The 55,716-nt window shown below is 62.3% G+C and carries 57 protein-coding genes (1 of these 57 cut by a window edge); 32 read left to right on the top strand and 25 right to left on the bottom strand.

Features of this window, described 5'->3' with window-relative positions; translation table 11 throughout:
- From FD715_RS17045 to FD715_RS17000, 10 genes are all read left to right on the top strand, one after another.
- On the top strand, positions 1–805 hold the 3' portion of the coding sequence (locus tag FD715_RS17045; RefSeq protein WP_147112625.1) for a hemin ABC transporter substrate-binding protein. The gene continues 44 nt to the left of window position 1, outside the view; only the last 805 of its 849 coding nucleotides appear in the window; its start codon lies off the left edge, out of view; the stop codon is at positions 803–805.
- 4 nt (positions 806–809) lie between these two features.
- Entirely contained in the window at positions 810–1,868 is a 1,059-nt protein-coding gene (locus tag FD715_RS17040) for an iron ABC transporter permease (RefSeq protein WP_039689879.1), read from the top strand.
- Positions 1,865–2,659, top strand: coding sequence for a heme ABC transporter ATP-binding protein (locus tag FD715_RS17035; RefSeq protein ID WP_147112553.1), 795 nt, complete (start codon positions 1,865–1,867; stop codon positions 2,657–2,659). Before FD715_RS17040 ends, FD715_RS17035 begins: the two co-directional genes overlap by 4 nt.
- 27 nt (positions 2,660–2,686) lie before the next feature.
- Positions 2,687–3,145: an Rrf2 family transcriptional regulator gene (locus tag FD715_RS17030; RefSeq protein WP_147112550.1), complete on the top strand. Its 459-nt coding sequence runs from the start codon at positions 2,687–2,689 to the stop codon at positions 3,143–3,145.
- Between the two features lie 367 nt (positions 3,146–3,512).
- Entirely contained in the window at positions 3,513–4,532 is a 1,020-nt protein-coding gene (locus tag FD715_RS17025) for an extracellular solute-binding protein (protein ID WP_147112547.1), read from the top strand.
- Positions 4,533–4,856: 324 nt separating this feature from the next.
- Entirely contained in the window at positions 4,857–5,030 is a 174-nt protein-coding gene (hemP, locus tag FD715_RS17020) for a hemin uptake protein HemP (RefSeq protein WP_076630547.1), read from the top strand.
- Positions 5,027–5,509 carry a hypothetical protein gene (locus FD715_RS17015; protein ID WP_147112544.1) on the top strand — a complete coding sequence of 161 codons (483 nt, stop codon included), beginning with the start codon at positions 5,027–5,029 and terminating at the stop codon, positions 5,507–5,509. The genes hemP and FD715_RS17015 overlap by 4 nt, the downstream gene beginning before the upstream one ends.
- Before the next feature lie 38 nt (positions 5,510–5,547).
- A complete protein-coding gene (locus tag FD715_RS17010) occupies positions 5,548–6,807 on the top strand; it encodes an imelysin family protein (RefSeq protein WP_147112541.1) in 1,260 nt (419 codons plus the stop codon).
- 167 nt (positions 6,808–6,974) lie between these two features.
- Entirely contained in the window at positions 6,975–7,232 is a 258-nt protein-coding gene (locus FD715_RS17005; protein WP_147112539.1) for a DUF1289 domain-containing protein, read from the top strand.
- Between the two features lie 9 nt (positions 7,233–7,241).
- Positions 7,242–7,658, top strand: coding sequence for a hypothetical protein (locus FD715_RS17000; protein WP_147112536.1), 417 nt, complete (start codon positions 7,242–7,244; stop codon positions 7,656–7,658).
- Between the two features lie 149 nt (positions 7,659–7,807).
- Here the strand turns inward: FD715_RS17000 and FD715_RS16995 are convergent, their stop codons facing one another.
- Together FD715_RS16995 and FD715_RS16990 are read right to left on the bottom strand one after the other, a co-directional pair.
- Entirely contained in the window at positions 7,808–8,278 is a 471-nt protein-coding gene (locus FD715_RS16995) for a Dps family protein (RefSeq protein ID WP_147112533.1), read from the bottom strand.
- A 109-nt stretch (positions 8,279–8,387) separates the two neighbouring features.
- Positions 8,388–8,819 (bottom strand): hypothetical protein, encoded by a 432-nt coding sequence (locus tag FD715_RS16990; RefSeq protein ID WP_223274949.1) that lies wholly within the window; start codon positions 8,817–8,819, stop codon positions 8,388–8,390.
- 72 nt (positions 8,820–8,891) lie between these two features.
- Here FD715_RS16990 and FD715_RS16985 point away from each other — a divergent pair, with 72 nt between their 5' ends.
- The 3 genes from FD715_RS16985 to FD715_RS16975 are packed head-to-tail and all read left to right on the top strand — an operon-like array spanning position 8,892 to position 12,465.
- Positions 8,892–10,415: a di-heme oxidoredictase family protein gene (locus FD715_RS16985; protein ID WP_147112530.1), complete on the top strand. Its 1,524-nt coding sequence runs from the start codon at positions 8,892–8,894 to the stop codon at positions 10,413–10,415.
- Between the two features lie 2 nt (positions 10,416–10,417).
- Positions 10,418–11,389 (top strand): imelysin family protein, encoded by a 972-nt coding sequence (locus FD715_RS16980; RefSeq protein ID WP_147112527.1) that lies wholly within the window; start codon positions 10,418–10,420, stop codon positions 11,387–11,389.
- Positions 11,389–12,465 (top strand): DUF1513 domain-containing protein, encoded by a 1,077-nt coding sequence (locus tag FD715_RS16975; protein WP_147112524.1) that lies wholly within the window; start codon positions 11,389–11,391, stop codon positions 12,463–12,465. The genes FD715_RS16980 and FD715_RS16975 overlap by 1 nt, the downstream gene beginning before the upstream one ends.
- Here the strand turns inward: FD715_RS16975 and FD715_RS16970 are convergent.
- Together FD715_RS16970 and FD715_RS16965 are read right to left on the bottom strand one after the other, a co-directional pair.
- Positions 12,462–12,746, bottom strand: a complete 285-nt coding sequence (locus tag FD715_RS16970) for a hypothetical protein (protein WP_147112520.1) — start codon at positions 12,744–12,746, stop codon at positions 12,462–12,464. The two genes, FD715_RS16975 and FD715_RS16970, sit on opposite strands and share 4 nt — an antisense overlap.
- A 12-nt stretch (positions 12,747–12,758) precedes the next feature.
- A complete protein-coding gene (locus tag FD715_RS16965; protein WP_147112517.1) occupies positions 12,759–14,888 on the bottom strand; it encodes a TonB-dependent receptor in 2,130 nt (709 codons plus the stop codon).
- 221 nt (positions 14,889–15,109) lie between these two features.
- Here FD715_RS16965 and FD715_RS16960 point away from each other — a divergent pair, with 221 nt between their 5' ends.
- From FD715_RS16960 to FD715_RS16950, 3 genes are all read left to right on the top strand, one after another.
- Positions 15,110–15,436, top strand: coding sequence for a hypothetical protein (locus tag FD715_RS16960; protein ID WP_147112515.1), 327 nt, complete (start codon positions 15,110–15,112; stop codon positions 15,434–15,436).
- Complete coding sequence (locus FD715_RS16955) at positions 15,433–17,007, top strand: PepSY domain-containing protein (RefSeq protein ID WP_147112511.1); 1,575 nt, start codon at positions 15,433–15,435, stop codon at positions 17,005–17,007. The genes FD715_RS16960 and FD715_RS16955 overlap by 4 nt, the downstream gene beginning before the upstream one ends.
- A 64-nt stretch (positions 17,008–17,071) precedes the next feature.
- The gene (locus tag FD715_RS16950; protein ID WP_147112508.1) at positions 17,072–17,392 is read left to right on the top strand and encodes an antibiotic biosynthesis monooxygenase; all 321 of its coding nucleotides are present in this window, start codon (positions 17,072–17,074) and stop codon (positions 17,390–17,392) included.
- Here the strand turns inward: FD715_RS16950 and FD715_RS16945 are convergent.
- From FD715_RS16945 to FD715_RS16920, 6 genes are read right to left on the bottom strand one after another with little or no spacing between them, the layout of a single operon-like run.
- Positions 17,389–17,823, bottom strand: a complete 435-nt coding sequence (locus FD715_RS16945; RefSeq protein ID WP_147112505.1) for a hypothetical protein — start codon at positions 17,821–17,823, stop codon at positions 17,389–17,391. The two genes, FD715_RS16950 and FD715_RS16945, sit on opposite strands and share 4 nt — an antisense overlap.
- Positions 17,824–17,828: 5 nt before the next feature.
- Positions 17,829–18,764, bottom strand: a complete 936-nt coding sequence (locus FD715_RS16940) for an energy transducer TonB (protein ID WP_147112502.1) — start codon at positions 18,762–18,764, stop codon at positions 17,829–17,831.
- Entirely contained in the window at positions 18,761–19,141 is a 381-nt protein-coding gene (locus tag FD715_RS16935) for a biopolymer transporter ExbD (protein ID WP_147112499.1), read from the bottom strand. The genes FD715_RS16940 and FD715_RS16935 overlap by 4 nt, the downstream gene beginning before the upstream one ends.
- Positions 19,141–19,482 carry a biopolymer transporter ExbD gene (locus FD715_RS16930; protein WP_147112495.1) on the bottom strand — a complete coding sequence of 114 codons (342 nt, stop codon included), beginning with the start codon at positions 19,480–19,482 and terminating at the stop codon, positions 19,141–19,143. The genes FD715_RS16935 and FD715_RS16930 overlap by 1 nt, the downstream gene beginning before the upstream one ends.
- A 28-nt stretch (positions 19,483–19,510) precedes the next feature.
- A complete protein-coding gene (locus tag FD715_RS16925; RefSeq protein ID WP_147112493.1) occupies positions 19,511–20,164 on the bottom strand; it encodes a MotA/TolQ/ExbB proton channel family protein in 654 nt (217 codons plus the stop codon).
- Positions 20,164–20,586: a hypothetical protein gene (locus FD715_RS16920; protein WP_147112490.1), complete on the bottom strand. Its 423-nt coding sequence runs from the start codon at positions 20,584–20,586 to the stop codon at positions 20,164–20,166. The genes FD715_RS16925 and FD715_RS16920 overlap by 1 nt, the downstream gene beginning before the upstream one ends.
- Before the next feature lie 273 nt (positions 20,587–20,859).
- Between FD715_RS16920 and repA the strand changes: the two genes are divergently transcribed.
- The 6 genes from repA to FD715_RS16890 all read left to right on the top strand — a co-directional run bounded on the left by repA (position 20,860) and on the right by FD715_RS16890 (position 27,552).
- A complete protein-coding gene (gene repA, locus FD715_RS16915; protein ID WP_147112618.1) occupies positions 20,860–22,047 on the top strand; it encodes a plasmid partitioning protein RepA in 1,188 nt (395 codons plus the stop codon).
- Positions 22,044–23,048, top strand: a complete 1,005-nt coding sequence (repB, locus tag FD715_RS16910; protein WP_147112486.1) for a plasmid partitioning protein RepB — start codon at positions 22,044–22,046, stop codon at positions 23,046–23,048. The genes repA and repB overlap by 4 nt, the downstream gene beginning before the upstream one ends.
- Before the next feature lie 179 nt (positions 23,049–23,227).
- Complete coding sequence (gene repC / locus FD715_RS16905; RefSeq protein WP_147112482.1) at positions 23,228–24,385, top strand: plasmid replication protein RepC; 1,158 nt, start codon at positions 23,228–23,230, stop codon at positions 24,383–24,385.
- A gap of 214 nt (positions 24,386–24,599) precedes the next feature.
- Complete coding sequence (locus FD715_RS16900; RefSeq protein WP_189799526.1) at positions 24,600–26,654, top strand: TonB-dependent hemoglobin/transferrin/lactoferrin family receptor; 2,055 nt, start codon at positions 24,600–24,602, stop codon at positions 26,652–26,654.
- Between the two features lie 206 nt (positions 26,655–26,860).
- Complete coding sequence (locus FD715_RS16895; protein WP_147112475.1) at positions 26,861–27,067, top strand: hypothetical protein; 207 nt, start codon at positions 26,861–26,863, stop codon at positions 27,065–27,067.
- Positions 27,064–27,552 (top strand): hypothetical protein, encoded by a 489-nt coding sequence (locus tag FD715_RS16890; RefSeq protein WP_147112472.1) that lies wholly within the window; start codon positions 27,064–27,066, stop codon positions 27,550–27,552. Before FD715_RS16895 ends, FD715_RS16890 begins: the two co-directional genes overlap by 4 nt.
- On the opposite strand, the gene mnhG is transcribed toward FD715_RS16890, so the two are convergent.
- Genes mnhG through FD715_RS16850 form a run of 8 tightly spaced genes read right to left on the bottom strand, consistent with a single transcriptional unit; the run spans position 27,522 to position 34,157 of the window.
- Positions 27,522–27,863 carry a monovalent cation/H(+) antiporter subunit G gene (gene mnhG, locus FD715_RS16885; RefSeq protein ID WP_147112470.1) on the bottom strand — a complete coding sequence of 114 codons (342 nt, stop codon included), beginning with the start codon at positions 27,861–27,863 and terminating at the stop codon, positions 27,522–27,524. The genes FD715_RS16890 and mnhG overlap by 31 nt on opposite strands.
- A complete protein-coding gene (locus FD715_RS16880) occupies positions 27,860–28,165 on the bottom strand; it encodes a monovalent cation/H+ antiporter complex subunit F (protein WP_147112467.1) in 306 nt (101 codons plus the stop codon). Before FD715_RS16880 ends, mnhG begins: the two co-directional genes overlap by 4 nt.
- On the bottom strand, positions 28,162–28,647 hold the full coding sequence (locus FD715_RS16875; protein WP_147112464.1) for a Na+/H+ antiporter subunit E: 486 nt from the start codon (positions 28,645–28,647) through the stop codon (positions 28,162–28,164). Before FD715_RS16875 ends, FD715_RS16880 begins: the two co-directional genes overlap by 4 nt.
- Complete coding sequence (locus tag FD715_RS16870) at positions 28,644–30,143, bottom strand: Na+/H+ antiporter subunit D (protein ID WP_147112462.1); 1,500 nt, start codon at positions 30,141–30,143, stop codon at positions 28,644–28,646. Before FD715_RS16870 ends, FD715_RS16875 begins: the two co-directional genes overlap by 4 nt.
- Positions 30,140–30,505 carry a Na+/H+ antiporter subunit C gene (locus FD715_RS16865; RefSeq protein WP_147112459.1) on the bottom strand — a complete coding sequence of 122 codons (366 nt, stop codon included), beginning with the start codon at positions 30,503–30,505 and terminating at the stop codon, positions 30,140–30,142. Before FD715_RS16865 ends, FD715_RS16870 begins: the two co-directional genes overlap by 4 nt.
- The gene (locus FD715_RS16860; RefSeq protein WP_147112457.1) at positions 30,506–30,925 is read right to left on the bottom strand and encodes a Na+/H+ antiporter subunit B; all 420 of its coding nucleotides are present in this window, start codon (positions 30,923–30,925) and stop codon (positions 30,506–30,508) included. It lies immediately after the preceding gene.
- Positions 30,922–33,195 carry a putative monovalent cation/H+ antiporter subunit A gene (locus tag FD715_RS16855; RefSeq protein ID WP_147112454.1) on the bottom strand — a complete coding sequence of 758 codons (2,274 nt, stop codon included), beginning with the start codon at positions 33,193–33,195 and terminating at the stop codon, positions 30,922–30,924. Before FD715_RS16855 ends, FD715_RS16860 begins: the two co-directional genes overlap by 4 nt.
- A complete protein-coding gene (locus FD715_RS16850; RefSeq protein WP_147112451.1) occupies positions 33,192–34,157 on the bottom strand; it encodes a universal stress protein in 966 nt (321 codons plus the stop codon). Before FD715_RS16850 ends, FD715_RS16855 begins: the two co-directional genes overlap by 4 nt.
- A 113-nt stretch (positions 34,158–34,270) precedes the next feature.
- Here FD715_RS16850 and FD715_RS16845 point away from each other — a divergent pair, with 113 nt between their 5' ends.
- Positions 34,271–35,191, top strand: coding sequence for a LysR substrate-binding domain-containing protein (locus tag FD715_RS16845; RefSeq protein WP_147112449.1), 921 nt, complete (start codon positions 34,271–34,273; stop codon positions 35,189–35,191).
- On the opposite strand, the gene FD715_RS16840 is transcribed toward FD715_RS16845, so the two are convergent.
- The 4 genes from FD715_RS16840 to FD715_RS16825 all read right to left on the bottom strand — a co-directional run bounded on the left by FD715_RS16840 (position 35,188) and on the right by FD715_RS16825 (position 40,899).
- The gene (locus tag FD715_RS16840; RefSeq protein ID WP_223274948.1) at positions 35,188–37,302 is read right to left on the bottom strand and encodes a TRAP transporter fused permease subunit; all 2,115 of its coding nucleotides are present in this window, start codon (positions 37,300–37,302) and stop codon (positions 35,188–35,190) included. The genes FD715_RS16845 and FD715_RS16840 overlap by 4 nt on opposite strands.
- A gap of 85 nt (positions 37,303–37,387) precedes the next feature.
- Complete coding sequence (locus tag FD715_RS16835) at positions 37,388–38,380, bottom strand: TAXI family TRAP transporter solute-binding subunit (RefSeq protein ID WP_147112444.1); 993 nt, start codon at positions 38,378–38,380, stop codon at positions 37,388–37,390.
- A gap of 196 nt (positions 38,381–38,576) precedes the next feature.
- Positions 38,577–40,151: an ABC-F family ATP-binding cassette domain-containing protein gene (locus tag FD715_RS16830; protein WP_147112441.1), complete on the bottom strand. Its 1,575-nt coding sequence runs from the start codon at positions 40,149–40,151 to the stop codon at positions 38,577–38,579.
- A 163-nt stretch (positions 40,152–40,314) separates the two neighbouring features.
- A complete protein-coding gene (locus FD715_RS16825) occupies positions 40,315–40,899 on the bottom strand; it encodes a YceI family protein (RefSeq protein ID WP_147112438.1) in 585 nt (194 codons plus the stop codon).
- Between the two features lie 84 nt (positions 40,900–40,983).
- Here FD715_RS16825 and FD715_RS16820 point away from each other — a divergent pair, with 84 nt between their 5' ends.
- The 9 genes from FD715_RS16820 (at position 40,984) to FD715_RS16780 (ending at position 51,858) form a co-directional block, all read left to right on the top strand.
- Positions 40,984–41,760, top strand: a complete 777-nt coding sequence (locus FD715_RS16820) for an endonuclease/exonuclease/phosphatase family protein (protein ID WP_147112435.1) — start codon at positions 40,984–40,986, stop codon at positions 41,758–41,760.
- 93 nt (positions 41,761–41,853) lie between these two features.
- Entirely contained in the window at positions 41,854–42,576 is a 723-nt protein-coding gene (locus FD715_RS16815) for a CDP-alcohol phosphatidyltransferase family protein (RefSeq protein WP_223274947.1), read from the top strand.
- Complete coding sequence (locus tag FD715_RS16810) at positions 42,573–44,186, top strand: sulfatase-like hydrolase/transferase (RefSeq protein WP_147112432.1); 1,614 nt, start codon at positions 42,573–42,575, stop codon at positions 44,184–44,186. The genes FD715_RS16815 and FD715_RS16810 overlap by 4 nt, the downstream gene beginning before the upstream one ends.
- Positions 44,183–45,088 carry a lysylphosphatidylglycerol synthase transmembrane domain-containing protein gene (locus FD715_RS16805; protein WP_147112429.1) on the top strand — a complete coding sequence of 302 codons (906 nt, stop codon included), beginning with the start codon at positions 44,183–44,185 and terminating at the stop codon, positions 45,086–45,088. Before FD715_RS16810 ends, FD715_RS16805 begins: the two co-directional genes overlap by 4 nt.
- Complete coding sequence (locus FD715_RS16800) at positions 45,085–46,074, top strand: ABC transporter substrate-binding protein (RefSeq protein WP_147112426.1); 990 nt, start codon at positions 45,085–45,087, stop codon at positions 46,072–46,074. The genes FD715_RS16805 and FD715_RS16800 overlap by 4 nt, the downstream gene beginning before the upstream one ends.
- A gap of 24 nt (positions 46,075–46,098) precedes the next feature.
- A complete protein-coding gene (locus FD715_RS16795) occupies positions 46,099–46,842 on the top strand; it encodes an ABC transporter ATP-binding protein (protein ID WP_147112423.1) in 744 nt (247 codons plus the stop codon).
- Positions 46,839–48,374 carry an ABC transporter permease gene (locus FD715_RS16790; RefSeq protein WP_223274946.1) on the top strand — a complete coding sequence of 512 codons (1,536 nt, stop codon included), beginning with the start codon at positions 46,839–46,841 and terminating at the stop codon, positions 48,372–48,374. The genes FD715_RS16795 and FD715_RS16790 overlap by 4 nt, the downstream gene beginning before the upstream one ends.
- On the top strand, positions 48,371–49,411 hold the full coding sequence (locus tag FD715_RS16785) for a glycosyltransferase family 4 protein (RefSeq protein ID WP_147112420.1): 1,041 nt from the start codon (positions 48,371–48,373) through the stop codon (positions 49,409–49,411). The genes FD715_RS16790 and FD715_RS16785 overlap by 4 nt, the downstream gene beginning before the upstream one ends.
- A gap of 281 nt (positions 49,412–49,692) precedes the next feature.
- Entirely contained in the window at positions 49,693–51,858 is a 2,166-nt protein-coding gene (locus FD715_RS16780; protein ID WP_223274945.1) for a TonB-dependent receptor, read from the top strand.
- Positions 51,859–51,909: 51 nt separating this feature from the next.
- Here FD715_RS16780 and FD715_RS16775 read toward each other — a convergent pair whose 3' ends face one another.
- From FD715_RS16775 to FD715_RS16765, 3 genes are all read right to left on the bottom strand, one after another.
- The gene (locus tag FD715_RS16775; RefSeq protein ID WP_147112414.1) at positions 51,910–53,559 is read right to left on the bottom strand and encodes a PepSY domain-containing protein; all 1,650 of its coding nucleotides are present in this window, start codon (positions 53,557–53,559) and stop codon (positions 51,910–51,912) included.
- Positions 53,549–54,238, bottom strand: a complete 690-nt coding sequence (locus FD715_RS16770; protein WP_147112411.1) for a DUF3325 domain-containing protein — start codon at positions 54,236–54,238, stop codon at positions 53,549–53,551. The genes FD715_RS16775 and FD715_RS16770 overlap by 11 nt, the downstream gene beginning before the upstream one ends.
- A gap of 668 nt (positions 54,239–54,906) precedes the next feature.
- The gene (locus FD715_RS16765) at positions 54,907–55,632 is read right to left on the bottom strand and encodes an SDR family NAD(P)-dependent oxidoreductase (protein WP_147112408.1); all 726 of its coding nucleotides are present in this window, start codon (positions 55,630–55,632) and stop codon (positions 54,907–54,909) included.
- Between the last annotated feature and the right edge of the window lie 84 nt (positions 55,633–55,716).

Here is a 55,716-nt window from a genome sequence, read left to right as displayed (position 1 = left end):
AACGCAGCCCAGCCGTGCGCTGGCCGCAGCGCAAGACACCATCGCCATCGGCGGCGACGTGACCGAGATCGTCTACGCGCTCGAACAACAACACCGCCTGCTCGCCCGTGATGCCACCTCAACCTATCCGCCCGAGGCGCAGGCACTGCCAGATGTCGGCTACATGCGCCGCCTGTCGGCCGAGGGCGTTTTGTCCTTCGCCCCCTCCCTTATCATATCTGCCGAGGGCGCTGGCCCGCCCGAGGTGATCGACATCCTCCGCGCCGCCTCAGTCGATTATGTCGAGGTGCCCGATGGCTACGATGCCGAAGCCATAACCGCCAAAATCACTGCGGTCGGCGAAGCGCTCGACGTCCCAGACGCAGCCCAAGCGCTGGCCGACCAAACCGCAGCAGCCTTGGACACCGCCCTCGCGCGGGCAAGCGAAACCAACGGCACCCCCAAGCGGGTCATGTTCATCCTGTCGACCCAAGGGGGCCGCATCATGGCCTCTGGCACCGGCACCGGGGCCGATGGGATCATCGGCATGGCGGGCGGCACCAACGCCATTTCGCAGTTCGAAGGGTACAAGCCCCTGTCCGACGAAGCCGCCAGCGCCGCCGCTCCCGACGTCATCCTGATGATGGACCGCAGCGGCGACCACGCCTCCACCGACGAAGAGCTGTTCAGCCTCCCCGCCCTGCAAGCCACACCGGCTGCGCAGAACCGGTCCGTGGTCCGCATGGACGGCCTGTTCCTCCTCGGCTTCGGCCCTCGCACGGCGGGGGCGGTTACGGCCCTCAACCGCGCGCTCTACCCCGCCTGACACCATGGCACTCGCCGATCACCTGCCGCAAAGCCGCGTCGCACGGGCGCGCATCCTGCACGGCTGGCTGGCACTGGCCCTTATCCTCGTCAGCCTCTTCAGCCTCACGGTCGGCGCCACCGAAGTCTCGCTCGGCCCCGCGCTCTGGAAACTCGCCACCGGAGAGGCCCTCACGCGGATGGAAGCCATCGTCCTCTGGGACATCCGCATGCCCCGCCTGATCCTCGGCCTGCTCGTGGGCAGCGCCCTCGCGGTTGGCGGCGCCGTCATGCAGGGCCTCTTCCGCAACCCCCTCGCCGACCCCGGCCTCGTCGGTGTTAGCGCGGGCGCGGGCCTCGGGGCCATCACCGCCATCGTTCTCGCGGGCCTCGCCCCGCTCTGGCTCTCCCGCATCGCCGGCGACCAGCTTGTCCCCATCGCCGCCTTCTTCGGCGGCTGGGCCAGCACCATCCTCCTTTACCGCGTCTCCACAAGACGTGGGCGCACCTCCGTCGCCACCATGCTGCTCGCGGGCATCGCACTTGGCGCACTCGCGGGCGCTCTCTCCGGCATCCTCGTCTACATGTCCGACGACCGGCAACTGCGTGACCTCACCTTCTGGGGCCTAGGCTCCTTGGGTGGCGCAAGCTGGGCCAAAGTCGTAGCCGCAGGCCCCATCATCGCCCTCGCCCTCATCGCCGCCTGCACCCTCGGGCGCGGGCTCAACGGGCTGGCATTGGGAGAGGCAACAGCAGCCCATATCGGCCTCAATGTCCAACGGGTCAAAGGGCTCGCCATCCTCACCGTCGCCGCCGCCACCGGTGCGGCCGTCGCTGTCTCCGGCGCCATCGGCTTCATCGGCATCGTGGTTCCCCACCTCCTGCGGCTCGGCACCGGCCCCGACCACCGCCCCCTCCTGATCAACGCCGCCCTCCTCGGCGCGCTGCTGCTGGTGCTGGCGGATGTCATCGCACGGGTCATCATCGCCCCTGCCGAACTGCCCATTGGCATCGTCACGGCCGTCCTAGGCGCCCCCGTCTTCCTCTGGATCCTGCTCCGACAGCGCGGAATGGTGGATCTGTGACGCTCGCGGTGCGCAACATCACGGTCCGCTACGGCCCCAAAACGGTGATCGAAGACCTCAATGCCGACGCCGTCCCCGGCGCGCTCACCGCCATCGTCGGCCCCAACGGCTCCGGTAAATCGACCCTGATCAAGGCGATCTGCGGCGACCTGCCCTACACCGGTCAGATCACCCTAAACGGCACCGACGTTGCCACCGCCCAACCGTGGGAACTGGCGGGCCTGCGCGGCGTGCTGCCCCAGGCCTCCACCCTCGCCTTCCCCTTCCACGCCATCGAAGTCGTTCGGATCGGGCTGACGTCAGGCCCCGACGCCGAACATCACCACCGTGCCGAAGCCGCCCTCGCCCGCGTCGGCCTCGCAGGCTACGCCAACCGCTACTACCAGGAACTGTCGGGCGGCGAACAACAGCGCGTGCAACTGGCCCGCGTGCTGGCACAGGTCTGGTCGCCGGGCACAGCAGACGGCCCACGCTGGCTGATGCTGGACGAACCCGTTTCCAGCCTCGACATCGCGCACCAGCTTCAGGTGATGACCATCGCGCGCAACTTCGCCCGCGCAGGCGGCGGAGTCATTGCCGTGATGCACGACCTCAACCTCACGGCCCTTTTCGCCGACCACGTGCTGGTAATGGCGGAGGGTCAGCTATTGGCCTCCGGACACCCCGCAGAAGTGATGACGGACGACGTCCTGTCCCGCGCCTATGGCTGCACGCTGCGGGTGAACACCGCGCCAACCGACACCATCCCCTACATCCTGCCCCATTGCGCGGCACCCCATGCCGCCGAATAGGGCCACAAGAAACACAGGACACGCACCATGAAACTCAGCACCAAGGGACGCTACGCACTGGTTGCCCTCGTGGACCTCGCCTTTCACCAGGATGCCCGCCCCGTCTCGATGGCCGAGATCAGCCAGCGGCAAAACATCTCGCTTCCTTATCTCGAACAGCTCTTTGCCAAGCTGCGGCGGCACGGGCTGGTGATGTCGAGCCGCGGACCGAGCGGCGGCTACAAACTCGCGCGCGCCCCACAAGACATCCGCATTGACGAAGTGCTGAGCGCCGTGGACGAATCCGTCGATGCCATGCGCACCGGCGCAGGGGCCAAGGGCGGGTCGTCCGGCACCCAAGCCCAATCGCTTTCAAACCGTCTGTGGGAAGGGCTCAGCGCGCATGTCTATGTCTTCCTGCACAAGACGACGCTGGCGGATGTGATCGGCAACACGCTTATCCCCTGCCCCGCGATCCCGGCCCTGTTCGAGGTCGAGGACGCCTGATCAAGCGTCACGTTGATGCGCGGGCGGTCGCGGTGGACGATGGGCATAGGCATCCATCGGAGGCGTCATCACGCGCAGCGCTTCGGGCCTGACACCAGCGCATATAAGGCGCAAATACAGGCGCAGCCATCTGTACGTCACCGGATGAAGATACAAACCAGCACTCCCTGAAACGGAGGGTCAACCGAGGGCGTTCTACCGGGCGTTCAGCGGCTGCTGTGGCTTGGTCACAGAAACATGACAGAAAAAGTCGGGATTCGACAAGGGATTCCCGACTATTTCACTCAGCAAGGGTTGCCTTGGCCGTAAAAGCCTGTAATTGACTGTTTCTGTAGGAATTAGATCAATGGAAACAGGGAGTATTTCCATGACCACCAGAACATGTTTTGTCACCCTCGCAGTTGCGGCCATCACCGCCACAACCGCCGTGGCCGAGGGCGAACTGAACCTCTATTCATCGCGCCACTATGACACCGACGAGCGGCTCTATTCCGACTTCACCGAAGCCACCGGCATCACCATCAACCGGATCGAAGGCAAGGCCGACGAGCTGATCGAACGGATGAAGGCCGAGGGCGCGAACTCCCCCGCAGACATCCTGCTGACGGTCGACACTTCGCGGCTCGAACGCGCCAAGGACGCGGGCGTTCTGCAATCCATCGAAAGCAGCGCGCTGGAAGATCTGATCCCTGCGAACCTGCAGGACGAAGACAACCAGTGGTTTGGCTTCAGCCAGCGTGCGCGGATCATCTTCTACGACAAGAGCGATGTGACAAGCCCGCCGAAATCCTATGTGGACCTGGCCGATCCGGCGTTCAAAGGTCAGGTGTGCCACCGCTCGTCCTCGAACGTGTACAGCCAGACGTTGCTGGCATCGGTCATCGCCAACCATGGTGAAGAAGCAGCGAAGGGCTGGGCGCAGGGTGTGGTTGATAACTTTGCCCGCGACCCGCAAGGCGGCGACACAGACCAACTGCGTGGCCTCGTCTCGGGCGAGTGCGACATCTCGATCTCGAACACATACTACTTCGCCCGCGCTATCCGGAAAGAGGTCGACGGCCTGCCCGCCGACGCGCGCGACAACATCGGCTGGGTCTTCCCCGCTCAGAACGCCGAAGGCGCGCACATGAACCTGTCGGGTGGCGGTGTAGCTGCCAATGCGCCGAACAAGGAAAACGCCATCGCGTTCCTAGAGTACCTCGCCTCGGCTCAGGCCCAGCAGTATTTCTCGGCCGGTAACGACGAATACCCAGCGGTACCAGGTGTGGCGATCAGCCCCTCGGTGGCCGAACTTGGCCTGTTCCGTCCCGATGACCTCGACGCGACAACGATTGCCAACAACGTGCCGAAAGCACAGGCCATCTTTAACGAGGTTGGCTGGGAATAAGCAGACCTCTGCTCAAAATAGGAAAGGCGCGGTGTCATGCCGCGCCTTTTTTCTTTTCTTACTGTATTAGTCAGGATTGACGATCCCGACAAAAACGATCAACATAACAGCGATGAGTCTCAGCCACCCCTGAACGGGCAGCCCAGACGCCGGTGACACCAACTGGAGGTGAGACATGGTGAGACAAAACAAGGACCAACGCCCGCGCGCCCGGACGTGCTGCGACAAACCCTGCTGCCAGGAATTGCTTCAGGGTGCACTCGACGGACACTACTCGAACGACCACTGCTTGGAGCGTATGCTCGATCATCTGGAGCGTGCAGCATGAACGCGATGACACAAGTCCCTGACACGACAACCGCGCCAGACCCACAACAAATGGACACCTATGACGCCCGCGATCTGATCAAGGACGGGGTGCAGGCATCCATCGTCCTCGATGGCCAAGTCTATTACCTGCGCATCACCCGCGCGGGCAAGCTGATCCTGACAAAATGACGGCGCTCAACCACGCCCGCGGCGGGGCCACCGTCAATGTGCTCAACCGGATGGAGGCATGGGAGGCGAACCTCATCCTCAACCTCCGCCTTTGGTGCGAGGGACCAACCGGCCAAAACCACGCGCGCGATGACTATCTCAACGCCCTGCCCGCCGCCGAAGCCGAACGCGCCTGGGCCACGTTCCAACGTCTGACGCGCAAGATCCTGTGCACCGCCCCGCGCCCGCTGATCCGGCACGCGGTAGAGTGCAACTGTGTGGGTTCCGACGAATGCGTCTTTGCCCATCTGGTGCGCACAGCATCTGACGGGCATCTGAACGACGCCGCCCTCATTGCAACCCTGCTCACTGGCCCGGCCCACGCCGAACACATCGCGCTGATGGCAGGCGAGGTTGGCAGCACCCTGCGCCAAATCCACGGCCAAAAGACCAATACGCTTTCACCCGCAGCCGCGCCCAACGTGGTGCGCCTGCACTAACCTCAAGTCAGAACAAAAACCCAAAGGGGACGTTACCTATGAAACTGACACTGACGACAGCACTCGGGACAGTGCTACTGGCAGCCACCCCCGCTCTCGCGGACAAGGCAGCCGTTCTGGACAACTACGCGGACATCGCGCTAGCCAAATACACAGACAGCCTGACCACAGCGCAGGCGTTGCTCGACACCGTCAACACGCTGGCGGAAACGCCCTCGGCCGAGGCCCTAGAAGCGGCCAAAGCTGCTTGGCTCGCCTCCCGCGTCCCCTACCAGCAATCCGAGGTCTACCGCTTCGGCAACGCCATCGTCGACGACTGGGAAGGCAAGGTAAACGCCTGGCCGCTGGACGAGGGTCTAATCGACTACGTCGACCCCTCCTATGGCGGCGCCACGGATGAAAACGAATACGCCGTGCTGAACGTGATCGCGAACCCGACCTTCACGCTGTCAGGCGAAACCATCGACGCCTCCACCATCACGCCCGAGTTGCTCGAAGGGGCGCTGCACGAGGCGGACGGCGTGGAATCCAACGTCGCCACCGGCTACCACGCCATCGAATTTCTGCTCTGGGGCCAGGATCTGAACGGCCACGGTGCGGGGGCGGGCGCACGCCCCTGGACGGACTACGCCCAGGATGACGCCTGCACCGGCGGGAACTGCGACCGCCGTGCCCAATATCTAAAGGCAGCAACGGAGCTGCTGGTGTCCGATCTGGAATGGATGGTGGCACAATGGCAGGACGGCGGGGACGCCCGCGCCCAACTCACCGCAGACGAAAACGCAGGGATCAGCGCGATCCTCACCGGCATGGGCTCGCTCTCCTACGGCGAACAGGCGGGCGAACGGATGCGGCTTGGAGTGTTGCTCAACGATCCGGAGGAAGAACACGACTGCTTCTCCGACAACACGCACAACAGCCACTTCTACGACGCCCTTGGCATCCGCAACGTCTACCTGGGCAGCTACACCCGGATCGACGGCACCATCGTGTCGGGCGACAGCCTGTCGTCGCTGGTGGCCACCGCAGATGCAGGTGTGGACACGGAACTGAAAGCCAAACTCGACACCACCATGCTGGAAATGTCCGAGATGAAAACGGCCGCCGAAGCCGGGTTCGCCTATGACATGATGCTCGAACGCGGCAACGAGGCGGGCGAGGCGCTGATCATGGGCGCGGTTGACGCGCTGGTGGACCAGACGCGCTCCATCGAACGGGCGGTCGCAGTGCTTGGCGTCGACGCCATCGAATTCGAAGGCTCCGACAGCCTCGACAACCCCGACGCTGTTTTCCAGTAATGGCTCCCCGTGTGCGGCACTGGCGTTGTTCCCAAAAACAGACATGCCGCGCACATGTTGCCCCCCTCGGGGCAGCGACAGCGCGCACCGGATATCCGCGTGTCCGGTGCGCGCATTGCAATTCCTGACCAAAAGACCCAGCTATATGCAAATCAGCGAGGTTCCACATGGCCAAGACCCCCAGCCCCTGTATCGACGTCTGCAAGTTCAAACGTGAAGGCCACTGTATCGGCTGCTCGATGACCAAAGCGCAGAAGTCGATGTTCAAGCAGCTGAAAAAGGACAAGCACCGCGAAGGGTTCGTCCAGATGCTGATCGGGCAACAGTCACGGCTTGGCAAATACCGCCACTGGGCGCCGCAATACCTGCGCAAATGCCTGAAGAAGAAAGTGAAACCCATCGCCGAAGTCCGCGATGTCGCCTGAGGACACACAATGCGCCTGCCCCTGATCGCCCTTTGCGCCCTCACGGCCAGCCCGGCCCTCGCGGATTACAGCCTCGAACTGACCGAGATCGGCAAACGGGATTACTATTGCACGATCACAGTCGCACTGACGAACAACAGCGACACGACCCTGACAGAGATCAACGCCTTCTTCCTGAACCACATTGGCGAAGAACAGGTGGGCCGGTCCAAAGGCGCGTCCTTCATGAACGTGGCCCCCGGCGCCTCGGCCTCCGCTACGTTCGAGACACCGAACGCCCCCTGCTCGGCCACGGAAACGCAGGTTGAAAGCTACCAGATGGTGATCGGCGCCTGCCGCATCGACAACGCATTCGAAGATAAAGCGGTCTGTGTCGACCGCATGACGCTCACAGCCCCGTTTTCATCGGCCACTGCGCTGAACTGACAGGGGACTGAAACGAAAAAAGGTCAAGCCAACCGCCGCTGTCCGCAACGTGGCTTGACCTCTGCGTGGGTCGCTGCCTGGATACCTGGCTGCCTGAAAAGGTGGCTTGGGTGTCTAGGTCGCTTCCTGTGCCTCTCTGCAGGCTTGGCTTACGCCAGATGCGCCCGCAGGAACCAAGCAAACTTTTCGTGATCCTGACCGCGCGCGATGCACAGATCCTCAGTCAGCGTGTCGCCATGCTCGGCAGCCAACTCGCCACAGCCTGCAAGAGTAGCGGCAAGCGTTTCCTGCGCCTCCTGCATAATCTTGATCATCTCTTTGTCGGTCGCATGCCCGTCATGCTCTTTGATCTTAGACCGCTCCAGCATGCCTGCCAGCGTGCCTTCGGCGTGGGCGTCCAGCGCGCGAATACGCTCCGCCAGATCGTCTTGGGCAACAAAGTGGTCTTCGTAAATCTTCTGAAACAGATCGTGCAGGGGGCCGAATGCCATACCTTTGACGTTCCAGTGGAAGTTCTGCGCCAGCATGGTCGTGACAGCAGTCTCGGCAACGGACTGGTTCAGTGCTTCGGCAATCGCGGCACGTGCGTCAGTGGACAGCGCAACAGCTGTTTGGGTCATTCCTAACTCCCTCATCGTAATTGTGGCGCTGGCTTGCCCATCACTGGCTGGCTTGCCAACCAGTAATTAGGCAGCCAATCGGAAGAAGCAAGAACTTTTTAGAATAATTCTAAACCAGAGAAAAATACTCTGAAATTCGGCCCACCAGAAAGCGGATCAAACGACGGTGTTCCGGCAGCACACGAGACTTCAAGAGAAAGGCGACGCTGCCCTCATCAGCGCTGGCAATCGCCTGCCCCAGTTGCAGCAACCAGGTTTCGTCAAAGGTCATCTCAATGGTGCCTGGCGCATGCAAACGGGGTTGTTTATCAAGCGCTTGCGCCAAACAGCGCATCAACGCCTCGGCATGTGCCTCCTGACTGGCGGAGCGTGTCACATGCAGAAGCGCACATGCTTCGAACAAATCCGTGCGTCGCTTGGACCGGCAGGTCATCGACATGAAACGCAGTTGGTTCAGAAAGGCAAAGGCGCCATCGGACACGGGCCGCACAGGCGGGGCGCCGTGTGGCTCAGTCGCCAGATCCAGTCGCAAGGGCACCATGTCGCAGTCTCCAAGTCCTTCGATGGCGGGAATCATCTCGCCAAAGCGTATTCCTGACTATATTTATAAGCTATGAAGAAAATCACAACCTCCGCCGCCCTCATCTTGCCCGTAACGCTCGCATTTGCCGCACCGGCGGCGGCCGAACTCACGGACATGCACCTGTCCGTGATCCCGCGCACCGCGGCTGAGGCGGAGCGGATCCAGCGTGTGATCGCGCCCACGACCGATTTTACCAAACCCGAACAATTCGAAGGCAATCCCGGCGGTGCCGCCACCGTCCGCGCCCGCGCCACGCGCGATGCCTTCTCGCAGCCCTCCGGCAACATTAGCTTCGAAAAGGAACTAGATTTCAAAGTCGGCAACGGCCTCTTCAAAAAGCTGTGGGTGTCCTCGCCCGCCTCCACCCTCGCTTCCGACGGCCTTGGCCCGCTCTTCAACGCCCGCTCGTGCCAACGCTGCCACCTCAAGGACGGGCGCGGCCACCCGCCAGAAGGGCCAGACGACAGCGCCGTATCCATGCTCGTACGCATCTCCATCCCCGGCGGTGCAGCCCCCGAACAGATCGCAGACTATATCGCAACCCAGCCCGAGCCGAACTACGGCGGCCAGATCCAGGATTTCTCCATCGCCGGCATCCAGGCCGAAGCCGACATCAAAATCACCTACACCGAGGAAGTGATCGAACTCTCAGGCGGCGAAACCGCCAGCCTGCGCAAACCGACAACCACCCTCACCAATCTCGGCTACGGCGCCCTGCACGCGGACGCCATGATCAGCGCCCGCGTCGCGCCCCAAATGATCGGCCTCGGCCTGCTCGACGCGATCCCGGCGGCGGACATTCTGGCCAAGGCGGATCCCGACGACGCAGACGGCGACGGCATCTCGGGCCGCGCCCAGATCGTCATGTCGCAAGAATACGGCGTCCCCATGCTGGGTCGCTTCGGCCTCAAGGCAGGCAAGCCCTCCGTCTGGGAACAGTCCGCCGCCGCCTTTGCGGGCGACATCGGCATCTCGACCCCCCTGCACCCCACAGGCCACGGCGACTGCACGGACACCCAAACCGCCTGCCGTGCCGCACCCAACGGCAACACGGCGGTCCACGACAATGCCGAGATCGGCATCGCCGGGCTCGAACTTGTCACGTTCTATTCCGCCAACCTCGCCGTCCCCGCCCGCCGCGACACGGGCGAGCCCGAAGTGCTGCGCGGCAAACAGGTGTTCTACGACACCGGCTGCATCGCCTGCCACACGCCCAAACACGTCACGCACCGGCTCGACGGCCAGCCAGAACAAAGCTTCCAGCTCATCTGGCCCTACACGGACCTCCTCCTGCACGACATGGGCCCCGGCCTCGCCGACAACCGGCCCGAAGGGCGCGCCAACGGCCAGGAATGGCGCACGCCGCCCCTCTGGGGCATTGGGCTGACGGAAACGGTTTCCGGCCACACCTACTTCCTCCACGATGGCCGCGCCCGCAACCTGCTCGAAGCGGTGCTTTGGCACGGCGGCGAAGCCGAGCCGCACAAGCAAGCGGTCATCGACATGCCGCCCGCCGACCGCGCCGCCCTAATCCGTTTCCTCGAAAGTCTCTGAATATGCGCCTCGCCCTCGCCGCCCTCTGCCTCTCCACCCTGCCCGCCGTCGCGGATGTCCAGCGCACACTCGACACCCATATCCTGCCGGGTCACGCAGCGCTGGTCGAGGAAACCACCAAACTCACAGAGGCCGCCCAAGCCGACTGCACACCGGAAGCCCTCCGCCCCGCATTCCACGACGCATACGACGCCTGGATCAGCATCAGCCACATCCAGTTCGGCCCCATCGAGGACCAAGCGTTGCCCCTCGCCATATCTTTCTGGCCCGACCCCAAGGACAGCACCGGCAAAGCGCTGGCACGCCTCACCGCCGCCACTGACCCCATCGTGGACGACGCAGAGGCATTCTCCGACGTCTCTGCCGCAGCCCAAGGCTTCACCGCCCTCGAACGGATGCTCTACGACAACCAGCCCGACGCGGATTACGCCTGCCGCCTGACCCAAGCCATCGCCACCGGCCTCGCCCAAAAATCAGGCTCTATCCAGGCCGATTGGCCCGCCTTCGCGACCTTGATGACGACAGCCGGAGACGACGGAAACACCCGCTTCCAAACCCCGATTGAAGCAAAACGCGCCCTCTACACCTCCCTCTCCACCGGCCTCGAATTCCTGCACGACCAACGTCTTGGCCGCCCCTTGGGCACCTTCGACCGACCCCGCCCGCGCCGGGCCGAAGCGCGACGCTCCGAACGTTCCCTCCAACACATCCAACTTCAACTGGAAGCACTCGAAGCGCTCGCGACCACCATGACCGACACAGACCTGACAGCGACCAAGGCCGCGTTTGCCGAAGCCCGCACCCGCGCCAATGCGCTAGACGACCCCGCGCTCCAGGGCGTCGCCGACCCCGCCGAACGGTTCAAGGTGGAAGTGCTGCAACAATCCGTCCGCGCCATTCAGGTCGCCGTCATCGACGAAATCGGCACGCCCCTCGGCATCACCGCCGGGTTCAACGCGCTCGACGGCGATTGATGCCCTCCCGCCGCGCCTTCCTCGCCGGGCTCACCTCCGCCTCGCTCACGCCCACACTCAGCTGGGCCGACGTCGGCAGCCCCGTCGCCCTCAGCGCCGCGATGACCCCCAGCGGCGCGTATGTCCTCGTCGGCCTCACAGCGACCGGCGACATCACCTTCCAAATCCCCCTGCCCGCACGCGGCCACGCCGCTGCGGCCCACCCGCATGTGGCCGAAGCCGTCGCCATCGCCCGCCGCCCCGGCACCTTCGCCAAGGTCATCGACTGCGGCACGGGCGACGTAAAACAGACCCTAACCAGCCCGAACGGGCGGCATTTCTACGGCCACGCGGCCTTTTCTTCCGATGGCCTCCTGCTCTTTACACCGGAAAACGACATCGCCACCGGCGCGGGCCGCATCGGCGTCTGGGACCGCAGCGCAAGCTACAAACGGGTGGGCGATGTCCCCTCTGGCGGCATCGGTCCGCACGAAATCCTCCGCCTGCCCAATGGCACCCTCGCAGTCGCAAATGGCGGGATCAGAACGCACCCCGACACCGGGCGCGACAAGCTGAACCTCGACACGATGCAGCCCAACCTCACGATCCTCGCCCCTGACGTCACCCAGATCGACACGGCTCACGTCCCGCAGGACACGCATCAAAACTCCCTCCGCCACATCGCTGCAGCGCCAGACAGCACGGTGATCTGCGGCTTCCAATGGCAGGGCGATCCCTACGATCCGCCCCCACTTGTGGCTCTATACAAGGGAAATGGCACGCTCCTGCCCGCGCAGATGGACGACACCGCCCTCTTCGGCCTCGACGGCTATATCGGCAGCGTCAGCGCGTTCGGCGACGGCCACTACGCCGCCTCCTCCCCACGGGGAAACCTTGCCTTTTCCTTCGATCAGAACGGGCAACAGACGGGCGCGCACAAGGCAACAGATGTCTGCGGCCTATGCGCCGCCCCCGATGGCACCTGCCTTGTCACCGACGGGCTCGGCCGGGTGCATACGCTCACCGAGGACACCCTCCAGCACCGCACGACCCACAAGCTCGCCTTCGACAACCACCTCGTCGCCCTCACAACCTAAGCACAAGGCAACCGCGCGCGCACCCGCTCTAACGCACGGCGATAGGCGTGCGGCGGCACCCAGACCACGCACCAGCCGAACACGCATACCGCCGACAGCCACAGCACAAAGCCCGCCGCCTCCCCCGCAAGGGCAAGGCCAACGCCGGGAGAGACCAGCAAAACCCAAACCGCCCACGCAGGCACCGGCGCGTTGCGCGGCGGCAGCCCAAAGCTGCGCCGCCGCTTGGGATCGAACCGCGCCAACCACGCGACACACGCCAGGCTGATGGCAAGGGTCACGACCAACACCGCTCAGAAACTCCGCTGCACATAAACACCAATCGTCCGCGGCTCACCCAGCCGCTCAAACGTCGTGCCGTTGACGTCTACAAACCGGTTGGTCGCGTACTCCTCGTCAAACAGGTTGCGCACATACAGACCCAATTGCAGGTCATCCATCTCGTAGGTCAGATAGGAATTGACCACCCACCGGTCATCACTGCGCTGCGCTGCGCTGTTTTCAATGTCGAAGAAACTGCCCTCGGTGTAGGACGCATCAACAGCCCAAGACACCCCGTTGTCCCAAGCGTAACGCGCCCCAAGGGCAGCGGACAGCTCGGACGCGCCGGGAAAGTCATTGCCCGCCAAGTTCTCGCCATCGTTGATGAATTCGACAAACTCCGTGTCGGAATAGGCAAGCTGCCCAAAGACGGAAAACCGGTCGGTCAGTTCCGCTTCAACCGACACTTCACCGCCCCGAAGCTCGGACTTGCCTGCATTCACGACGTTAAAGATCGCCTGCCCGGTCGGCAGCGTCCCCGCGAATTCTTCGACCTGCTGGTCGGTCCAATCGGTGAAGTAGACATTGGCCGCCACAAACACACGGTCGGCGTTGAAACTGCCGCGATAGGCCAATTCGTAGTTGGTGGTGAACTCGGGATCGAAATCCGAAATGCCATTGGCCGCGTTGATACTGGTCCCACCCGACCGATAGCCGCGCTGCACGGTAAAGCTCACCTTCTGGGTGTCGCTGAACTCGTAGTTGATCCCGACCTTCGGCAGGAAAGCGTTGAAACTGGTGCTGTTTTCCGCCGATTGATCCCGGAACTCGGGGGGCAGCGGGATGGGCGCCTCGTAGAAGATGTCCGCATCAAAGGCGAACTCTTCATAGTCGTAGCGCGCGCCGACCGTGAACGACAAACCGTCCAACCACCGATCCGCGCGAATATCCACCTCACCAAAGATAGCGGCGTTTTCGACATCCGTGGCCACGTCACTAAAACGGTTTGCGAAAATCCCGTTGGCAGCTGCGGGCGTCTGTCTGAGGGCAAAGCCCGTATCAATCAGCAGGTTGGCCGGGATGGAGTCCTGGATGTTGGTGTAAAACAGCCCCACCACCCCGGAATAGGCCCCGGTGTCAAAGCTCAGGCGCACGTCCTGCTCAAACACCTCCGTCTCGCCCACACGGTTGAAACTGCTCAGGAACACAGGGAACCCGTCGCCATCCTCGCTGCGGACATAGTCCTGCGTGTAATAGCTGGTCTCGGTCTCCAGCTTCAGGTTGGCGTTGATGTCCCACTCAGTGCGCAGGCCAAAGATATCGTGTCGCGACCCTTCTCTGGTCGGCAAATCCAATGTCACAACACGGCCTTCGGGCGAAATGCTCCGGTTGATCGAATCCTCGCCCGCGAAATTCTCGGTCCGGCTGAAGGACGCGATGGCCCGGAAGTTGTTCGTGGGCTCCCACAGGAATTTCAGGCGATAGGTGTCGATGTCCTGCGCATCCGCGTTTTCGCCCCGGGTGGCGTTGAAAATCGTGCCATCAATGTTCACCGTCTCCGCCGAAAAGCGCAGCGCAACCGTGTCCGACAGCGGCGTGTTGGCCGCAAAGGCGGCCCGGTAGTATCCACGCGACCCCAGCTCGCCCCGCAGCTTGAACTCGGGCTCAAACGTGGGGTCCTTCGACCGCACCACAATGGCCCCGGCCAGCGCATTGCGCCCCTGCTGGGTCGATTGCGGCCCGCGCAACACCTCCACCTGTTCGATGTCCCAGGCCGAATAGGGCCCGTAGAACGTCGCTTGGTTGGTGGGCAGGGCGACCCCGTCAATCTGCGTCGACACCACCAGCCCGGCCCCGCCGCCGCCTGCACCACGCTGGTCAACACCGCGAATGCCAAAACCCTGCTCGCCAAAGCTCGTGGTGACCCCCGGCGTGCGCGCAATCACGTCCTGCAGATCCGTGTCACCCCGCGCCTCCAGGTCCTCCCCCGTCTCAATCGTGGCCGAGGTGGGGCTATCCTGCACGGTACGCGACTGCAACTCACCCCGCAGGATCAACGTACCCAGATCAACGGGCGCGCCCTCCGCCTGCGCGGCAGCAAGTGTGGCATTCAGGGCAAGCGTCGAAACGCCGCCCACCAAAAGGGAGGAAAGGGCTCTCATATCCAGCTCCGGGAAACACGTATTGTCGAGTGGGGTGTCTGGCGGAGGCCAAGGCCCGTCGCTGGATGGCTATGAACGAGCATCCATTTCCTGGTAAAAAAGGCAAGGTTTTCAGATTTGCCGCCCCCGCATCTCGCAATCAACCGCGCACTGAACTAAGTTGCGCAGGAACACGCCAGCCACGCATCCCGCGTCGCCAGCCTTGCACTCGGGCAGACGACATGCAGGCATTGGGCACCCTTCCCTGTCGCGGACAGCACTGGATCACCACCCGGATCGACCGTCACCCCACACGCTGGCGCTGGATCCTCGCCGGGCCCACGGCCTTCATCCTCTCGATCCTCGCCATGGCGGGCCTGCCCACGGTCCTGCCCGCAGGCGCAGGCGGGGTGAACCACCTTGTTCTGCCAGTCGTACTCTTCCCGCTTCTGTGGTCCAGCTTCATCGTTTGGCCCGTCGCCAGCACCGCCCTGCCCCGCGTCGCCACAACCTATCTCGCGCTGGGGGCACTCCTGCTCACCCTCATCACGCTGAGCTTCCTCACATGACCGCCGCGAATCACGCCACCAAGCGCCTTATCGCCCTGCACGGCTGGTCAGCTACATTGCTCGCCATACTGCTCTACGTGGTGATGCTCACCGGCACCATCGTGGTCCTAGACAACGAAATCACGGAATGGAGCGCCGGACACACAGACCGCGCGCCCCTCTTCGGCCCCCGCACCGACCAGATCGTCACCCGCTTTGCCGACCAGGTCCCGCCCGAGATGCACGACCACGTCTTCCTGTCCCAGGGCAGCAACGGCACGCTCAGCCTGTTCTTTGGCACAGACCAACCCCATCCCGACGGTGGGACAGCACAGTTCGGGCGCGGCTTCCTCGTGAACCCGCAAACGGGCGTGCTGCAATCGGCCCGCGCCGGGTTCTTCAGCGATGTGGTGTCACACCGCCCGGAACGCGCCTTCTCGCACTTCCTCGTGGACCTGCATGTGCAACTGCACGTGCCGGGACGCTGGGGGCTCTACATGACGGGCATCCTTGGCGTCACGATGCTGGTGGCCGCCATCACCGGCGTCCTGATCCACAAACACATCATCCGCGACCTCTTCACCACCGAACGGCCCGGTGCACGGCTCGTGTCTTTCCGCGACCGGCACACGCTGGCAGGGGTTTGGTCCCTACCCTTCGCCGTTCTTTTGTCCTTCACCGGAGCGTTCCTCAGCTTCGCAATATCCCTTGGCCTGCCCGTCGTGGCACTCGTCGCCTTTGGCGGTGATCAAGATCTGGCGATTGCTACCGTCCTAGGCGAGCCCACGACAACCAACACCACCGTTGCAGCCATGGCCGATCTCACCAGCCTCTTTGCCGACGCCACCCTGCGCGCAGGCGCTCCCGTGGGCGCGGCAGAGATCCACGATTACGGCACCGCCGGGGCCGTGGTCACCACCTTCCACGGTATTGCAGACGGGGCGCTGATCCCCACAACGCTCGACTACAACGGCGCGACGGGCGAATTCCTCGACCGCCGCCAGATCGTCGGGACAGAACCGTCCGCAGGCTCCGTCCTGGCATCGCTCATGGCCCCCCTGCATTTCGGCAATTTCGCCGGCTGGTGGTCCCGCATCATCTGGGTCGGCCTCGGGGCGGCCATGACCTACACCATCGTCACAGGCATGCAGCTCTGGCTCCGGCGGCGCGAGAACGAACCCGCCTGGCAGCACGGCGCCCGCGCGCTCAGCGTGGTCGCTTGGGGCCTGCCGCTGGTCATCGTGATCACCGGACACGCCTCGCTCGTAGCCCTGCTCACGGGCGACCCCGAGGCCGTGGTCCCGCGCGTCTTTGTCTGGGGCTGCCTCGCTGTCCCCGCCTATGGCGCGCTGACGGTGAAACAGCCGCTCGACCGGCTGAACCGCACCCTCGGTCTGGCCACAGGCGTGGGTCTCCTGCTCCTGCCTGCCACACGCCTGCAAACCGGCGGCCTCTCTTGGGGTGAGGCGCTGATGTGGGGCGGCGACAGCGTGCTTGTGATCGACGTCACCTGCCTCGCCGTCGGCCTCGCCTGCCTTATCGCCTTCCGGCGCCAGCGCAGCACCCACACCGCCACAGCCCCCGCAGAATGACGCACTGGAAAGCAGCGCCCCCAGACGCCATCTCACACATGAACGCACCAAGAGGGACACCACCATGTACATCGCCATGAACCGCTTCACCGTGACCGCCCAGAATGCCGACGCGTTCGAAGCGCTGTGGCTCGGCCGCGACAGCCACCTCAAGATGATGGACGGCTTCATCGAGTTTCAGATGCTCAAGGGGCCAGAGGACGACAGCGGCAAACGGCTCTACGCCTCGCACACCGTCTGGGCGTCCGAAGACGCCTTCCGCGCCTGGACCCGCTCCGATGCCTTCCGCGCCGCCCACAAGGACGCAGGCAGCACCGCCAAGCTGCACGAGGGCGCGCCGACCTTCGAAGGCTTCTCGGTGATCCAGGAAATCGCGGCGGATTAGGGTCTACTACAGGCGCCGGGCACCAGATGCGCGTCATCCACGCCCGGCATCATCATCGCAAGCAACGCGGCACAAGACGACACGGACGCCGCCCGCTCCTCGGCCTCTGTCACATCCAGAACCTGCCGCGCCTCCGCATGGCCCGCTTCCGCCGCCTGCTCCAGATATTCAAAGCCCCGCGCCCGCGCCTGCGCGTTGCACCCATCTTCTGACAGCCGCACGCCCATATGGGCCATCGCCCCTACATCACCGCGCTGCGCCAACCGCTCAACGGGATAGAGCGCCACGCCATCGCACACCGGCGGCCCGGCAACCTCGTCGTCCACGGGCCAAAGCACCAGCGCTGTCATCAGAGCACTGGCCAACAGCACAAACATGCCGCACAGATACTGCACCATGTGCCGCGCTTGCTCTGGACTGGAACGGGCCATCACGCTTACCGCCCCTCTATGCGCTTAACAAATGATCTCTGAGCCCCCGGCGGCGGCACAGGGAATGGGGCGGCCCTTTGGATCATCTGCATCGCGGCCCTGTCCAACTCGGCAGAGCCCGAGCTCTGCGTCACCGACAAAGCGCTCAGACCTCCATTCGACGCAACCCGGAATGCTACCGTCGCGACACCTCGGACGCCGATGCGCGGCCTGCGCACACGATTGATGCGGCGGTTCACCTGCCCGGGATAGTTCGATGCCGCGGCATTGCCTGCCTGCGCGGCCCCCTGCCCCGTCGCACGCTGTGCCGCAGGTGCCGAAGCGCTTCCATCCGCCTGACCCGCCTGTGCATTGGTGTCCGCCTGATTGCCCTGTCGCGAGGGCGTGCGCGTCGCCGTCCGCGTCGTCTCGCGCGGTTGTGGCGGCGGCTCATCCCGCGCGTTGCGCTCCTCAAACTCGCGGCTGCGGACCTGCGGGCGCAAGGACTGCGTCACCTCCAGCTGATCTGGCTCTTCGGCGGTCACCGTCTCGCGCGCGGGCGCCTGCGCAACAGGCACCGTCGGTGTCACTCTCAGCGTCGGTTCCGGCACCGGGGCGGTGTCCACCATCGCGATGGTCTCTGTCGGCTGTACCGTGTCCTCGGGTGTCTCAGCTTCGGTCACCTCTTCGGCTGGCGTGGGCTCCACCGGCTCGGGCTGCTCCACCGGCTCCGCAACATCTTCCACCGGGACAGGCTCGGTCACCTCAGTGGTCTCAACCCCGCTCAGCGTGCCTTGCGCCAAATCCGCAAACCCATCACCCAGAGACGCCTCAGCCGCCCCCACCTGCCCGCCTTCGATCAGAACGTCTTCGGTCAGATCCAGCCGCATCACCCCACCTAGATGCAGACCAGCCGCCAGCAGGAACGCCACCAGAGCAATGCGAGAAGACGTAAACCTCATTGCAGCGCCCTCTCGGTCACAATGATAACCCGACCCGCGCCCGCCCGGCGCAACTCACGACCCAAGGTCACAAGATCGGCCGCAGGCAAATCGCGATCCGGCACGATCCGCACCTCTTCCCGCGCCTCCGGGTCCAGTCCCTCTACGTAAGCAGCAACATCCACCTGCGCGGTCCCCCGATACAGCATCTCCCCATCCGCCCGGATCACCAGCGCATCAGGCGGCGCACGCCCCTCCAGATCATCGGTGCGCACAAGCGACAAATCCCGCTCCAGCGGCGGCGCCAGCGTGCCCGCCACCATGAAAAACACCAGCATCAGAAACACGATGTTGATCAGCGCAATCGTCGGCTCTCTGGTTTGACGCCGCGCCCGCATCAGCCCTGCCCCAAAACGGTGATCTGCAAGCCGGGCACACTCCGCAACACGACCAGCAAATCAGTCAACCGCTGTGCGGTCACGCCGTCCTGCAAACTGACGATCACAGGCTGTTCGGCCTCTCCGGTCATCGCCTGCGCCAGCGCCTCTATGGGCACCTGCGCCCCGTTCAACGCCACGGCATCCTCGGCCACGCGCAAAAACAGCGGCGGCACGGCAGCCGCCTCTGCCCCCTGCCCTGCCCCACCGGCAGTCAGCTCCACCTCGGCAAAGGTCGAAAAGGTCGAGGTCAGCATGAAGAACAACAGCAGCAGAAAAATCACGTCGATCAGCGACGTCATCGACACCCGCCGCCGTATGACCCGCGCCCTAGCCACCGGCAGGCACCACCTCAGTGTCTAACATTGGGCTTTCTGCCCGCCCCACAGGTGCCACAACAGTCAGGACAAAACCCTCTGCCGCCACGCGCTCGGCATCCATCCGGCCTTCGAACCACGCCAGCACCAGCGCGGTGGGCATCGCCACAGCCAGACCCACAGCAGTGGTCAACAACGCAACCCAGATGCCACCGGCCAGGATCGACGGATCCACCTGCGCCCCTGCCGCCTGCAAGGCCTGAAACGCCTCGATCATACCCAGAACGGTGCCAAACAGACCCAGCAAGGGGGCCAATTGCGCCACCGTCTCCAGAAACCGGAACCCGCGCTCCAACCGCGAAAACCGCGCCTCCGCCATGGCCTGCAACCGGTCCCGGCCCAAGCCGTCAAACCCGGCCTCAACGACACCGGCCAGATAGCTCCGCGACGGCGCCAGCGCATCCCGCGCCCCGCTCCGGTCGCCCGCATCCCACGCAGCAACAGCGTCCCGAACGGCCGCGTGCCGCCCCACATGGGCTGCCGAAAACTGCCACAGCTTGTACAGCACCACGGCCAGGGTCACGACGGACACGGCCATCAACACCAGAACAACCGGCCCTCCAAGGTCCAGAACCGCCTGCAACTGCCCCATCACCGCATCAACCATCAGCCCAGCACCTCAATCTCGACACGGCTCATGGGCACCAGACCGGCCGCACAGGCGCCTTCCTCCAGCCCCTCGGCCTCACAGGTATGCAACCCATTGAACAGCACCCGGCCCAAGCCGTCACAGCCCACATCCGGCACCGCAAACTGCCGCACACGCGGCCGCCCCACGGGCAAGGCCCCGAAATCGAACAGGGTCAGCCGGTCCACCTGCCCCGCCGCATCAAACAGCACCGTCTCATACACCAACTGATCCACAGCCACCGCATGACCATTCGTGACCATAAAGGTCAGCGTGCAACCGCCGTCAGTCTCCGCCACGGTGTTCAATTCAATGGCAATCTTGCCGGTCAGATCACCCTCTTGCGCGGCAGCGCCTGTCGCGATCATCGTCAATGCCACCAGGCGCGCAAACGTCCGCATGCCGTGCTCCTTGCTTCAAAGGTGGGATGACCTGGCAAAGCGGCTGGGACCCGTCAGGGTCTTAACAAACACGTCTTTGGACCCTGCGCAATACCTGATAGAAAGACTAGGACAAAGCATCGCGGCGCCTTGTGGAGGCACGCGCAACAACCGCCAGATGTAGATAAGTCTTGCACGAATCCCGCAAGTCAGCCAATAGTCACGGAAAAAGACGGTCAAACGGTGAAAAGCGTGACCGAAAAATACAGGCAGGTGGCAGAGGAGCCGGGGCAGATGGACGGCACACGCACGCAAAATGACCTCAATTCCGTCATTCGGCAACACTCCGAATGGCTGGCCACGCAATTGCATGCCCAACGCGAAAGCCTGTTTCCTCCCGACGCCGCAAAAGAGATGCGCAAGTTCACAAGCGGTGAGGCAGCAACGCTGCTGGGCGTCGGCGACAGCTACCTGCGCAAACTGCATCTTGAGGGGCGCGGCCCCTCGCCCGAGGTGACATCAGGCAACCGCCGCCTCTATTCCGCCGCCGACATTCAGTCTCTAAGGCATACGTTAGAGACGACAGCCCGCCGTCCCGGCGAATACCTGCCCGGCCGCCGCGACGGGGACGAGATGCAGGTGATCGGGGTGATGAACTTCAAGGGCGGATCGGGCAAGACGACGACCGCCGCCCACCTCGCCCAGCGTCTGGCCCTCAAGGGCTACCGCGTCCTTGCCATCGACCTCGACCCTCAGGCGTCGCTGTCCGCCCTGCACGGCGTGCAACCCGAATACGATCTGCCCGAAGGCGGCACGCTCTACGACGCGATCCGCTACGAGGATCCCGCGCCGATCAGCTCGGTCATCCGCAAAACCTATATTCCCGGCCTCGACCTGATCCCGGGCAACCTCGAACTGATGGAGTTCGAACATGACACCCCCCGCGCGCTTGCAACCGGGGCGGCGGGCCTGTTCTTTTTCCGGGTCAAACAGGCTCTAACACAGGTCGATGGCGACTATGATGTGGTGGTGATCGACTGTCCGCCGCAGCTTGGGTTCCTTACCATGTCGGCCTTGTCAGCCGCCACGGGCGTTTTGGTGACGATCCACCCTGAAATGCTCGACGTGATGTCGATGTCGCAATTCCTACGCATGACCGCCGATCTGATGGATGTCATCGCCGAAAGCGGCGCTGACATGAAACATGACTGGATGCGCTACCTGCTCACCCGGTACGAACCTGCAGACGCTCCGCAAAACCGCGTCGTGGCCTTCCTGCGCACCATGTATGGCGATCATGTACTGAATGCCCCCATGCTCAAATCCACCGCAATCTCGGACGCGGGTTTGACGAAACAGACACTCTACGAGGTCGAACGCTCCGCCTTCACCCGCTCCACCTATGACCGCGCGATGGAAAGCCTGAACGCGGTGAACGATGAGATTTCGGCTCTCATACAGGCCACTTGGGGGCGGACATGAGCGAAAATCGCAAAAAACGCCTGTCCATGCTCGACAGTCTGGCCGCGGCGCAGGCCCCTGCCCCGACGGGTTCGATGATGACGACAAATCGCGCCCTGCGGTCCGCACGCGATGCAGTCGATGCCCACCATGTGTGGGATCTGGACCCCTGGGCCATCGACGATCTGCGCCCAGAGGACCGGATGGAGGCGGGCGACATCCGCGATCTGCGCGACGCGATCGAGGCCAACGGCCAGACCGTGCCGATCCTCGTGCGCCGCAATCCCGACGCGGCTGACCGCTACCTGCTGGTCTATGGCCGCCGTCGGCTTGAGGCGATCCGCCAGTCCGACAAGGTCGATAAAGTGCGCGCGCTGGTCGCTACGCTCGACGATGATGCCGCCGTCCGGGCGCAAATCTCGGAAAACATGGCGCGGCGCGACCTGACCTTCATTGAAAAGGCGCTGTTTGCGCGGTCCCTCGTTGATGGCGGATTCGGCACGCAGTCTCAGGTTGCCGAGGTGCTGACAGTCACCAAGTCCGCCATCTCCATGGCCCTGGCGGTTGTGGATGTGGTCAGCGTCGATCTGGCCCGCGCCATCGGCCCTGCCCCCGGTGTGGGCCGCCCACGCTGGGATGCCCTGGGACGCGCTATTCAGAGCACTGGCGCGGATGTCAGCCACCTGATCCCCATCGCGCAGGACATCCACGAAAAGGCCGAGCTTGACGCCGTCATCGACCCGTCCGGCCCCGTGCCGGAGGATGCGTCCGTCACCGCGTTTGAGGCCGTTTTAGCCCATTTAGAGACACAAAAGCCCGTCATCTCGACCCCCAAGACCCGCACAGCCGGCAAAAGCCGGTCGGTTCATACCGGCGAGCGCCGGATCGGCACTGTCCGGCGCATGAGCCAAGGCGTGCGGCTGGATGTGGACGCGGGCAATTTCGCGGACTGGCTCGAGCGCAATGCCGACACAGTCCTCAAAGAGCTTCACACGCGCTGGCAAACGCGCGGGGAAGACTAAGGCAGAGCAGTAAACAAAGGAGGCACGCACCAGAAAGGCAAAAGAAAAAGGTCCCGCAAAGCGATGGCGCCCCACGAGACCCTTGTGTTTAGCAGCTTCAAGGTACGATTTCGCGCCCTCTCCCGCAAGTCCCAAGTGATTCGCGGAATGGATTTTTTGTGCCTGCGTGAATAGAATTCATGACTTATGTTCCCATCACACCGTTCCGCGGGACGGTGACTGAACTCGTATTGGCCAACGATCAGCTTACCCGCCGCACAGGCCCCCTCCCCCACGCCGACAAGTGGGACGTCCTGCGGGCGTTGGGCGTTGCCGGGCCCAAGCTAGGTGTTTCGGACCGCCAACTGACCGTGCTTCAGGCCCTTCTGACCTTCCACCCCGAGACTGATCTGGGGGGACGTACTGAAGCACCCATCGTGTTCCCCTCGAATGCGTCGATCTCCGAGCGGTTGAACGGGATGCCATGCTCGACCATGCGGCGACATCTGGCCGGGCTGGTCCAAGCTGGTCTGATCGTCCGCCGCGACAGCCCGAACGGCAAACGCTATACGAGCCGATCCGGGGGCGGTGCCTTCGGTTTCGACCTCTCCCCCCTCGCCCTGCGCTTCGCCGAAATCTCTGCTATCGCAGAAGCCGTACGCACCGAACGCGACCACCTGAAGCGCCTGCGCCAAACCGTCAGCCTAATGCGCCGCGATCTCGCCGCCCTCGCCGCCTACGGCACCGAGACGCATCCCCAGCAGGGTCTCTGGGACGCATTCTCAGACCTAGCGATCCTGACGGCCCGTGATTTGAGACGGCGCGTTGATGAAAATGATTTGGCACGGTTGAAAGATGCTCTGGAAGAGGCATTGAGCAAGGCGCGTTTACTGCTGAGTTCAGACGAAATGAGCACCAACGATGCCGAAAATGAGCAGCACCATCAGAATTCAAACAAAGATATATCTGTACTTGAAGCGCGCGATGAGAAGAGCTCAGATCAAACCCAATCAACAATGCAGGATGGGACAGAACCAAACGTTCCACTGATGCTCGTCCTATCTATCTGCACTGAGATACAAATATATGGCGATAGGCCGATCCGGCATTGGTATGATCTGGTGCGAGCGGCGGATCTCGTGCGGCCAATGATGGGCATTCAGCCTTCGACCTGGGTGGAGGCTGTGGAAACTATGGGACCAGAGCAGGCTGCTGTGACAGTGGCGGCGATGCTGGAGAGGTTTGACCAGATCAAGTCCCCGGGGGGGTATCTGCGGTATCTGACGCGACGAGCGGCGGAAGGGAAATTCTCTTGTGCGCCTATGATTATGGCGCTGGCGCGGAAGGAAGCGGCTTGAGGGTTCACAGGTGTGAACTGGGGACCGTGCGCTCTGTTTATGGGATGTTCACAGCTGTGAACTTTTGGATGGACGCAGCCAATGCTGCCACGCGAACGCCTCGAAAAATCTTTACAACTTCTATCGGGAAAGCTACCAACTACGCCGATTGCGCGCCCCACCTTAAATGCCTGGCAGGCCCCGCGCTGGCAACTGCACAACAGGTGGGGATACCATGCAGAAATACGTTCTGGGGAGCGTGGCCTTGATGGCTGCGGGCGTAACAGCAACCACGATTCATGCACAGGAAGATGCGGTGGAATTGCCGCCGTTGATCTTGGGCACCGCGCTAAGAGATGACCGGGATATTCGGGACATACCGGTGGCTGCCTCCGTCGTTGAAGGCGAGGAGCTGGAGCGCCGCCAGGCGGATACAGTCGAGGAACTGATCGGGGACGTGCCGGGCGTGTCGATCGAGGGCGGGCCGCGGAGTGTGGCGCAGGAGATCAACATTCGCGGCTTTCAGGACGAACAGGTCGTACTGCGGTTCGACGGCGGACGTTTCAACTTTAACCGGGCGCATAGCGGGCGGTTCTTCTTTGACCCGGACATTGTGCAAAGGGTCGAGATCGTCAGGGGCGGGGGGTCCACCCTGTTTGGATCGGGCGCCATCGGCGGTGTCGTCGCGGTCGAGACAAAGGATGTGGAAGACCTGTTGTTGCCCGGCCAGACCAGTGGGGCGCGGTTGCGCTTTGGCTATTCTGACAACGGCGAGATCTGGAGCCCGTCCGCGACGATCTATGCTGACCATGGCAATTTTGATGTTCTGGCTTTCTTCGGCGCGCGTGAGTTTGGGGCACCGCTAGAGGACGGCAATGGGAATGAGATCCTGCGATCCGAAGTGGATACACTAAACGGTCTGGTGAAGTTTGGATTTGAGCCAACAGATGACCAGCGGTTCGAGTTGAACCTATCCTACTACGAAGATGACGGGCTGATCCCGCCCAATGCCAATACGGAGGCTGATCTGGACCCGGAAACGGGCAACGATTCCGAACGGTCAGCGGAGATTTTCACCTACCGTTTGTCATGGGACTGGAATCCGGACGAGTCAGACCTTCTGGACCTGTCAGTCCTGCTTTATGGCAATACACTCGAAATTCAGGACGACCGGGTCAGGGACGGGCGCGCGGATTTTACGGAATACGACACCATCGGTCTTGAGGTGACCAACCGGTCGCGGTTTGACATCGGCGTACCGGTTGAACTTGTGTACGGGATCGACGCGTTTCGCGACGAGCAAACGGGCACTCGCAGCGGTGGACCGCGTGTACAGTTTCCCGATGCTGAGGCAACGACGGTCGGTGTGTTTGCCGAAGCGACATTTGGCGTGACGGAACGGCTGGATCTGATCGCGGGTTTGCGCTTTGACCAATATGATCGGGACGTGGATGATCCGACGCTGGCGGACGTGGATGATAATTTCTTTTCACCCCGCATCGGTTTCAGTTTCCGGCCCAATGACGACTGGCAGATTTTCGGTAACGTCGCGCGTGCCTTCCGCGCGCCGACATTGACTGAGCTGTACAATGACGGGGTGCATTTCCCGTATGAGCGGGTTCGGGGCGTTGAATTGACGAACAACTTCGTGCCAAACCCCGACCTCGAGCCTGAGGAGTCCACGCAAGTCGAATTGGGTGCCCGGTTCGAACGGGCCAACATGTTCCGTCCTGGCGACACACTGCGCTTTTCGGCCAATGCCTACTATGCGGATGTTAAGAATTTTATCGATTCTGTCGTGACCCCTCCAAACTTCCGGTTGGCAGGTCCGCCGACATTCGCAACCGTCATCGGCACGACGACGCAACGCAACATTGATGCCGAGCTGTACGGGTTTGAGGCGGAAGTGGATTATGACGCAGGCAATTGGTTTGCAGGTCTGGCGCTGACTTTGCCGGAGGGTGAGGCCCAAAACGGTGAAGCGCTGGGATCAATTCCGCAGCCGACCCTGACAACCACATTCGGATATAGGCCCGCGCCTGAATGGGTTATCGGCGCACGCGCAACATTTGCCGGAGATCAGAATGATGTGCCGACCAACGGAAGGGCAGGGGAGGCCTATACGGTGGTGGATCTGTTCGGGTCGTGGTCACCGCAACAGGGGCCGCTGCAGAACGCGGTGTTCCGTGCAGGCATCGACAACGTGTTTGACGAGCAATACATCATCTTCCCCAATGAGCTGCCGCAAGCGGGCCGGACCATCAAGTTGTCAGCCTCGTTTCAGTTCTAGGTCGCAAGAGTGCAGATGCTTTGAGGCGGGTTCGATTGGGCCCGCCTTTTTGCTGGTCTGTACGTTGCCTTGGTCCCCTCTTGATAAATCTGATTATTTCTGTCAGGAAAGCCATACCCAGCCTGCGCATCTTCTATGCCGTGCCCGGTAGATCTGTGATCCAGAGCGGTGCGCGCGCTCTTAGAAACAAGGCTGGACCCCAAGAGATGATCAACGACTTATTGCAAATGGATGCGTTTGCGCGGCGCTTTGGCTGTGCGCTGAACCCGAAATTGCGTTCCGCTATGGAGGCCGATCAGCGCTGGCCCAGCAAGGCGGCAGCGCCTGTGCCGGACGCTGTGCCAGAGGTTTTGCCCGACAATGCCGTGCGCTTTCCCGATCCGGCCCGTGCCGAGGGTCAGAAGCGGGCATGAGGTTGCGCGCGTGTCCCTCGGATGGGTCAGACCTGCCGTTGCAGGAGCTGGCTTTGGATCCGTTCGAGGCCGGGGTTCTGGCCGTTGCCCGGTATCTGTTTTGCGCAGAAGTCGAGCCGGAGCGCCGGACCTGGTTCGTCGCCTTTTCCGTGGCGGGTGAGCGGTGGGGGCCGGACATTGGTTTGCCGGTTGCATTTGCCGTGGCCAAGCTGGTGCGCGCCCTGCATGACGTGCGCGCCGACTTTGCGTTTCACGATCCTTACGGTCCGGAAAGCCGTGTGCAGGCCACGGGCGACGAGGTTCTGATGATGCGCATGCTGCATCACATGCGAAGGGATGAGACAGCCGACGCGAGGGACGCCGTAGAGGCCCTGACGCGGGGGTGCATGGACCCTTATGTCATCCGGTCGGCTCTGGCCCTGGCCGGGCGCTTTGGGACGGGTACGCCCGTGCGTCAGCCCCCTGCGTTGCGTGTGGTGTCCTGACTGCTGTCTGCGCTTTGTTTCGGGCTCCATGGCGTGATGCCGAGCCGGAGCGAGGCGCGCCCGATCATGTGGGCGCCGATGGGGGCCGTGAGCAGCAGGAAGAAGACGATTAGAACGCAGCGCAGGATGATGGCAGGGTCGGCAAAGTGCAGCGCTGCCCCGGCCATGATGAGGCCGGAGCCGAGCGTGCCGACCTTGGTTGCGGCGTGCATCCGTGTGAACACGTCAGGCAGGCGCAGGACGCCGATGCCTGCGGCGACGGTCATGGCGGCGCCCAGAAAGACGAGGAAGGCGGCGGAAAGGTCGATCATTGGGTGTCCTCCTCTTCATCCTCGGCCTCGCGTCGCACGACGACCCGTTCGGCAAAGCGGGCAAGTGCGACCGTTGCGAGGAAGCCCACGAGCGCCAGGACGAGGGCCACGTCGAGGAAGGCTGCGTCTTGGGATCGGATGGCCGCAAGCCCGCAGAACGCCACGATGGAGATCGTCATCTGGTCGAGCGCGACCACGCGGTCGGGCAGGGTGGGGCCGATGGCGAGGCGGACCATCGCCAGCCCCACGCCGATAAAGACCAGTGCGAAGCCAAGGGTCAGGGCGGTGTCCATGAGTGTCATTCCCGGTCCTCCACTGCGTCGATCACCCAGCGTTCCATGCCCTGTTTGAGCGAGCGGCACACTGCTTCGGGGTCGTCCGCGAACATCACGTGCAGTTTGAGTGTCTTGCGGTCTTCGCTGACGTCGATGCTGAGCGTGCCGGGGGTGAGCGAGATGAGGTTTGTCACGAGCAGGATGCCTGCGTCGGTCTTGACGTCGAGCGGCATGTTGACGATGGCGGGGTTCGAGCGGTGGGAGGGTGTGAAGATGTCCCACAGCACTTCGATGCTGGACACGATCAGTTCGTAGTTGAACATCACCAGCAGCTTGGTCCAGTACCAGACCCGCTTGAAGTAGGTGGATTTGACCCCCGCGAGCGGTTGGATCAGCAAAAGCACGACGTAGCCCACCGCCAGCCCGGACAGTACGGACAGCCAGGTGAATGTGTTGAACAGGATCATCCACGCCACGGCGAAGAAGATGTTGGCGACCAGTGTGTTCATGCCTCACCCCCGAGTACCGTAGTGATATAGGCTGTCGGATCGAGAAGTTGAGCCGCGGCGTCCTTGGCGAAGGTCACGAAGGGGTCGGGCGAGAAGCCGATGACGAGGGTCATTGCTGCCAGTGCCGCGATGGGGATCAGCAGGTTGCGCCGCGCCTGTGGTGTCAGGCGGGTGAGTTCGGGGTCGACGCCCTCGGGGTGTGGTTTCCAGAAGGCTTCGGCCCAGATCTTGGTCATGGAGAAGATGGTTAGCAGGCCCACGAGCAGGGCGACGGCGGCGATGATCCAGCCCTCGATCTCGATCGCGGCGGCGACCAGCACGTATTTGGCCCAGAAGCCGGAGAGCGGGGGGAAACCCGCAAGTGAGAAGGCGGGGATGAAGAACAGGACCGCCAGCAGGGGGGCGGATTTGTAGAGCCCGCCGATGCGGTCAAGGTTGGTGGAGCCTGCTGTGCGTTCGGCAACGCCTGCGATGAGGAAGAGGTTTGCTTTCACGATGATGTGGTGGACGAGGTAGAACACGGCCCCGGCCACAGCGAGGGGTGTCAGGAGCGCGAGGCCCATGATCATGTAGCCGATCTGGCTGACGATGTGGAAGGACAGGATCTTGCGCATGTCGTTCTGGGCTGCGGCCCCCAGAACACCCGTCACCATGGTAAGCGCCGCGACCCAGAGCAGGATCTGGTGGGTGAAGCCGATGTCGCCATCGAATACGAGCGTGAACATGCGGATGAGGGCGTAGACGCCGACCTTGGTCAGCAGGCCCGCGAACACGGCGGACACTGAGAAGGCCGGTGTGTGATAGGCGGCGGGGAGCCAGAAAAAGAGGGGGAAGACCGCCGCTTTGACTCCGAAGGCGACCATGAACATCATGGCCACCACGGTCACGAGGCCCTGGTTTTCGACCGTGTCGATGGCACGGGCCATGTCGGCCATGTTGAGCGTGCCGGTCATGCCGTAAAGCAGGCCGATCCCCGACAGGAACAGGATGGTCGAGATCAGGTTGAGCGTGACGTATTTGATGCCGCCGTCGATCTGCTCCTTCTTGCCACCAAGGATCAGGAGGCCGAAGGACGAGATCAGCATAACCTCGAACCAAACGTAGAGGTTGAAGAGGTCGCCGGTCAGGAAAGCGCCCACAACGCCGCCGATCAGGATGTTGAAGAGGGCGTGGTAGCCCAGGTGTTCCTTGCGCTCGTCGATGTCGGAGAGGGCGTAGACCGACACAGCAAGCGCGGTGATGGCCGTGATGACCACCATGACCGCCGAGAGGTAGTCGGCCACCAGCGTGATGCCGAAGGGCGCGGCCCAGCCGCCCATCTGGGTGGCGATCACGCCTTGATCGAGCACGCGGGCCATCAGCAGGATGGAAGCGCCGAGCAGAATGGCATTGCCTGCGACGCTGAACCAGCGCCCGGCAGCCCCGTAGCGGGCAAGGAAGGCCAGTACCGCCGTCAGGAAGGGCAGTACGAGGGGGGTCGCAAGGGTCCAGGTCATGTCTTGTCTTCTGTGCGCGGCTCAGCGATCCGCATGTCGTCGGAATAAAGCGTGCCCAAGGTCGAATAGGCGCGGAACATCAGCACGAGGGCGAACGCAAAGAGGCCAAAGCCGATCACGATAGCGGTCAGCACCAGCGCTTGGGGCAGGGCGTTCGCCACGTCGCCCACGGGGCCGTCCGCGCCCACGGGGATCAGGGGCGGCGCCCCTTCGGTCAGCCGCCCGGCGACAAAGATCGTCAGGTTGGCCGCGTTCGAGATCAGCACCAGCCCGAAGATGAAGCGCAGCACGTTGCGCGCCAGCATCAGGTAGACGGATGCGGCAACGAGCACGCCGATGGTTATGGCAATGAGGGCCTCCATCTAGATCTCCTCCTCCATGGCGAAGACGATGGAGAGGATGGAGCCGAAGACCACCAGATAGACCCCGATGTCGAAGAACAGGACGGTGGAAATGGGGATCCCCTTGTCCTCGGGCGTTTCGTTGATGAAAAGCCATTGGCCGGTAAAGAGCGCGTCGCCGAAGATGGCGGCATAGATCCCGGCCAGAAGCGCGATGCCAAGGCCCGCCATGGCGATGTTCTGTGGCATGACCTTGAGGGCATTGCGGGCGTCTGCCGTGCCACAGGCCAGCGCGAACAGGACAAAGCCCGTAGAGCCTATGAGGCCGCCGATAAAGCCGCCTCCGGGCTCATTATGGCCGCGGATCAGCATGTAGAGCGAGAACAGCACGAGGATCCCGCACAGGTACTGGGTGCCCACACGGAGGATGATCGAGTTCATGGGTCTTTCCTTGGGTGTGTGGTGCGCAGGAGGGCGTAGGCCGAGAGTGCGGCGATTACGACCACGGCAATCTCGCCAAAGGTGTCGAGCGCGCGGAAGTCCACGAGGATGACGTTGACGATGTTGCGGCCGAAGGCTTCGGGCCAGCTTGTTACCTCGAAATACTCGGTCAGGCGCAGGTCAAGCGGGGTTTCGAGCACGGCCAGCAGGACCAGTGTAACAGACAGGCCGACGCCGCCCGCCAGGATCGCATCAAGCGGGCGCCGGTCGCGTCCGTTTTCATCGAGCACGGGCAGGCGCAGGAGCGCTACGGCCACCAGCACGACCACCAGCGTTTCGACCAGCAATTGGGTGATGGCCACGTCAGGCGCGCTGAACACGATGAAGATCATCGCAACGCCGATGCCCACGACGCCGAGAGCCGCCATGGCAGCGATGCGCGAGCTGGTCACGGCTGTCAGCAGCGCGCCTGCGCTGATCAGCACCACGAGGGCCACGTTCTGGAAGGTGATGTCCGAGAGGTCGGGCAGGGCGGGCATGGCGTTGCGCAGGAGCATGGTGCCGCCGATGGCGATCAGCACCGTGGCGAAGGTGGCAAAGATGTAGCGCCGCAGGATGCCCGGCTGGATGATCCGGGTTTGCCATGCCGCGAAGGCCTTGAGCCCGGCGAGGAACCTGTCCCAGCCGTTGTCGAATTGTGGTGAGGCATCGACCAGCCGCCCGAGCGCGGGGCGCAGGCGTTTGTGGCCGAGATAGAGCGCCGCGCCGAGGGCCACGGTGGCGATGGACATAATCAGCGGCATGTTCACACCGGCCCAGAGTTTGAGCTCCTTGGAATCCTCGATGGAGCCCAACAGGGATTTGACCGTCGGATCGACCAGCGAGACCTGTAGCAAGTCCGGGTAGACGCCAAAGAGCGCTCCGAGGACGGCGAGGATCACCGGCCCTGCGAGCATGGTCCAGGGCGCCTCCTGCGGTTTGCGGGGCAGGGCGATGCCAGTGCGTTGCCAGAAGGGGCGCAGGGCGACGATGCCCGCCACAGCGAACATGAGCGCGTTGGCCAGCAGGAGGGCGGCGGCGAAGATGAACGGCTCTGAACCGATGGCGAGGATGCCCGCGTATTTCAGTTCCTTGCCGATGAAGCCCAAGAAGGGCGGGAAACCGGCCATAGAGAGGGCGGCAAGCCCGGCGGCGAAGGCTGTGAACGGCATGATACGCCCGAGGCCCCCCAGCACGTCTGCTTCGCGCGTGCCGGTGGAGTGGTCGATGCAGCCCACCACGAGGAAGAGCGATGCCTTGTAGAGCGAGTGGACCACGAGGAACGTGGCGAAGGCCGTCATGGCGTAACCGGAGGTTTGGCCGAGGAACAGGGTGAGCGTGCCGAGCGCCATGAGCGTGGTGTAGGCGAGGGCTTGTTTCAGGTCCGTCTGGCGTAGGGCGAGGATGCTGGCGAACACGGCTGTGAACGCGCCTGCGATGGTGAGCGTCCAGAACCAGACATCGGTGCCTGACATGCCCGGGTGCATCCGCGCCATCAGGTAGACGCCCGCCTTGACCATCGTGGCCGAGTGCAGGAAGGCCGAGACCGGCGTGGGGGCGGCCATGGCGTTGGGCAGCCAGAAGTGGAAGGGGAACTGCGCCGATTTGGTGAATGTCCCCGCCAGGATCAGGATGAGGATCGGCAGGTACATCTCGTGCGCCTTGAGCGCGTCGGCCTGGACGAGGATTTCCGACAGCTCGAAGCTGCCCATGGAGAAGCCCAACAGTATGAAGCCTGCGAGCAGGGCGAGGGCGCCTGCACCGGTGACAAAGAGCGCCTGGAGGGCGGAGCGGCGCCCTTTCGTCGTGTCGTGGCCGAAGCCGATCAGCAGGTAGGAGGTGATTGTCGTCAGCTCCCAGAACACAAAGAGCCCGATCAGGTTATCGGCCAGCACCAGCCCCAGCATCGCCAGCATGAAGCTGGTCAGAAACAGCGCGAAGCGTGCAAATTGCGGGTGCCCGGCGAGGTAGGTGTTGGAATAGAGCAGCACGAGCGCACCTATCCCTGAGATCAGGAGCGCGAAGGTCAGGCTGAGCCCGTCGAGCAGGAACGACATGGAGATGCCGAGCGAGGGCACCCAGTCCCAGACGACGCGCAGGGTTTGCCCGTCGGCGATGGCAGGCGCGAGGCTGAGGAACCAGCCGAAGAGGAGGAGCGCGATCCCGACGGGGATGAGGCCGACAAGGCCGTTTCCCGTGGGTTTGGTCGCGGTGGCCGTGTCGTCGTTCAATGCGTTTCCAGTTCTTCAATCGTCACGGGTGAAATAAAGCCCTCGGGCTTGACGGCAAGGACGGAGCAGGTGACCCGGCTGAGGATCGTGTCCGCGGTATTGCCGATGAACATGCCCGACAGGCCGGTGCGTCCGAGCGTGCCCATGACCAGCGTGTCGATGTGCTGTTCATGCGCGTGCTGTGCAATCACGTCCGCCGCGACGCCCTTGATGTGCATGACCTGCATCCGGTCCGAGAACTCGGTGTACTGGTGCGTCAGCGCGGTCAGTCGGGCGCGGCTTTCCTGTTTCGTGCGCAGAAGCAGCGCCTCGATCTCTTCGGGCGGCGTGTGGACGCGGCTGGAGCGTAAGAGGTGCTCTTCGTAGAGGTACCAGGCGTTCAGGACGTCGAGCTTGGCGTCGTCCTGCACGGACAGAGACGTGGCCAGCTGCATGACCTTGTGGTTGAGCGCGTTGCGGGTTTCGTCATCTGGGTCGGGATCGACAGCAGCCATAATGCGCTTGTACCTTGGCTCGGCCTTGCTGTTTAGGATCCAGACGGGGCAGGGGCATTTGCGCAGAAGATGCAGGTCTGGCCCGCCCAGAACGTTCCAGGTCGGCGTCTGATCGGCGGCTTTGAGGACGAGGTCGTGGTCGTGGGTCAGGACGTGGCGGATCACCTCGATAAAGCCCACGCCCTGGGCCAGTACGGTCGACACCTGAGCGCCGTTGCCGCGCAGACCGGCGGCCACCTGTTCCAGCTGATCCTTGCGGGCGGCCAGCAGATCGGCGCCCACCTCGCGCCCGCGCTGGCCTGACAGTGTCGACAGCATGCGGGCGAGGTCGGATTGATTGGTTTCGGACACATCAAGCAGCGTCAGCCGCGCGCCGTTGGCCTGTGCCAGCCATTGCGCACGGGCCACCAGCGGATCGGACACGCCTTCCGGGTTCGAGACGACAAGAATGTTCTTGAAGCGCTTCATGTGGGGCCTTCGTGGAGCAACAGGGGTTGAGATGGGGATCAAATTTGATTGATCAAATTGAAAAGCGACAGTGAAATGATAGATGTTCTCTATTAAAGTGGAGATTTTTGCAGATGCCGACCCTCCAGCAGTTGCGTTACCTCGTCGCCGTCGCTGATGCGGGGCACTTTCGACGGGCGGCAGAGGCGTGCCATGTCACCCAGCCGACGCTGAGCGCGCAGCTCAAGGAGTTGGAGAACAAGCTGGGCGCCGTTCTGATTGAGCGAAGCCGGGGTGGGGTTGTCGCTACACCTCTGGGGGAGCAGATCATCCAGCACGCCCGCACCGCGCTGCGTGAGGTCGAGGAAATCCGCACCCTGTCCACAATGCAAAGCGGCAGCCTCAACAGCACGATCAAGGTGGGCGTCGTGCAGTCGCTGGGGTCCTACCTGCTGCCGATCCTCGTGCCCGATCTGCATATGAGCCACCCGCAACTCAAGCTCTATGTCCGCGAGGGCCTGCCCAAGCACCTGCTTGAGGCGTTGGGGTCGGGCGCGCTGGACCTGCTGCTGTTTCCGCTGCCCACGCGGGAGGCGGAGTTTGAGACCCGGTCACTGTTTCGAGAGCCCTTGTCGGTGGTCATCCCCTTTGACCACCCCTTTGCCCGCGAGGAGAGCATTGCGCCCAGTATGCTGAAGGGCGAGACGATCATGGCGTTGGAGCGGGGGCACCGCCTCTATGATCAGGTGGAGCGGATTTGCGAGCAGCACGGCGCGGTGCTGTCGAGCGAATATGAGGGCACATCGCTGGACACGTTGCGCCAGATGGTGGCGATGGGGATGGGCCTGTCCCTGCTGCCTGCGCTGTATGTCCGATCAGAGGTGACGAGCCAGGAGCTGGTGCTGGCCCGTCCGTTTCGCGGCACACCCCCGTCTCGGACCATTGGCATGGTGTGGCGCCGAAGCACTGCGCGCGAGGCCGAGTATCAGGATCTGGGGGACGAGATCAGCGAGATCCTCGCCCGCCGGGCGCGCGAGGTGATCGTGTTGGGTTAGGCCATGCTTGGCTTTGACCGCATCCCGCGCAGCATTAGAAGCCCGGCGATGGCGATGCCCAGAAGGTCGGTGCGCCAGTCGCCCGAGATCATGCAGATGGCCCCCACCAGCAGGATGATGCGGATGAGCGGCCCGGCAGCCCCCATGAACCAGCCTTGGACTGCGCCTGCGAGCATGTAGACGCCGATGAGGGCGGTCAGCAGGTTTTGGACGCTGACGTACCACGGTGCCTCCATCAGCAGGCCGGGGCTGTAGAAGAACATGAACGGCACGATGAAGGCGGCGAGGCCGACCTTGAAGCTGGTGACGGAGGTGCGCATGGGTTCGGAGCCTGCGATGGCCGCACCCGCATAGGCGGCCAGCGCCACGGGTGGCGTGATGGCCGACACGACGGCAAAGTAGAACACAAAGAAGTGCGAGATGAGCGGGGTGATCCCGATCTCGATCAGGCCCGGTGCGACGACGGATGCGGCGACGGCGTAGGCGGCTGTTGTTGGCATGCCCATGCCGAGGATGACCGAGATCATCATGGCGAAGATGAGGGCGAGCAGCGTGCTTTGCTGAGCCAGATCAAAGAGCAGGCTGGAGAAGCGTGCGCCAACGCCGGTGAGCGAGATGACCCCCACGATCAGGCCCGCGCAGGCGCAGACGATGATGATTTGCAGCGACATGCGCCCACCGTTGCCGAGTGCCTCGTAGACCTGTTTTGGACCCATGCGGTAAGGGGTGAGCCAGCTGACAACAGCGGCCGAGGCGATGGCGAGTGTGCCCGCGCGGATGACTGAGTAGCCGCTAAACAGCGCGCCGATCAGGATGACGATGGGCAGGAAGAGGTAGGCCTGTTTGGCGAGGTCACCGAGTTTGGGCAGCTCGTCCGCGCGCATCCCGCGCATGCCTGTGCGGCTCGCCTCGAAATCGACCATGAAGTAGATGGAGGCGAAATAGAGGATCGCGGGGATCAGGGCCGCGACGACCAGTTCGGTGTATGGGATGCCCGTGATTTCGGCCATGATGAAGGCGCCCGCCCCCATGATGGGTGGCATGATCTGTCCGCCGGTAGAGGCTGCCGCCTCGATCGCGGCGGCGGATTGGGGGCGGTAGCCCACCTTTTTCATCAGCGGGATGGTGAGTGATCCGGTGGAGACCACGTTGCCCGCCGATGTGCCGTTGATCATGCCCATGAGGCCGGAGGCGAGGACCGATACCTTCGCCGGGCCGCCCTTGGCCCGTCCGGCGGCGGCGAAGGAGAAGTTCACGAAGTAGTCGCCGACCTTGGAGCTTTGCAGGAAGGCGGCGAAGATGATGAACAGGATGATGTAGGTGGACGACACGGCGGTGGTTGGCCCCAGCACGCCGTTGTCGGTGAAGACGTAGGTGAAGAAGCGTTTGGCGTCGTAGCCGCGATGTTCGAGGAAGCCGGGCATCCAAGGGCCTGCGAAGGCGTAGGCGATGAAGACAAGCGCGATGATGACAAGCGCAAGGCCCGCGAGGCGGCGGGTGAGTTCGGCGATCATGAGGATGATGACGAAGGCCGCCCAGCCGTTGTTGGGGTCGGCAAAGGGGGTGCCCGCCCGCAGGCGCAGCGACAGGGTGTCGAGGCTGAACAGGATAAAGCCGCAGCTTGCGAGTGTGGCGATGATCAGCGCGATGTCTGAGAGCGGGAGTTGTCCTTTGCGTGCGGGGTAGAGCCAGCCGGTGAGGATGGCGAGCAGGGTGCCCCCGGCAAGGGCGGGGCCGAAGGCCGTCAGCGTCCATGGCGGTGGGGCAGGGGTGCCGGGCTCGAGCAGCATCATGGCAGCGATCAGGGAGCCGAGGCCAATGGTGGTGCCGATCAGCGCGATGCCGCCCAAAAGGTGCGAGAGGGGGCCGTTTGATCCGTCGGCGGCGGGGCGCATGGACAGGGCGGCGCTGGTGCCAAAGCCCAGGATCAGCGCGCCCGCGATGTGCAAGATGCGGAAGGTCCAGGTCTCCAAGGGGGCGATGTTGAGCACGTAGAGGTGCCAGCCCGCGTAGACGGCGCAGAGCAGAAAGCCCACGCGCGACAGCAGGTCGGTGTCGACCGGTGTTTCGGGCTGTTCCAGCGGTGTGGGCTGTGTCGCTGTGTCCGTCATGCGTTCCATCCCCCGGCTGCATGCAAAGAGCCCCCCGCCGGTTGCGAGCGGGAGGCTTTGGGTAGCTTAGACGATGTGCAGGCGCTTAGTCAGCAAGTTCCGCCGGGATGTCGAAACCGTTATCGCGGAACCACTTGGCCGCACCCGGATGCCAGGGCAGGAAGGTGTTCTTGTCGAAGTTCTCCGGCAGGGTTTCGACCGCGGCCTTGTGGATCTCGAGCATCTTGGGGTTGTTGCCCATCACCGTGTCGACGATTTCGTAGACGAAGCTGTCGGGCAGGGAGGCGTTGGCGATGGCGAAGTTCCACATCGACACCGACAGCTGATCCTCTTCCAGCGACGGGTAGGTGCCTGCGGGGATCGTGAACTCGGCTACGGGTTGGGAGCCGATCACGGCCGCCTGTTCCTCTGGCGTGAAGCCGAAATAGGTCACGTCGGTCTGTGCGTCGAGCTGGCTGAAGGCCGGGTAGGGCAGGCCGCCCGCCCAAGTGTAGACGTCGATCAGGCCGTCCTGAAGCTGGCCTGCGAGGTCGGCAGCACCCCCGTTGCGAAACTCGACGTTCTTGCCCATCCCTTCGAGGATGCGGGGCCAGTAGGTGCCGGGTGTGCCGCCAGCGGGGCCCACGCCCACGACGGCGCCGTCGGGGATGTCGGCAAAGCTGGTGATGCCGGAGCTGGTCAGCGTGACGGCGTGAAAGCCGGTTTTATACATAGGGAAGATCGCGCGGATCTGGTCGTGTTGCAGACCTGGCGCCAGCGCGCTGTTGCCGTTGAGCGCGTCAAAGGCGGGGCCCATGGTGACCATGCCCATGTCCAGGTCACCCGTTTGCACAAGCGCCGCGTTCTGCACGGGACCGCCCGTCACTTCGGTCCCGCCGGGGATGCCGAGTGCTTCGGAGACCATGTTGGCCCAACCGGCGCCGTAGACGAAATAGGTGCCGCCCTGGCTGGCGGTGCCGACCGAGAAGCTATCGGGCCAGTCGCTGCGGTCCTCGGCACTGACTGTCGTTGCGGCGAGGCCGAGGGTGCCTGCCACCACTGCGACCTGAACGGCCTTGAATGTCTGGGTGATGTTCATGATGTCTCCTCCTGTCAGACGGCGCGCATTGCTTGCGGCGGCGTTTATAGCTGAACGTATCGTACGTAGGGTAACGTATGGTGGGGAAAAGACCGGAGAGTCGTTTGATCGGCCATTCCCCGCCCAGAGTTCCAAGATTCACAGTGACTTCGCGGGCTACACTTTTTTTTGAAGTGTGCGTGTTGAGGAGTGTCTGTTACAGCGCCAATTCTCGTTCGATCCCGATCCGGTCGAGGAAGGTGTCGTCGTGGCTGACCACGAGAAGCGCGCCGTCATAGGCGCGCAGCGCGGCCTCGAGCGTCTCGACCGCATCGATGTCGAGGTGGTTGCTGGGCTCGTCCAGCAGGAGAAGCTGGCGGGGCTGGCTGTGCCCGAGCGTGCAGGCCAGCCCGGCGCGCAGGCGTTGCCCGCCGCTGAGCGCGCCGACCTTTTGCAGCGCGTCCTCACCCCGAAAGAGGAACCGGGCGAGCGCCGCCCGCCGGTCGTTTTCGCTGGCGTTGGGATCAAGGCGGGCCAGCGCGTCGCGGACCGTTTCGTTGGGATCAAGCAGGCTCATGTCCTGATCCAGCAGCGCGGCGGGGACATTGAGGTTTACCGAGCCATCTGGCATGAGCAGGTCGCCGTGGATGCAACCCAACAACGTGGATTTGCCGGATCCGTTTGGCCCAGTGAACGCGATGCGTTCCGGCCCTCGGATGGTAAGGGACACGTCGTGCAGGATCGGCGCATCGGGTGTGTAGCCGAAGGTCACCCCGTCGATGCGCAGCACGTCGCGCCCGCGGGCAAGCCCGGACGGCGGTATGTCGATGACCAGCGGTTCGAGGATTTCCACCGCCTCGCGTGCGGTGTCCAGATCGGTTTCGGCCTGTTCCATCTGCCGGTTGCGCAGCCGCGCCGCACCGCTACCGGAATTCTCGCTGCGCTGCTTGGCGGCGTCGAGCAGCATCTTTGATTGGCTGCCAGAGGCGCGCAATTGCCGCCCCTGCCGGTCAGTGCGCGCCTTGCGTTCGGCGGCGCGCCGGGCGCGGGCCTCAGTCTCTGCCACGCTGCGTGTCGCGCGGGTGAGCGACTGTTCTGCCGCGGCCAGTTCGGCGGATTTCACCTCGCGATAGGCGGCATAGTTCCCGCCATATGTTTTCGCACCGAGGCCGGACAGTTCGACAATCGTGTCCATCTCGGCCAGCAGGCTGCGGTCATGGCTGGCAATGATGGCGCACCCCGTCCAGTTGCGCAGGGCGTCGATCACGTGCGCACGGCCGGCTTTGTCCAGGTGGTTCGTCGGCTCATCCAGCAAGAGCGCATCGGGCGCCTTGAACATGAGCGCGGCAAGACCGGCGCGGGTGCGTTGACCGCCGGACAGCGCGCGAAGGGGCGTTGTTATTGGCAGGTCGAGGCCGATTGCCGTGAGCGCGGATTGCAGCCTCGCCTCGAGCGTCCAGTCGGCTTGGGCCAGGTCATCGGCGGTCGCCTCACCCCGCTCTGCGCGGTCGAGAATGGCGAGGCCCTGTTGCACCTCGAACAGGTCGGCGAGGGTGTCATCGGGCTGTTGTTCGGGGTTTTGGCGCAGGAAACCAACCGTTTGCGGGCGCTGGATGGTGCCGGAGGTTGGTTCAAGCGCGCCCGCGATCAGGCGCAGCAGCGTTGTCTTTCCCGTGCCGTTGCGCCCGACAAGACCGGTGCGTCCTGGCCCGAACGTCAGATCAAGGTTTCTGAACAGGGGTGTGTTGTCGAGGGTATTCCAGCAAATGCCGGACAGGATGATGGAGGGCATGGGGCATGCTCGCTGCAGAGAAACCGGAAGGGTTGATCAATGTGCGAGTGTGCAATCCACGTGCTTGGTCCTGTTTTGATGATGTCTGGAGAGTGGGTGTTGTCGCGGCTAAATGCAAGGAGGACCGGCTATATACTGCCTCAGCCGGTCCACCGTCTTGGCGTCAGTCCATTTTCATCGCTTCTGTTTCGATGTTGATCCGCACCTCGTCCCCGACAAGGCCGTTGTCGACACCGTAGGTCATGCCGAAATCGCTGCGTTGGATGGTCGCTGTCATCGACAGGCCCAGCACCTCACGTCTGTGGCCGAAGGGGTACTCCGCCACCTTGTTGAGTGTCACGTCCAGTGTGACGGGTTGCGTGACGCCGAGGATTGTCAGATCGCCGGTGACTGTCCCGTTGGCGTCCCCCGCAGCGGTCCCACCGGTGGCGGTGAAGGTGATTTCAGGGTGCTCTGACACGTGCAGGAAGTCCTGGTTGCGCACATGTCCATCACGCCGTTCGTTGAACGTGTCGATCGAGGCGGCGTCGATGGTCACCGTCACCTCGCCCAGTTCCTGGCTGTCGACATCGTAGAAAAACTGCCCCTCAAGGTCCGTGAAGATGCCGAGCGTTCTTGCGTAGCCGATATGTTCGATGGTGAAGTAGACGTTGGTGTGTTCAACATCGAGTTCATAGCGCGCCATGTCCGCCTGGGCGCTGGCCGCGAGGGCTGTGAAAACGGCGGTTGCTGCGAGGGTCGTGCGCATGGTGTCGTGTATCCTGTTTGGCGCGCTCCGATCTGCGTGCGGGCGAAGTCAATGCCGCCGGACTTGCGCGGTTTGGGTCAGATAATGAATGATATAGGGGCGGTGGCGCAGCAAGACAGGTGTGAGCGGGTTCAAGCTGGGCAGTTGCGCTGTGCGACCTGGAATGTGCACCGGGCGAGGGGAGCGGACGGGCGGGTTGATCCGGACCGTGTGGCGCATGCGATTGAGGATGCGCTCGCTCCCTTGTCGCTGGACGTTCTGGCGTTGCAGGAGGCGGATGAGGAATGCCGCCCTCATGCCCGTATTCTGGATGTGCGGCGGATCGCAGAGAGCACCGGGCTTGAATATATCCATCCGCCGGAGTGCCGGTGGGGGCCGGAGAGCGATGGGTTTCTGGGCACGATCCTGTTTCTGTCGCCTGCGCTGAAGCGCATTCACATGGATGTGATCGACCTGCCGGGCCATTGTCACCGGGGTGCGGTTGCCGTTGAAACAGCCTGTGGGGACCGTCCCGTGCGCATCATCAGCACGCATTTGTCGCTGTTTCAGCCGTTGCGCGTGATCCAGATGCGCATCATCGGTCAGTATCTGCGCCGCCGTGCGTCGATGCAGACGATCCTGCTGGGTGATCTGAACGAGTGGCGGCCATGGGGTGGGGCGATGTTCCACCGACGTCTTTTGGGCACGCAGTTGCGCGGGCCGACGCGGCGGACGTTCCCAAGCATGCGGCCGCTGTTGCCGCTCGACCGCATTCTGACGGATGGGCCGGGTCGTGTGCGTGAGATCCGGGTTGAGGATGCCGAGGCGTTGACCGCCGCCTCCGATCACCTGCCGCTGACTGCAATTGTCACAGTTCCGTGACAAACCCGAATATTTCGGCGTCTCGGGTGTTGAACAAACTGTGAAAGGCCGCGCCGGGACCTAAGTTGGGCGGGTAAATGACTGGAAAGCCGAATGTTTCGTAGCACCCCGCACGTTGTTGCGCACAGGATCGAAGGCCAGACACCCGTGCGGGGTCTTTTGGTGACTGCGGCGCTGTTTGCGCTGATCCTGTTTCCGGCGTCACTTTATACGTTTGGCAGCGCGACTGTGCCGCTTGCGGTGTTCGGTGCTGCTGTCACGGTGGCTGCTTATGGGCTGGTGCAGGGCTATCCGCATCCGGTGCTCGGGCTTTGTAATGTCATCACGTTGCTGCGGGTGGCGCTGGTTGCCTTCCTGGTTGGAACGGTTCTCGCGACGGATGTCTCTGCCTGGGTGGTGTTTGCTGTGGCTCTTGTCGCCTTTGCGCTGGACGGAGTTGACGGTTGGTTGGCCCGGCGGGCAGCCCTTGCGTCGGACTTCGGCGCACGGTTCGACATGGAGACCGATGCGGGCCTCGGGGCGGTGATTTCGCTTTGGTTGCTGGTGAGCGGCACAACGGGCCCCGAGATCCTGATCCTTGGCTTTATGCGGTACGCCTTTGTTGCGGCGGCTTTCGTCTGGCCGGCGTTGCAGGCGCCGTTGCCGCATTCGGTCCGGCGCAAGGTCGTCTGCGTGATCCAGATCGGTGCCCTGATCCTGCTGCTGTTACCGCTGACGCCGCAGGGCATTGGTGTGCCTGTCGCCATTGGCGCAGCGGTTCTGCTGAGCTGGTCATTCCTTGTCGACATCCTTTGGCTGGCAAAGCGCGCTGCATGACGCGGGTTTTTGGGCTCATCCTTGCGGCGGTACTGATCTTTGCCGTGCTGGTGTTGCCGAACCATCCTGGCACGATGAAATGGAGCGCGCTGAACCGCTGGCCGCTGGAGCTGCCCGTTCTGCTTCTGGGCGCGGTGGCCATCGGGCGGTGGTGGGGCGTGAGGTACGTGGCGGCGCTTGTCCTTGTGCTGGCGGTCATCATCAAGCTGGCCGATTATGCCATGTTCAGCGCCTTCAACCGCACGTTCAATCCGGTTCTAGACCTGTTTCTGGCGGGCGCGGGCCTGTCGCTGTTGCGCGACAGTGTCGGTGTAGTGCTGGCGGCATGCGCCGTTCTTGGCGCGGCGCTTTTGCTTGTCGCCTTGTTCCTTGCGCTCGAACGCAGTTTGCGGGTTTGGGCGCGCGTATCAACTGCGAGGTCGGTGCGCATGTCCGCCGCAGGTCTCGCGGTGCTGTGTGCAGGCTGGGCCGCAGCGGATGCGGGGCATCATCTGGAATACTGGCGGTTCGAGAAGAGCCCACCGGGCACGGCCTGGACGACGCGCCTGACCGTCAAGCGGGGGCTTCAGGTGCAGCAAACCACGGCTGAGCTGGCGCGCTTTGCCGAGGAGGCGCAGCGTGACGCCTATGCCGATGCGAGCGGTCTGCTGGACGCGCTTGAGGAGCGGGATGTCATCCTGATCTGGATCGAGAGCTATGGACGGGCCAGTTTCGACAATCCGCTCTATGCGCCCACACATCTCGCAACGCTGCGCGCCGCCGAGGCGCAGATTGCGCAGACCGGGATGGCGATGAAAAGCGGCTGGCTGACCTCGCCCACGGCGGGCGGGCAAAGCTGGCTGGCGCACGGTGCCTTGGCGAGCGGGCTGTGGACGTCTGACAACGGGCGCTACAAGGCGATGCTGACCAGCGGTCAGAAGTGGCTGTTTCATTTTGCGCAAGAGGCGGGCTACCGCACTACAGCCGTCATGCCCGCGATCACCAAAGGCTGGCCGGAAAGCCTGATGATGGGGTTTGATCACATATTTCCGGCGGCGGAGATCCCTTACAAGGGGGATGCATTCCGCTGGGTGACGATGCCTGATCAGTTCACACTGGCCACATATCCTGATCTTCTGCCGGAGGACCCGCGCCCGGATTTCATCCAGATTGCGCTGATTTCGTCGCACGCACCGTGGACACCGATTGCAGATATGGTGCCGTGGGAGGATGTGCAGGACGGTACGATCTTTAACGAGATGGCGGCCCGCGGGCCTGCCCCCAAGGATTTGTGGCGGGACCGCGATGCGGTGCGTAATGCCTATCGGCAGTCTGTCGACTATGCGCTCCGCGCCACGTTTTCGCATGTGGTGCGTCTGGGCGATGCCGCGCCCTTGGTTATTGTCGCAGGAGATCATCAGGCGGCGGGGTTTGTGGCGGGCAGCGACAACAAGGATGTCGCGGTCCATATGATCGGCCCAGCCAACGTTCTTGACCGGATCAGCCATTGGGACTGGACCGACGGGCTGATCCCGGCAGCCGATGGCCCCGTGCGGCGCATGGATAGTTTCAGAAACGACTTTCTTGACGCATTCACCCACGTGCAGGTTTCGGAGATAGTGGCGGAATGACCCTGCACTGGATCAAGTTTGCGGTTTCTGCCGGTGGCCTTGCCCTGCTGCTGTGGTGGACCGATGCACCAAGCGTGCTGGCCCGGTTGCAGGAGGTCGATCATCGCTGGACGTTGCTGGCGCTGCTGTCGGTGACGGTGGCAACCTGTGCCATGGCGAGCCGGTGGGCGATTGCGGCGCGCGCCTTTGACCTGCGGATCAGCTTTGGTGCCGCGCTGCGCGAGTATTATCTGGCGCAGCTGATCAATCTGGCACTTCCCGGTGGCGTGGCGGGTGATGTTACGCGGGCGGTGCGCGCGCGTCGGGGTGCTGACCTGAAGCGGGCGTCGCAATCGGTTATGGCAGAGCGGTTGCTGGGCCAGATCGCGATTTTTGCGCTCATGCTGGTGGGATTTGCTTGCGCCGTTGTGCTGCCGGGTGGTCCACAATGGGGCACGCTGGGCTTGGGTGTTCTGGCGGTCCTTGTTCTGTGCATCGTCGCTGCCCTGGCATTTGCCCAGTCCAAGACCGCTCCCGCTAGATTTTTCCGCGCCGTTGGTGCGCTGATGCGTCAACCGGCGATGATCGCTCATGGTGCGGTGACGACTGTCTGCCTGATCTTCGGTTTTTACGCCTGTGCCCGCGCAACAGGCGTTGTGATCCCACCCGAGGCGTGGGCGACACTGATCCCGCTGGTGCTGTCGGCGATGCTGGTCCCCTTGTCCATTGGCGGCTGGGGCTGGCGCGAGGGGGCGGCCGCGGCTCTGTTCCCACTAATCGGCGCACCGGCAAGTGCCGGTGTCGCGACCGGCATCACCTACGGGCTGGTCCTGATGGTGGCCACGCTACCGGTCGCGGCCATTCTTCTGTTTCCCGGTTTTTCATCCCTTCCTTCAACAAAAGGCAAAGCTGACACACTATGACCCAACCTGCACATCTGACCCGCCGTTTCTTTCTTCAAACCAGCGCCGCCGGTGCGGCCGCCGCCGTTGCGGGCGTGCCCGCCATGGCGGCGGCATCGGTGAATTTCCAACTGTCCTGGCTGCATTCTGTGCAATTCGGCGGCAGCTACATTGCCGCCAACAAGGGGTATTGGAGCGATCTTGGCCTTGATGTGTCGTTGAGCCAGGGTGGCCCCAATGCGCCGGTGGAGCCGCCCGTCGTGTCGGGCACCGCATTGGTGGGGATCTCTGCCGCTGACTATACCGCCGCTGCGGTGGCGCAGGGCGCACCCTTTAAGATCATTGCGGTGGCGATGCAGAAGAACCCCTTTGCCATCGCATCGCTGGCGGGCAACCCGGTAAACACGCCCGCGGATCTGGTGGGCAAGCGGATCGGCATGGCGGTCGCCAACACGCCGGTTTTACAGGCGCTGTGCACGCTCAACAACGTGGACATCAACCAGATTGAGATCGTGCCGACGCAGTATGACCCGGCGCCGCTCGTCAGCGGACAGGTGGATTGTCTGCTGTGTTGGGAAACCGATCTGCCCGTCGCGATGACCGTGCAGGGCGTCGACAACACCACGATGCTGATGGCGGATTACGGCTATGCTCTGCATTCTCAGACGTACATTGCCACTGAAGATGCGCTTGCCAATCGTCGCGCCGATCTGGTGGCGCTGTTGAAGGGTGAGGTGATGGGGTGGAACGACTATTTTGCCGACACCGATGCCGCCGCCGCCCTGGCGGTCGAGATGTTCCCGGATGCGGGCCTTGATCTAGAGGCACAGAAGCTGCAGGCCGCGCGGCAGGTGCCGCTGATGTTCAGTGACCTGACGGTAGAGAACGGGTTTGGCTGGTTCACCGAGGAAACGGTGGCCTCCAACATCGAAACGCTGGCCCTGCTGGGGCAGGACGTGTCGGCGGATCTGTGGGATCGGTCCCTGCTTGAAGAGGTGCATGGCTGAACGAGGCCCGAGGTCTGTCCGGCCATGCCGAGCGTAGATATTCACTGCGTTGATGTGAGCAAACGGTTTGGTGCTACAGAGGTGGTGGCGCCGCTGTCGATCACGCTGGAAGCCGGACAGACGACGGCCCTTGTCGGGCCATCGGGTTGTGGTAAGTCCACCCTGCTGCGGATGATTGCGGGGCTTGAGGATCCGGATACCGGAGAGATCAGGCTGGGTGACGAAGCTCCCCAGGCCGTCGCGCGGCGCGGGGGCCTAGCCATGGCGTTTCAGGATCCATCTCTGCTGCCGTGGCGCAGCGTGCGCGCCAATATCGCGCTCGGTGCTGAGCTGGCGCGCAAGCCGGGTGGAGACGTTGATGCGCTGATTGATTTGGTTGGTCTGGGCGGTTTTGCGGACCACCGCCCTGCTGAGCTGTCGGGTGGTATGCGGCAGAGGGCAGCGATTGCGCGCAGCCTGATCTCTGCCCCTGATGTTTTGCTGCTCGACGAACCCTTCGGCGCCGTGGACGCCATGACACGCAGGCGGTTGAATGCCGAGTTGCCGCCGCTTTGGCGGTCGCGCGGAGCGACCGTTGTTCTCATCACCCATTCCGTCGAAGAAGCGGTGTTGCTGTCGGATCGTGTGCTGGTGCTGTCGTCGCGGCCCGCGCGGGTTGTCGCGGACATTCCCGTCGACTTGTCCGGCACACGCGATGCACGTCTGCTTGAGACGCCGGATGCTATGGCGGTGTCGCGGCAGGTATTCGCGGCACTGGAAGCGGCATGATGCCGACTGTGCGTGCCATTGGCTGGTGCCTGTTTTTGCTTGCGCTGTGGGAGGCGCTTGCCCGGATCAGTCCCGACACTGTTCTGGTCAGCTCCCCATCTGCCATTGCCGCTTATGTGGCTGAGAACATGGGCTTGCTGGCCCGCGCAACGGCGGAGACGTCGGTCAACGCCATGTGGGGGTTTGTGTGGGGCAACCTGGGTGCCGTGCTGCTGGGTGTCACGATGATTCTGGTTCCGCGCAGTCAACGGACGCTGTCGGCGCTGGCGTTGCTTGTGTTCTGCGTGCCGCTGATTGCCAGCGGTCCCATCCTGCGGGTGCTGTTCGGGACCGGCACGGGGCCGCAGGTGATGCTTGGGGCGCTGGCTGTCTACTACACCACGTTGCTGACGTTTCTGATTGGGCTGCGGTCGGTGTCGCAGAACTGGACCGACCTGATGCGCATTTACGGGCGTGGCGCGCTGTCGACCTTGATCCGCGTGCGGGCGCGGGCCAGCCTTCCCTATTTGTTCGTGGGCTTGCAGATCAGCGCACCTGCCGCCTTTCTGGGCGCTATGATTGGCGAGTTCACGGGGGCCGAGCGGGGCTTGGGTGTGCTGACGCTCCGCGCCATGCGGGGGCTAGACACCGACGCCACATGGACGCTGGCGGTGGTTGCCGCATGTGTGGCAATGGCGGCTTACTCCGTGATTGGATGGGTCGGTGAGCGCGCCGTTGGGTACAAACCGGTTATCCTGCTGTCTGCGCCCGCGTCGTCCGTGCCAACTGCATCCTGGATGCGCTTGGCTGAATTGGGATTCATTGCTGTTTTGGTCTTGGCGCTTTGGCAGTCGTCGATGGATGCGTTCGACCTGAACCGCTTTTTTGCGAAGCGCCCCGGCGACGTTTGGGCCTTCCTGATGGAGCCGCAGAACCGAGACACTTTGTTCTCGGCGCTGGCAGAGACGTTGTCCTTTGCCGCCCCAGGATACATCGCGGGGCTTGCAGTGGGCGCGGGGCTGGCGGCCCTTTTGGTACTGTCGCCCTCGCTTAGTGGAGCGGCCATGCCGGTTGCCGTCGCCCTGCGCGCGGTGCCGATCATAACCACGGCGCCCCTTCTGGTGCTGGCCTTCGGGCGGGGTCTGGTCGGGACCATGGTGGTGGTCGCCGTCATGATCTTTTTCCCGACATTCGTGGCGTGCCAACAAGGGCTACGCCAGACGCCGGGGCAGATCGTGGATGTGTTCAAAAGCTATGGTGCCGGGCGTTGGCATCTGCTGCGTGCCGCACAAGTGCCCGCGATGCTGCCCGCCTTTTTCGCGTCAGCCCGCATGGCGGTTCCGGCGGCGTTGCTGGCGGTCACAACCGTGGAGTGGTTGGCAACAGGCAAGGGCATTGGCCTGTTGATGGCTATGACGGCGAGCACTTCGGATTATAACATGCTGTGGTCTTGTGTGGCGGTTCTCGCCCTGGTCGCAACGGCGGCCTACGGGATGGTTGCGATGATGGAGCGTGCCGTGCTGCGCATCTATGCAAGTGAGCAAGTGGTATGACGCGCGCCGTTTTCGCGATACCGGGCGACAAGGATCGCCGGACTGGTGGTTTCATTTACGAGGCGCGGGTTCTGGATGAGCTGAACCGGATCGGGTGTGCGACGGAGCATCTGCAATTGCCGGACAGTTTCCCGGATCCGACCGAGGCCGACATGGCCGCGACCCTGAATGCGCTGCGGGCTGTTCCGGCACATGTGCCGATCATCCTCGACGGTCTTGTCTTTGGCGCAATTGATCCTGTCGGCCTTTCGCAGGTGGAGGCACCGGTGATCGCGATGGTCCATCACCCGCTGGGCCTTGAAACCGGGTTGCTGAAAGCGCGCGCCGATTTTCTTTTGCAAAACGAAGCGGCGGCGCTGCGCCATGTGGATCATGTCATTGTGCCGAGCCCTGAAACCGAACGTATCCTTTGCACAGATTTCGGCGCCGACCCCGACAGCATCACGATTGCGCCGCCCGGATTTGACAAACCCCTGGTGAAGCAGGTGCCGACAGATCCGCCGCTTATTCTATCTGTCGGCCTGCTTGCGCCGCGCAAGGGGCACGACGTGTTGCTGGCCGCTCTGGGACACTTGCGCGATCTCGCTTGGCGCGCTGACATTGTGGGTAAGACGCATGATCCGGACTACGCCCGTGGCTTGCACTTGCAGGTCGCTGATCTGGCGATTGAGGATCGTGTGTCGTTCTCGGGTGAGCTTGCGCAAGCTGATCTTGCCGCGCGGTTTAATGCGGCGACGGTGTTCGCCCTCGCCACCCGTTACGAGGGCTATGGCATGGTTTTGAGCGAGGCCATGCACTACGGTTTGCCGGTCGTATCATGCAGCGTTGGCGCCGTGCCGGAAACGGTCGGGGAGGCGGCCTTGCTTGTGCCGCCGGACGACCCTATCGCATTGGCCGGTGCCTTGCGCGACGTCCTGCAAGATCGTGCGACGGCCGAGACGCTGTCCCGGCTGTCGGCAAAACGGGCCGAGGCGCTGCCCGGATGGCAAGACACGGCGCGGCTGTTTGAAGGCGTGATCCGCCAGATTGCAGGATAGCCAGGGATGCTTACTCCGTTGATTTTCAGTCCCTACAGACAATCAATGGCAAGCCTCACTGTTGCAAAAAAACCTGGCTCAATTGTGTTTGTCAGCGACGTGTAGAAAGACTGCTTGCTGTCAGAGCGGTCAGGTGATGCAACCATCCTGACGTACTGCGCATCGCAGTATGAGATCGCGCAAGCTTCCACCCAGCCAGCCCTCACGTAGAACCCAAGTTAAGTCCGAGGACAGTCATGGCTGGACGTCACCTATTCTATTGCTTTGTCTCGACTATCGCATTGACCACCGGTCCTGTTCTTGCTCAAGAGGAACCTGTTGACCTTGGTGTCATCATCTTGCGCGGAGAGTTGCAGAGCAGAACGGTTCAGGACAGTGCCACATCTGTTGCGGTGGAAACGGGCGAAGAACTGGAGCAACGCAGCGAGCAGGACGTTTATGACATGCTGGAGCGCACGCCAGGCGTGACAACAACCGGCAAAAACGCCGGTATTTCGATCCGTGGTGTTCCACGTAATGGTTTGGGAGGCGGGGGCAGTCCTGTGGTTTCGCTGCAAGTGGACGGTATCGCGTTGCCAAGCACGCAATCTGCGTTCTTTGGTCCGTACTCAACCTGGGATCTTGAGCAAGTGGAAGTGTTGCGCGGCCCGCAGTCGACCCAACAGGGACGCAATGCGCTGGCCGGAGCCATTGTGATACGTTCGAAAGATCCAACTTATGAGGAGGAGTACAAACTTCGCTTTGGCATTGGTGAACGTGGGACCGTTGAACGCGCTGTCGCAATCAACTTGCCTCTCATCGAAGATCGGCTGGCCCTTAGATTTTCCGTAGAGAGTTTTGAAACCGATGGGTCAATTACAAACCCGACGCTTGGCACAGATGCTTTTGATCGCCAGGAGGCAACGACCTATCGGGCCAAACTGCGGTGGGATCCGACCGATTCAGTAAATGTCGTGTTCTCTTTGAACAGAGCGCGAAACTTTGGCACTTTCGCGCAGGTTGAAGAGGCACTGTTTCCCGTCCAACGCATCAGTCGCGCCGACAGTGATTTTCGCCACGGCGCAGAGCATCGCTTTGGCGGTGTGAAAGTGAACTGGGAGATCAACAACGTTTGGACGCTGGAGTCGGAGACGAGTTACTACGAAGCCGACTACCTGCGTCGTGCCGATAATGATTTTACAGCCGTGCCGCTTGGAACGTTTGTAAGGACCGGCAACCCCGAGGCCTTTGAGCAAGATCTTCGCCTGCGGTTCGACTATGAACATGTCAGAGGTGTGGTTGGCCTGTTTTACGGAACAAATGACAGTGACAACATTACGTCGACAACTGGTGACGCAAGCGCATTCAACTCACGTTTGCCTGGTACTCTGCCGCCATTTCTGCTGGGCGAGGTCAGTTTGGTGCAAGACCGCAATTTTGGGTCGTCGTCAAAGAACTACGCCGTCTTTGGTGAAGCAGATTTCGACATCACCTCTGTTCCGGGTCTGACGGCAACTGTCGGCTTCCGATATGACAGAGATACCCTGGACAATCGCCGAACCGAATTGGACAGCGCAGATTTCTCGCCATACTTGACGCGCCTGCAGGGATTGGGTCTCCCTCCGACAACGATCGCAGGTATCCAAGCCAGGCTGGAGGCGCTGCTCGGAGCGCAGATCGAACCAACGGAAACGAGCGAAACGTTTGATGCGTTTCTGCCCAAGGTCGGGCTGACCTACGACTGGAACGACGATATCTCGACGGCCTTTACGATCCAGCGAGGTTACCGGGCCGGTGGCTCGGGCATCAACCTGTCGTCTGGCAATCAGTTCTCCTTCGGCCCTGAATACACGACCAACTATGAGTTTGCCTTTCGCGGCAGTTTCATGGATGGGAGGCTGACCACGAACGCGAATATTTTCTTCACCGAATGGGAAGATCAGCAGGTCTCCAACCAAAACCCTGCCGATGTCCTCGACGCAGAAACGGTGAATGCGGCGAAGTCCGAACTGTACGGCTTTGAAGTGAGCGTGGAAGCTGAGGTAACGCGGAAGCTGGATATCTTTGCCGGTGTCGGATACGCGAAAACCGAGTTTAAGGACTTTGTCCTTAACCGAGGGCTTCCGAACGAACAGGATTTTTCCGGCAACAGCTTTGGCAGTCCGGAATGGTCTGGAGCGATTGGCGGAACCTACTATTTTGACAACGGCATCAGCGCATCGCTCGACGCTTCGTATCGCGGTTCATCCTTCACAAATTTCAGGAACACCGAGCGCTTTGACAATCGTCTTCTGGTAAATGCGCGGGTCTCTTATGACAATGGACGCGGGCTGACGGCCACTCTTTACGCAAACAACCTGACGGACGTTGACTTTGCGTCGAGTGGCGCACGGGCGACGCCCGCGGGGCCCGTGATCAGTGTCGGTGAGCCCAGAACAATTGGCGCCTTTATCCAGTACGAGTTCTAAAGGATATTGTGCCAAACTCACGAAAGGCGGCCCGGTGGGGGCCGCCTTTGTCTATTCTGCGGCCACCTTTTCCTCTGCCGCCACTGAAGCGACCGGATGCGGTGCTTGTTCTTTCTGTGAGTCCGTCACTGTTGAGCGGTTCGTGCTTTTGCTTCGGGCGGTTTCGGCTTCGATCGCCCAGTTCGCACGGAGGCGATGCGCGGCGTAAGCAGAGACCGCGCAGCAAACAAGAAGCGACAGGTCTATTCCAGCAATCGCCCAGTGACCGGTGCTGACTGTCAGTATCAGGTGATCACCTGTGGTAATCCAGTTTGCGACAGCAGCACCGAAGCAAAGAAAGGCGATCAAAACGGCCTGATCAAACCAGGCCTTTTTCTTGCGAAGACCGCCATGGACCAGCGCAAGCAGGTACACCAGGTAAAAGATGATAACTTCCCAGAAGATCTTGAGAATCCCGAGAAATTCCCACTGACCGCCTGGCAGGACCCGATTGGCAAAAAAGTAGGCAGCGGTGGCCGATAACATACCCATTACACCCCAAATGGTCAGGGCTTCAACCACGGGTAAACCGTACCCGCCTTGGCGGCTGTGTTTGCGACGGCGGGATTCGAGCCAATAGATGTAACCAGTGGCGATCATGATGCAGCCCGCGATACCACCGGCCACGTACAACCAGCGCAAAAGGGTATGATCAAAGTGTATTTCGTGCATGCCTCTGATAAAGGCCTGGGTGTAACCGGCAGAGCTTATCCAGGGTTCGGTGAGCATTTCACCACTGACTTTGTCAAATGTGATCGGCTGCGTGTAGTCGTCTATGCGGTGATCGATATTCGCACGGATGCGCACAGTCCCGTCCGCGCGACTGAGGTGGTCGATGTAGATTTCCTTGACGGTGAAGCCTGGGCCCCACTCTCGCTGCGCACGGATGATCATGGCGTCCAAAGATGCGATCCCCAGATGCACGGTCTGATCATCAGGCTGTTCGGCATAGAAAGACTGCACCTCATTGGCCACCTGCGCTCTGACACCGTCTGTCTGTCCGTAAATCCCCTTTAAGCTGGCCTCCAGGTAGAAGGTCGCAAAAATCAGAACGCCGGTGATTGTGATCATGAGATGGAAAGGCATCGCAAAGACCGACGTCATGTTGTGCAGGTCCAGGCTCTTTCTGGGGAGCTTCTTTGCAGCCCGGAACGTGAAGAAGTCTACAAAGATCTTTTTGTGAATGATGATTCCGGAAAACAGGCCCAGCAGCAGAAACATTGACGTCAGGCCCACGATCCAGCGGCCCGAATGGCCGATGTTGAGCTGGTAGTGGAACGGGTAAAAGAAGTAGCTTGCCGCGCCGCTGTCCAGTTCGCCTGTGATCTGGAGTGTGTGCTGGTCAAGGTAGACCGGCATCATGCTACCCTTTTCGGTAAACGCAATAATCGATGGGGCAGGGGCCCGGTCAGTTGGCATTGCCAAGACTAGGCGATCAAGGTCGTGTTCAGAAAAATGCGCGCGCGCGGTGTCGAGTATTGCGTCAGCCGAGACAATTTGGGCCGGCGCGGCATCGCGTGCGTAAGGCCAGAACCACTGATCCGTCTCGTCCTTGAACACGCTGAGCGTGCCCATCCAAAAAATGGCAAACATGACCGCCCCGAGGATGACACCCGACCAGGTGTGCAGCCAATCCATGCTGTCCTTGAACTCAGGGCGCATCGGACTCCACTCCGTCAGTGTCAAAGGGCGCGGTGAAGCCGCGCACTAGGCGTGCGAACGGGCGCAGCATCCTCGGCCGATATGCCAAGGTGAATGAGACCGCCAACGCACCTGAAAATGCCCACATGGGGTAGATCAGTAATCCAAATCCCCATCCTTCGTGGATAATGGCAAGCGCAAACCCAAGTGCGATGAGCGAGCACCCGATTGCCTTGAAGGTGTGCGACGTCGCTGGGCAGATCGCCTTTTCACCTGTTACCAGCGTCCAGTGTTTAAGCTGCGATAGGGCAAAGCCTGCAAAGGCGATGGCAGCTGTTAGGATTGTCAGCAGGCGCAGGACTGTCTTTGTGATTTGCGGACCGTAACCCAGATTTTGATCACCGCCGTTGAGATAGATGACAAGCATCGAAAGCACGGTGACCAATGAAAAAACAAACCAAACCTGACCTAAGCTGCGGGCTGAAAAACACCAAAGCGAGGCGAGAAAAAACACCACGATCCCTGCATAGGCCGACCAAAAGAACGAGTCGCCTGTACTGACGCTCGCATTGGCTCCTATCCCAAGGGTCAGGGCCGAAACGAACATCAGCGTGACGACGAAACTGCCGACTAATGAAAGAACAACTCTGTGCACAGGGTCGATCCACAGATTTGCAGATTTTACTGAGTTTTCGGACATAGGTTTGCTCGCACACTGTATACCGATGTTGGGTAGGGGGGCCGTAGTGTGCTAGCGCTTCGGCTGGCTACGTCACTTGTCTGTTAAAGTATTTTTCAGTGAAACGATCAAGAGACACGGAAGGCATATCCTCAGAAGTCCTTTGAAAGTACTTCTCTCAGCGTGGCGCCGTTGAGCATATGCTTCGCCAACATCGTCATGGTCTGAGTATCCTCCGCTTCAACAGCCTTTGAAAGCCACGCGTCGATGCCACCATAGATCGACCAACACTTTCAGAAGGTCTTATCACTGGTCCCATGCTTGCAGCACAGGCCCTTCTCGCCAAACCTGGCCCGATGCTCCTTCAGGATGGCACCTTTTGGCGGTATCGTTTGCATACGCCCGCTGAGCAATGAATGGTTTGTTCTGCGCCGAGGCGGCTTTCTCTTCACCCTATGTTTTTTCAGTCAAGGAACAGAGCCTACCTCGACGCGAGGACACTTGAGGGGCACCGGTCAAGTTCGCAAATCTCGATTGTGGGTATCTACGTGTTGCGGGTTGCGTTGGAACCGCCACAGTTAGGAAAACGGGATAGAACATCCTGTTGAAGTTCAGACTATCCGAGCGCGTAGGTTTGGGTCCAAACATCGATGTCCCGCCTGTCTCTTACTAAGGGCGATAACAAGGACTCAAACGTGTTGCCCGCCGTTGATTTCGATCTCGGTCCCACTCACGTAACTTGAATGCTCGGAACAGAGAAAGAAGATCACGTCTGCCACCTCGGATGTCTGGCCGATACGTCTCATTGGCAGTCGTTCGATAATCTTGTCAGTGCCGGGAGACAGTATCGAGGTTTCTATCTCTCCTGGAGCAATGGAATTTACGCGAACGCCGAGAGGACCAAAATCATGAGCCATCTCCCTCGTTAGCGCGGACAACGCCGCCTTTGACGTCGCGTAGGCCGCTCCTGCGAAAGGATGCACACGCGATCCGGCAATGGAGGTCACATTGACAACTGTGCCCTTGGCTTCGACGAGCTCTTCGCTGAGGCCGCGGGCAAGGACGATGGGAGCGAAAAAGTTGACATGAAACACCTTTCCCCAATCCATCAGGTCGGTGTCCATTGTGTTCAGCCGCGAACCGTCTGCTGCTTTGGGTGAAATGCCTGCGTTGTTCACCAGTGCGTCCAGTCGCCCGTTCAGGCGATCCCGGATGACCCCAACCGCGTTGATCGTGTCAGCAGGATCAGACAGGTCGATCTGAACGTGGTTTTCCTCACCACCTGGCCAAGGGCAGCTTTGGTCGAATGCCTGCCGTGAGCAGGTCAGAACGCGCCAACCTTCCGCCGAGAACTTCTTGACCGTCGCATGACCAATTCCGCGACTTGCGCCAGTGAGCAAAAGGACCTTGCTCATTTCGGACAACTCCCTTGCCGCTTGCATGCCAAGACAACTATGCCCGATTTGAATCAGAAGATACAAAGATCCGTGTTTCGTCCG

Source organism: Tateyamaria sp. syn59 (assembly GCF_007995245.1).
In the GTDB taxonomy this organism is placed as follows: Bacteria; Pseudomonadota; Alphaproteobacteria; order Rhodobacterales; family Rhodobacteraceae; genus Tateyamaria.
This window is presented reverse-complemented; position numbering and strand designations above follow the sequence as displayed.

What these genes read in the sequence shown, in the direction of transcription:
- FD715_RS17040 (WP_039689879.1), top strand. Translation starts at nt 810, where the DNA reads ATGGCACTCGCCGATCACCTGCCGCAAAGCCGCGTCGCACGGGCGCGC.
- FD715_RS17030 (WP_147112550.1), top strand. Translation starts at nt 2,687, where the DNA reads ATGAAACTCAGCACCAAGGGACGCTACGCACTGGTTGCCCTCGTGGAC.
- FD715_RS17025 (WP_147112547.1), top strand. Translation starts at nt 3,513, where the DNA reads ATGACCACCAGAACATGTTTTGTCACCCTCGCAGTTGCGGCCATCACC.
- hemP (WP_076630547.1), top strand. Translation starts at nt 4,857, where the DNA reads ATGAACGCGATGACACAAGTCCCTGACACGACAACCGCGCCAGACCCA.
- FD715_RS17015 (WP_147112544.1), top strand. Translation starts at nt 5,027, where the DNA reads ATGACGGCGCTCAACCACGCCCGCGGCGGGGCCACCGTCAATGTGCTC.
- FD715_RS17010 (WP_147112541.1), top strand. Translation starts at nt 5,548, where the DNA reads ATGAAACTGACACTGACGACAGCACTCGGGACAGTGCTACTGGCAGCC.
- FD715_RS17005 (WP_147112539.1), top strand. Translation starts at nt 6,975, where the DNA reads ATGGCCAAGACCCCCAGCCCCTGTATCGACGTCTGCAAGTTCAAACGT.
- FD715_RS17000 (WP_147112536.1), top strand. Translation starts at nt 7,242, where the DNA reads ATGCGCCTGCCCCTGATCGCCCTTTGCGCCCTCACGGCCAGCCCGGCC.
- FD715_RS16995 (WP_147112533.1), bottom strand. Translation starts at nt 8,278, where the DNA reads ATGACCCAAACAGCTGTTGCGCTGTCCACTGACGCACGTGCCGCGATT.
- FD715_RS16990 (WP_223274949.1), bottom strand. Translation starts at nt 8,819, where the DNA reads ATGGTGCCCTTGCGACTGGATCTGGCGACTGAGCCACACGGCGCCCCG.
- FD715_RS16985 (WP_147112530.1), top strand. Translation starts at nt 8,892, where the DNA reads ATGAAGAAAATCACAACCTCCGCCGCCCTCATCTTGCCCGTAACGCTC.
- FD715_RS16980 (WP_147112527.1), top strand. Translation starts at nt 10,418, where the DNA reads ATGCGCCTCGCCCTCGCCGCCCTCTGCCTCTCCACCCTGCCCGCCGTC.
- FD715_RS16975 (WP_147112524.1), top strand. Translation starts at nt 11,389, where the DNA reads ATGCCCTCCCGCCGCGCCTTCCTCGCCGGGCTCACCTCCGCCTCGCTC.
- FD715_RS16965 (WP_147112517.1), bottom strand. Translation starts at nt 14,888, where the DNA reads ATGAGAGCCCTTTCCTCCCTTTTGGTGGGCGGCGTTTCGACGCTTGCC.
- FD715_RS16960 (WP_147112515.1), top strand. Translation starts at nt 15,110, where the DNA reads ATGCAGGCATTGGGCACCCTTCCCTGTCGCGGACAGCACTGGATCACC.
- FD715_RS16955 (WP_147112511.1), top strand. Translation starts at nt 15,433, where the DNA reads ATGACCGCCGCGAATCACGCCACCAAGCGCCTTATCGCCCTGCACGGC.
- FD715_RS16950 (WP_147112508.1), top strand. Translation starts at nt 17,072, where the DNA reads ATGTACATCGCCATGAACCGCTTCACCGTGACCGCCCAGAATGCCGAC.
- FD715_RS16945 (WP_147112505.1), bottom strand. Translation starts at nt 17,823, where the DNA reads ATGGCCCGTTCCAGTCCAGAGCAAGCGCGGCACATGGTGCAGTATCTG.
- FD715_RS16940 (WP_147112502.1), bottom strand. Translation starts at nt 18,764, where the DNA reads ATGAGGTTTACGTCTTCTCGCATTGCTCTGGTGGCGTTCCTGCTGGCG.
- FD715_RS16935 (WP_147112499.1), bottom strand. Translation starts at nt 19,141, where the DNA reads ATGCGGGCGCGGCGTCAAACCAGAGAGCCGACGATTGCGCTGATCAAC.
- FD715_RS16930 (WP_147112495.1), bottom strand. Translation starts at nt 19,482, where the DNA reads ATGACGTCGCTGATCGACGTGATTTTTCTGCTGCTGTTGTTCTTCATG.
- FD715_RS16925 (WP_147112493.1), bottom strand. Translation starts at nt 20,164, where the DNA reads ATGGTTGATGCGGTGATGGGGCAGTTGCAGGCGGTTCTGGACCTTGGA.
- FD715_RS16920 (WP_147112490.1), bottom strand. Translation starts at nt 20,586, where the DNA reads ATGCGGACGTTTGCGCGCCTGGTGGCATTGACGATGATCGCGACAGGC.
- repA (WP_147112618.1), top strand. Translation starts at nt 20,860, where the DNA reads ATGGACGGCACACGCACGCAAAATGACCTCAATTCCGTCATTCGGCAA.
- repB (WP_147112486.1), top strand. Translation starts at nt 22,044, where the DNA reads ATGAGCGAAAATCGCAAAAAACGCCTGTCCATGCTCGACAGTCTGGCC.
- repC (WP_147112482.1), top strand. Translation starts at nt 23,228, where the DNA reads ATGACTTATGTTCCCATCACACCGTTCCGCGGGACGGTGACTGAACTC.
- FD715_RS16900 (WP_189799526.1), top strand. Translation starts at nt 24,600, where the DNA reads ATGCAGAAATACGTTCTGGGGAGCGTGGCCTTGATGGCTGCGGGCGTA.
- FD715_RS16895 (WP_147112475.1), top strand. Translation starts at nt 26,861, where the DNA reads ATGATCAACGACTTATTGCAAATGGATGCGTTTGCGCGGCGCTTTGGC.
- FD715_RS16890 (WP_147112472.1), top strand. Translation starts at nt 27,064, where the DNA reads ATGAGGTTGCGCGCGTGTCCCTCGGATGGGTCAGACCTGCCGTTGCAG.
- mnhG (WP_147112470.1), bottom strand. Translation starts at nt 27,863, where the DNA reads ATGATCGACCTTTCCGCCGCCTTCCTCGTCTTTCTGGGCGCCGCCATG.
- FD715_RS16880 (WP_147112467.1), bottom strand. Translation starts at nt 28,165, where the DNA reads ATGACACTCATGGACACCGCCCTGACCCTTGGCTTCGCACTGGTCTTT.
- FD715_RS16875 (WP_147112464.1), bottom strand. Translation starts at nt 28,647, where the DNA reads ATGAACACACTGGTCGCCAACATCTTCTTCGCCGTGGCGTGGATGATC.
- FD715_RS16870 (WP_147112462.1), bottom strand. Translation starts at nt 30,143, where the DNA reads ATGACCTGGACCCTTGCGACCCCCCTCGTACTGCCCTTCCTGACGGCG.
- FD715_RS16865 (WP_147112459.1), bottom strand. Translation starts at nt 30,505, where the DNA reads ATGGAGGCCCTCATTGCCATAACCATCGGCGTGCTCGTTGCCGCATCC.
- FD715_RS16860 (WP_147112457.1), bottom strand. Translation starts at nt 30,925, where the DNA reads ATGAACTCGATCATCCTCCGTGTGGGCACCCAGTACCTGTGCGGGATC.
- FD715_RS16850 (WP_147112451.1), bottom strand. Translation starts at nt 34,157, where the DNA reads ATGAAGCGCTTCAAGAACATTCTTGTCGTCTCGAACCCGGAAGGCGTG.
- FD715_RS16845 (WP_147112449.1), top strand. Translation starts at nt 34,271, where the DNA reads ATGCCGACCCTCCAGCAGTTGCGTTACCTCGTCGCCGTCGCTGATGCG.
- FD715_RS16840 (WP_223274948.1), bottom strand. Translation starts at nt 37,302, where the DNA reads ATGACGGACACAGCGACACAGCCCACACCGCTGGAACAGCCCGAAACA.
- FD715_RS16835 (WP_147112444.1), bottom strand. Translation starts at nt 38,380, where the DNA reads ATGAACATCACCCAGACATTCAAGGCCGTTCAGGTCGCAGTGGTGGCA.
- FD715_RS16830 (WP_147112441.1), bottom strand. Translation starts at nt 40,151, where the DNA reads ATGCCCTCCATCATCCTGTCCGGCATTTGCTGGAATACCCTCGACAAC.
- FD715_RS16825 (WP_147112438.1), bottom strand. Translation starts at nt 40,899, where the DNA reads ATGCGCACGACCCTCGCAGCAACCGCCGTTTTCACAGCCCTCGCGGCC.
- FD715_RS16820 (WP_147112435.1), top strand. Translation starts at nt 40,984, where the DNA reads ATGAATGATATAGGGGCGGTGGCGCAGCAAGACAGGTGTGAGCGGGTT.
- FD715_RS16815 (WP_223274947.1), top strand. Translation starts at nt 41,854, where the DNA reads ATGTTTCGTAGCACCCCGCACGTTGTTGCGCACAGGATCGAAGGCCAG.
- FD715_RS16810 (WP_147112432.1), top strand. Translation starts at nt 42,573, where the DNA reads ATGACGCGGGTTTTTGGGCTCATCCTTGCGGCGGTACTGATCTTTGCC.
- FD715_RS16805 (WP_147112429.1), top strand. Translation starts at nt 44,183, where the DNA reads ATGACCCTGCACTGGATCAAGTTTGCGGTTTCTGCCGGTGGCCTTGCC.
- FD715_RS16800 (WP_147112426.1), top strand. Translation starts at nt 45,085, where the DNA reads ATGACCCAACCTGCACATCTGACCCGCCGTTTCTTTCTTCAAACCAGC.
- FD715_RS16795 (WP_147112423.1), top strand. Translation starts at nt 46,099, where the DNA reads ATGCCGAGCGTAGATATTCACTGCGTTGATGTGAGCAAACGGTTTGGT.
- FD715_RS16790 (WP_223274946.1), top strand. Translation starts at nt 46,839, where the DNA reads ATGATGCCGACTGTGCGTGCCATTGGCTGGTGCCTGTTTTTGCTTGCG.
- FD715_RS16785 (WP_147112420.1), top strand. Translation starts at nt 48,371, where the DNA reads ATGACGCGCGCCGTTTTCGCGATACCGGGCGACAAGGATCGCCGGACT.
- FD715_RS16775 (WP_147112414.1), bottom strand. Translation starts at nt 53,559, where the DNA reads ATGCGCCCTGAGTTCAAGGACAGCATGGATTGGCTGCACACCTGGTCG.
- FD715_RS16770 (WP_147112411.1), bottom strand. Translation starts at nt 54,238, where the DNA reads ATGTCCGAAAACTCAGTAAAATCTGCAAATCTGTGGATCGACCCTGTG.
- FD715_RS16765 (WP_147112408.1), bottom strand. Translation starts at nt 55,632, where the DNA reads ATGAGCAAGGTCCTTTTGCTCACTGGCGCAAGTCGCGGAATTGGTCAT.